Source organism: Clostridium sp. NkU-1 (genome assembly GCA_001312405.1).
Map to the genome: position 1 here is coordinate 1 of BBDR01000004.1, position 57,452 is coordinate 57,452.

Here is a 57,452-nt window from a genome sequence, read left to right on the forward strand (position 1 = left end):
AATCCATTCTGTATACCATGATATCGATAACATACTTTGTACACTTTTTTTAATTCAGGACCAATCCATTATAAAAAATTGTGTTTCGAGGTCTGGAATTAAAAGATTATTGTAAGGCGGTTAAGTTGTACCATATCATTGTTAATAAGGAGACAAACTTCTTTTTACAGAATGAGTTTAAGTTATGCAATAAGGACAGAGTTGCACTTCCGGATGGGGGAGCGGATTGTCCTATTTTTAATCATACCAAAGAGAACAGGGAGGAAATAAAATGAAGAGCTTTAAGGATTTCAGCATTTTTCGAAAGCTGCTGACAGGTTTTTTAGGCCTGACACTTATTATGCTGCTGGTCGGAGGCGCAGGAATAGCCGGACTTGCCAGGATCAGCCAAATGGATACGTACTTGTACAAAGGGCAGACAGCCCCAATGAAAGATTTATTTAGGGCGGTTGAAAGCCTGTATCAGTTCCGGGTGGATTCCAGAGCCATGGTAATCTATGCGGGAGATGCCAAGAAAATTGATGAACTAAAGCTTAGCTTTGACCAGGAATCCGAGAAGTTTTTGGCCAGCGCAGCGGCTTACCGAAAGACGATAAACATTCCGGAATCCTTTACCCTTTAGATGAGTCTGTTTCGCTGTTTAACAATTCTTTTAAGCCTGCTGTAGAGAAGTGTATGGAGGAGGCAAAAGCCGGTAATGAAACTGCCGCATGGGAGGCGCTTTATCAGGAAACCGATAATATTCAGAAGATGTTTGATAATTTCAATAAATTAATCGATAACCGGCTGGCTGAAGCCGGAAAGACAAATGATGCCAATCATGCTACTGCATTGTGGCTGACCGCTGTTTTGGTTCTTTTTGTTGCATTTGGAGCCGGAGTGGCAGTATTTTTAGGGATAAGAATCTCAAAGATGATCAGTCAGCCGATTGAGCAGGTGGTGGATGCTGCCAACCGGATTGCTCTGGGGCACGTGGATGTGGAACTTGGTAATATGGATACAAAGGATGAGACCGGCCAGCTTGCCAATGCCTTTACTAAAATGATCGGCAGCATTAGAAAACAGGTAGATGCTGCGAACCGGATCAGCAACGGCGATTTTACCAATGAAGTACCCCTTCGTTCCGACCAGGATATCCTTGGGCTTGCATTGCAGAAAATCAGAAAAGATTTAAATCACACACTCTCATTAATAAGCACTGCTTCCGAACAGGTCAATGCAGGGGCAGAACAGGTTTCCTCCGGGGCGCAGGCCCTGGCTTCCGGTACCGCCGAGCAGGCGGCTACGATTGAGGAACTGAATGCTTCCGTCAGCAGCGTGGCAGAGCAGGCGGAAGAAAATGCAAAAAACGTGGAAAGAGCTGCGGACTATGTTGGGCAGGCCGGAGTCGGAGTGAATGAAAGCAACCAATATATGAGGAAGTTAAATGAGGCCATGAAGGAAATCGGGTCGGCTTCTGATAAGATATCAAGCATTACAAAGGTAATTGAAGATATTGCATTCCAGACGAACATCCTTGCCTTAATGCGGCTGTGGAATCCGCTCGTGCGGGAGAGGCTGGTAAGGGATTTGCAGTGGTTGCAGATGAAGTCAGGAATCTTGCCGGAAAGTCTGCGGAAGCAGCCAAACAGACAGCCGATTTGATCAGACATTCGGTGACCAGCGTTGCAGAGGGTGAGAAATTGGCAGATGAGACGGCAAAGGTTCTTCTGGGGGTCGCAGAACAGGCGGCGTTTGTAGAACAGGCGATCAAAGGGATCGAAGAGTCATCTTCTCAGCAGGTGCAGGTGATAGAGCAGATCAACCAGGGATTGTCCCAGGTATCTGCCGTTGTACAGACAAACGCTGCGACCGCAGAAGAAAGCTCTTCTTCCAGTGAAGAACTGGCTGCCCAGGCGCAGATGCTTCAGCAGGAGGTGGGCAGATTCAGACTTTTAAAGGAAGATATTCATTCTGCTAATTCCTATCTGGGTTAATAAAACGCCCTGCGGGTGTGCCTGTATGCCCCAAAGGCATGGCAGGAAAGAGAAAAGAAAGGGAAAGAATCGCTTTACAGCCTGCCTCCATATTATGTATAATGTAAAAAAATATAGAAGGACATAGGATAATTGTGGAGAGACGGTATGAGAGAGCTGAATAGAATTAGAGAAGATTTGAACCGCTGTGATAAGGAAATTTTAGACCTTTTGATGAAGCACCTTGGTTACGCAGCAGAGATCGTGGAATATAAAAAGGAAAAAGGTCTGCCCATATTTCAGCCGGAGGAGAATTGGCATGAAGATTTACCTGAGGCAGTAGGGAACTATGCCTATTGCACCGAATTGTCAAGGATATTTAACCAGATCCAGGAGGAAAGCAAACGGGTACAGAGCAAAAGTCTGTTTGACCATAACATCGCCCTGATCGGATTTATGGGAACAGGAAAGAGTACAGTTTCCAAGTACTTAAGGGATATGCTGGCCATGAAGGAAGTGGATGTGGATGCCATGATTGTGGAAGATCAGAAGATGCCAATCAAGGACATATTTGAAAAATATGGGGAAGAGTACTTCAGAGACTGCGAAAGCAATGCGATCCTTAACTTACAAAACTGCCGCCAGACCATTATTTCCTGCGGCGGCGGCGCGGTAATACGTGAGAAAAATGTTGAAAATCTTAAAAAGAGCAGCCGCATCGTACTTCTCACTGCCAGCCTGAGACCATATTGAATCGGGTAAAGGATGATGGGGCCGGCCAATCTTAAATGGAAATATGAATGTGGAATTCATAAAAGAGCTTATGGCAAAAACGTAAGGATTTTTATGAAAAAGCGGCGGATATTATCGTAGAAACGGATCATAAAAGCGTACAGCAGATATGCGAAGAGCTGGTCGCTTCCCTGATGCGGTTTGAACGTTGATTGGTATCCGGAACATGCTATAATACAGGCAAGAGCAAAGATTTAAAATGAATGATAAAAGATATACCGGCCTGACGGGCCGGTATATCTAATGGACTTGATCAGGCAGAGTGATTTTTAATACATAATTAACACGTGTATATCATTTGAAAGAAGGATATACACGTGTTTTTTTGTATAATACCCCTTGCTCAAAATCTGTTTCCGGCCGTTTTCTTAATTACTGGAATGGCACCTGGGAATTTCAGCCAGATTTTGTTTGTAAAAAAGTCTCATCTACACAACTTCTACAAATCGCCCTGTTATTCTTTATTCCAGAAATTAAAAAGGAGGACAGACGATGGGATCTGCTGTAAGAACTAAAAAAATACGGATCGGCGGGATGACCTGCATAAGCTGTCAAAACAAGATTGAAAAAAAACTGCGTAATACGGCTGGAATCGAAAAAGCAGAGGTAAGCTACAGCGCCGGAACTGCTGTCATTACCTTTGATACAGATATTATTTCCTACAAAAGCATTGTAGGGATTATTGAGGGTCTGGATTACGAGGTATTAACAGAGTATGAACAGCAGAAACCGGATACCAGCCGGGCTATAGGAATTCTGATCATCATTGCTTCCCTGTACATGCTGATCCAGCAGTTCGGGCTTTTAAACCTGCTTGCGCCCAGCCAGCTGGCAGACGAAAAGATGGGCTATGGAATGCTGTTTATCATCGGCCTTGTTACCTCTGTTCATTGCGTGGCAATGTGCGGCGGCATCAATCTGTCCCAGTGCATTCCAAGAAGCGGAGAGGCTGTTTCAGAAAAAAGCCGTTTTTCTACATTCCGGCCCACCTTTCTGTATAACCTGGGACGGGTGATCTCTTACACCGCAGTAGGTTTCCTGGTGGGAGCGCTGGGTTCGGTGGTTACATTCTCTAATACCCTTCAAGGTGTTTTGAAGCTGGCTGCCGGAGTGTTCATGGTCATTATGGGCATAAACATGCTGGGGATTTTCCCGTGGCTTCGCAGGCTGAATCCAAGAATGCCCCAAATTTTTGCAAGAAAAATTGACAAGGAAAAATCAAAAAGCAGCAGTCCCCTGATCGTGGGCCTGTTAAACGGACTCATGCCATGTGGTCCCTTACAGGCGATGCAGATCTATGCATTGTCGACCGGAAACCCCTTTTCCGGTGCGCTGTCCATGTTCCTGTTCAGCCTTGGTACCGTACCTCTTATGTTCGGACTTGGCGCCCTTTCCTCTGCTCTGGGGAAAAAGTTTACCAGCAAGGTCATGACAGTGGGAGCGGTGCTGGTTGTGGTACTGGGAATGTCCATGTTTTCCCAGGGATTAAGCCTGTCAGGAGTCCAGGCGCCGGACTTATTCTCAAGTGGCGGAAACAACGCCTATGCGGCCGGAGGGCAGGAGAAAAAGGATGAAATAAAAATAGAAGATGGAGTTCAGATCATAAACAGTACACTTTCTCCAGGTAGATATCCCAACATCAATGTTCAGAAGGGGATTCCGGTAAAATGGATCATCGATGCGCCCCAGGGAAGCATAAACGGCTGTAACAACCGGATGATTATCCGGGATCTTGGCATTGAATATTCCTTTAAGACTGGAGAAAATGTCATTGAATTCACCCCTGAAAAAACAGGAAGATCTCTTACAGCTGCTGGATGGGAATGATCCGCGGGTCCATCAACGTGTCGGAAGAAGGAGATGCAAAGAACAGCACAGGCTCTGATGGAGAGGGCGTATTAAAAGAATATGCACCGGAGGAACCGGTAGCAGCCGGCTATACGATTCCAACGGATAAGATTGCCATAGCGGAAGATGGTGTGGATGAATACGGAAACAGCATTCAAAGAATTACCATGGAACTTACGGACGACGGCTTTAAGCCGGCAGCGGCAGTGGTGAAGTCCGGTGTGGATGTGGAATGGAATATTATTGACAATACATCTGGTGACACCTATGGAACTCTGCTTCTTGTTCCGGATTTTGCAACCCAGCTTCCTCTTGAAGAGGGAGAAAACAACCTGTATTTCACACCCGCAGGAAGCTTTGACTTTTCCACCGGGGACAATGCCTTTTATGGGTATATCAAGGTTGTGGATGATTTAAATAATTTAGACATGGATGCTATTAAGAAAGAAATAAGCAGCTTTAAGACCCTTATCTGGCCTGAAGATACCTTCCAGGGAGCAGGCGGTTCCTGCTGCGGATAAATTGGGAATCTGTCTGTTTCACTGAATCAAGTAGGGCCTTGGATTGCGAACATCCGATTGACGTGAGGAAAGGAGAACCGATTGATGAGTTTGTTATTAAGTCACTGGCACTGCATACTCCCGGTTTTTGGTATTATCATAGCAATGTTTTTTATGAGAGACAAACAGAAAAAGGATTAAGAAAGTAAAAATTCAGGAGGTACATTTTAATGTTACAGAAATTTCGGAATGGATATAAAAAGAAAAAAAGGAAAACAGCGCAGTGGGCTTCCAATGAGGCTGGCAGTGCTGATGATAGCTGCAGCGGCCCTTACCGCATGCTCTCCCAAGGAAAAGACGAAAGAATCAGAACCAGCCAAAGCAGCGGCAGAAAGCACCCAAAAGGCAGGGAATGGAGAGGCACTAGTCATTCCTGTAAAGGATATTTCAAGTACGGCACAATTTTATCCTGTTGATGTAGACGGCACCCAGATGGAGGTTGTTGCAGTCAAGGCACCGGATGGAACCATCCGGACAGCATTTAACACCTGCCAGGTATGCTATGATTCAGGAAGAGGATACTATAAGCAGGAAGGAGATGTTCTTGTATGCCAGAACTGCAGGAACCGTTTTCCTATGGACCGGGTGGAAGTGGAGGCAGGCGGATGCAATCCCTGGCCTATTTTTGACAAGGAAAAGACCGTGACAGACGAGTCCATCACGATCTCTTATGATTTCCTTAAGGAATCCAAGGAGATATTTTCCAACTGGAAAACTTCTTATTAATTAAATATCTTTTGTGGGGAATTTCATGGAGCAGCTTACGGTAAGGCCATTTTGCCTTAAGTAATCTGCTCCCCAATTATACATGGTTTCCAGAATAGGACGGATACTGTTTCCAAGATCTGAAAGCGTATACTCCACCTTTGGCGGCACTACCGGATATACGGTACGGATGATCAGCTGATCTTCCTCCAGTTCCCGAAGCTGTTTGGGTGAGCATTTTTGGCGTTGCCTGGGGGATGAGCTTGCGAAGCTCTCCAAACCGAAGGGTATTACCAATTAAGTGCCATAAGATGAGGGCCTTGTATTTCCCTCCGATCATATCCAATGTGGCATCTACCGGGCAATGATAAGTTGTGCAGTCGCTGTTCATTTAAAGTCTCCTCCTTTAGTATCATTTTGGATACTATAGCACCAAAAAGTGCATACTTGCAAATTTCACAATTAGTGCCATAATAATAACATGAGTGCTCGAAAAATACAAGATAACAGGATAGCATATTTTTGGAGGCCATGGAAAAAAATTAGTATCATAGTGATCATTGCCGATGCCGGAGGGGACGCCTGAAGGAAGGGGCAGTAAAAAAATAGTGAGGTGAGTCAGAATGGAAAGTCAAATCTTAAATATAAGAGGAATGACCTGTGCAGCCTGTGCGCAGAGAATTGAAAAAAACAGTGCGGAAGCTTTCCGGTATCAGCCAGGCAAATGTAAATCTGGCCAGTGAAAAGCTTTTTGTTGAATATGACAGCAGTACCCTTGAGCTTTCCGCTATTAAGGCAGCAGTATCTAAAATCGGATATGAGGTGGTGGAAAAATCCGAAAATGCCAAAGTGACCATACCCATCGGCGGAATGACCTGCGCGGCCTGTGCCAAGCGTATAGAAAAAGCCGTTGGAAAGCTGGAAGGCGTGGCAAGCACATCGGTGAATTTTGCAACGGAAAAAGCTACAGTTACCTATGATCCCCAGAAGATCAGGATGTCAGCCATAAAGGCAGCCATTGAAAAGGCAGGCTACAAAGCCCTGGAAGTGAACAAGGCAGATGCAGCGGATGAGGACAGAGTCCGCAAGCAGCGGGAGATCAAGAACCTTTGGACCAAGTTCATCGTGTCCGCGGTATTCTCTGTGCCCCTTCTTTACATTGCCATGGCGCCCATGATCAATATCATACAGCTGCCCTTCCCGGCAGGGATCGCCCCCATGGAGAACCCCCTGACCTATGCTCTGGTGGAACTTCTGCTGGTGGCTCCGGTCATAGGCGTTGGCTATAAATTCTATACCATTGGTTTTAAAGCCCTGTTACAGAGAAGTCCCAATATGGATTCTCTGATCGCTATCGGAACCACGGCTGCTGTTCTTTACAGCATCTACAACACGTTCCAGATTGCAGAAGGGCATTTTATGGCAGTGGATTCCCTGTATTTTGAATCGGCGGGAGTCATCATCACCCTGATCCTGCTGGGAAAATCCCTGGAAGCTGTTTCAAAGGGCAGAACCAGTGAAGCCATCAAGAAGCTGATGGGCCTTGCTCCCAAGACAGCAATCATTCTTGAAGACGGTGTGGAAAAGGAAATTCCTATTGACGAAGTGGAAATCGGTGATATGATTTTAGTAAAGCCCGGCGAAAAGATCCCTGTAGACGGGACTGTGTTAGGCGGCCATACTGCCATCGATGAATCCATGCTGACCGGTGAAAGCATGCCGGTGGATAAAAAAGAAGGGGACCAGGTCTATGCTGCTTCCTTAAATACAACGGGAACCATCCGTTTCAGAGCGGAAAAGATCGGCAGCGATACAGCCCTGGCTCAGATCATCAAGCTGGTGGAGGACGCCCAGGGATCAAAGGCGCCCATTGCCAGATGGCTGACATTGTTTCCGGATACTTCGTTCCAGTCGTTTGTGTGATTGCCCTGCTTTCCGGTATTGCCTGGTATATCGGCACCGCCGGAGACTTAAAGTTTGCCCTTACCATATTCATTTCAGTTCTGGTTATCGCCTGTCCCTGTGCCTTGGGTCTTGCGACACCCACTGCCATCATGGTGGGAACCGGAAAGGGCGCAGAAAACGGCATTTTAATCAAGGGCGGAGAGGCTCTTGAGACAGCTCATAAAATCAGCACCATTGTTTTTGATAAAACAGGCACCATTACCGAAGGGAAACCAACGGTGACCGATGTTCTGACCATAGAAGGGATTACCAAAGAGATGCTGCTGCAGCTTACGGCTTCTGCAGAAAAAGGCTCCGAGCACCCTCTGGGGCAGGCAATTGTCCACGGCGCGGAAGATGCCGGACTTACCTTATTTACAGCGGAGCATTTTGAGTCCTTAACCGGACGGGGGATAGAAGCGAAGATAGGCGGAGAAGATATCCTTGCCGGAAACCGGAAGCTGATGGTTGAACGCAGCATTTCCTTAACAGGAATGGAGGAAGCATCGGACCGGCTGGCCGGAGAAGGAAAAACACCTATGTATGTGGCCATTAACGGCAAACTGGCAGGTATTGTAGCTGTTGCGGACGTTGTAAAGGAATCCAGCAGGGCGGCTATTGAACAGCTCCATAAGATGGGCATAGAAGTGGCCATGATCACCGGAGACAATAAGAGAACTGCAGAGGCTATTGCAAAGCAGGTAGGAATCGACCGGGTTCTGTCCGAGGTGCTGCCTCAGGATAAATCTGATGAGGTCAGGAAGCTGCAGGCCGAAGGACGTAAGGTAGCCATGGTTGGTGACGGGATCAATGACGCTCCGGCTCTTGCCCAGGCTGATATCGGTATCGCAATCGGTTCCGGTACGGACGTAGCCATGGAATCCGCTGATATTGTCCTCATGCGTTCTGATTTAATGGATGTGCCCACAGCAATCCACTTAAGCAAGCAGACCATCCGAAACATCAAGCAAAACCTTTTCTGGGCCTTTGGTTATAATGTGATCGGAATCCCCATCGCTGCAGGACTTTTGCATCTGCTCTTTAACGGGCCCCTTCTTAACCCGATTTTTGCGGCAGCAGCCATGAGTTTAAGCTCAGTTTCCGTGCTGACCAATGCATTGCGGCTGAAACGATTTAAACCAACCACAGGAACGAGGTGAACCGGATATGAACAGAAATGGAAAATTAATTGCAGCAGTGGGAGCCGCCGTAGTATTGGTGGGAGCAATCGTTATAGCGGTTGTACGGACAGCGGGGGGAAATCTGGATGTAGTCGGAAAACAATCCATCACATCCTTTGAAGCAGTTTTAAATACCATCCCCGACAATGTAAAAGCTGATGAAATCAATGGAGGCTGGTCCTTAAATGCCCCCGATAACGGTGTACGATTTATCTGGAGCGAAGATTACAGCCAGAGCCCTCTGCATGATGCCATGCTGGAGCTTGATGCGGCCCCATTTGTGAGCGCAGGACTTGATGTTAATAAGCTGCCGGATAACTACGCGGCCTATGACGGAATGCTGATGGTGGGAACCAAGCTGGGAACGGAAAAGCCGGTTTATAAAGGAGATGTAACTCCCCTTGCAGCCTATGAGCAGATCGTAAATAAGCACCGCAGCTTTATCAACTACCATATGGACCTTGACCACTACGGAGTAAAGCTGGGAGACGGCAATATGTTTGAATGGGCGAAAAATATGGAAACAAATACAGTTAACAACCAGAATCAGGATAAGGACATTGTCTTTGTATTAAATCCCGAGCCTCTCATAGCAGCCGGTGTTGATCCGGAGAAAGTGGAAGGCTGTATATGCGCCGGTTACTGTAATGGAAGGCGGAAAGACTTTAGAGGTCTATAAATTTTTAAAGCCCTTTAATTTAAAATAATAAATCATAACGGAGGTAACTCAAATGGCAAAATCAGTTATAAAAGTAGATGGTATGGCATGTGAACACTGTGTAAAGGCGATCACAAATGCGGTAGGCGCTTTAGCCGGTGTATCCGGTGTATCCGTGGATCTGGCAGCAAAGACCGTAACCGTGGATCATGATCAGGATCAGGCATCTGTCCAGACAATCAAATCTGAGATTGAAGACCAGGGATATGATATCATTGAATAACAAATAGAGAGGACGGGAACCGCACAATGGACGGTTCCCGCCTTTCGCGTTTTAATTTATAATAAGCCAGGGAGAGCGAAGAGGAGCTTGCTCATCGGCGCGAAGGCTGAATGTCGGTCATGAACTGCAGGTTCATGATAAAACGGATTGAGGTGTTAAAATGCTTAAAAGCAGCAAAAATGTACTGGTCGTGGATGATGAACCTAAAATAGTGGAGGTCGTCTGTCTGCTTTTGGAAAGCAAGGGATTTTGCACATTCCCTGCCGAAAACGGAAGGAAGGCACTGGAGATATTTGATTCGGAAAATATCGCTCTTGTCATTCTGGATCTTATGATGCCGGATATTTCAGGAGAAGAGGTGTGCATTGCCATCCGCAAGAAATCCCGGGTTCCCATTATCATGCTGACCGCCAAGGTGGATGAAAGCGATGTGGTGGAAGGGCTGGGGCTAGGGGCGGATGATTACGTTGTAAAGCCCTTTGGTTTAAAAGAACTGTATGCCCGGGTTGAGGCTGTTCTCCGCAGGACAGAAAGGGACTTAGTACCCCTTGTTAAGAGGAATTCCTGGAGAAATGGAGATCTGGTGATCGACTTTGAGAAGAATGAAGTTCGAAAAAAAAGGAAACAGTCTGACCCTGACACCCAGCGAATTAAAAATCCTGTCGGTGCTCATCAAATATCCTGGAAAGGTCTTTACCCGGGAGGAGCTTATTGAGCAGCGCTTGACAAGGGCTTTGCCGGATATGACAGGGCAATAGACAGCCACATTAAAAACATTAGGAAAAAGGTTGAGGACGATCCCAAAAACCCGGTGTATGTACGGACCATACCAGGACTGGGATATAAATTCGGAGGGGATGGAGAGTGAAGAGCTTAAGAAAACAGCTTTCTCTTTCAATTTTACTGACGCTTCTGATTACCATTGGGCTTATTGGCCTTCTTTCCAACTGGTTTATAAACCGGGAGTTTGAGAAGTATATCACCGAGCTGGGGCGGGAGCGCAGGGAAAATATTGTAGATGATTTAAGCAAGCAGTACGATGGGTTCAAACGGAACTGGAAGCTTGACTATGTTCATGCCATCGGCATGAATTCCCTTTATGACGGATATATTTTGAAGCTGTATGACGCAGGGGGAAACATGGTATGGGATGCAGAAAACCATGACATGAGCCTTTGCGGACAGATTATGGATGAGATTTCAGCACGAATGGAAGAGAGGGGCGCTGAGGGCGGCTTTGTGGACAACACCTATGAACTTGATCAGAATGGGAAAAAGGTGGGAGCTGTTTCTATTAAGTATTACGGCCCGTTTTTTTATGAATGAGGCTGATTTTAACTTCATCAATGTCATGAACACAGTACTTTTGGTCATCGGTATCTTATCCAGCGCCTGCTCGGTGGTGGTAGGGTGTCTCCTTGCCCGCAGGATTTCCCGCCCTGTCACAAAAACGGCCTATATTGCCAAACAGATATCAAAGGGCAATTATAACATCCGGTTTGAGCCTGGAACAAGGATACGGGAGCTTGATGATCTTGCGGATGCAATCAATCATCTTTCTGATGCACTTAATTGTCAGGAAAAACTGCGCAAACAGATGACTGCGGATGTGGCTCATGAGCTGCGGACCCCTCTGACTGCTCTTGGTTCCCATTTGGAAGCCATGATAGAAGGCTTGTGGGAAGCAACGCCTGAACGGCTGAAAAGCTGTCATGATGAGGTAAAGCGCCTTGGAACCCTGGTTGAGGATTTGGGACAGCTGGCAAAGATTGAGGGTGAAAACCTGGTTTTAAATAAATCCCGGATCGATCTGCTGGAAATTGTACGCACGGTGTCAGATACGATGAAGGGAGAAATCAGCAAGAAGAATTTGTCCCTTTCCATAGAAGGCAGTCCGGTCTTTGCTGAAGCGGATAAAAACAGATTCAGCCAGGTTATTGCCAATCTGCTTTCCAATGCTATCAAATACACGCCAGAGGCGGAGCCATAGGGATTTTAGTATATGAAACAAAAGGGTGGGGGATTGTTAAGGTAAAGGATACTGGAATCGGTATTCCTGAAAATGAACTGCCCTTAATCTTTGAACGATTTTACAGGACCGATAAATCCAGGAACCGGAAATCAGGAGGCGCCGGAATCGGACTTGCCATTGTCAGATCCATTGTTGCTGCCCATAACGGAACTGTAACAGCAGAGAGTATAAAAGAGCAGGGAAGTTGTTTTACGGTAAGCATTCCAAAGGAAGGCTAAATACGTGATTTTCTCCTTTTAACCGAATCAAGTAAGTCCCGGTGAAGTGAGGCACGCTGTGAGCAAGTAGGGTCACGGATTGCGAATATCCGCCTGACATGTTTTTTGGTACAAGTCCTTTTTTTGCATAGAAACCAGTGGCATGAAGGATCATATTGATAAGTTTTGGAATATAAGGGAAACTTTGTTGATTTATTCATGTCATTGGGTTTATAATTTATTATATATGTATTATTTAACCAGAGGAGGAAATGAATATGTTCGAAAGTATGGTTGACGCATTGAAAGCACAAAAAAAAGAAAGATCGTATTTACCGAAGGCACTGATCCGAGAATTCTGGAAGCAGCCAGCCGCCTTTACAAAGATGGTGTTCTTACGCCGATCCTTCTTGGTAATCCTGGTGAAATAGAAGCAGCTGCAAGAAAATTCGGCTGGCCAGTAGACGGCATTGAAAAAAATAGATCCGCTTAACTATGAGGGATCGGAAGAAATGACAGCCAAAATGGTAGAATTGAGAAAGGGAAAAATGGATGAAGCAGCCTGCCGGGAAGCCCTTAAAAAAATCCAATTATTTCGGTACCATGCTGGTTAAAACAGGAAAGGCAGACTGCCTGTTAGGCGGAGCCACCTATTCCACTGCTGATACGGTAAGACCGGCTTTGCAGCTGATTAAAGCCAGACCTGGCAGCAAAATTGTTTCCAGCTGTTTTATTCTATACCGGCAGACGGAAAGCGGCAAAGAAATGTATGCTATGGCTGATTGTGCCATTAATGTTAATCCTGACGAAAACGAGCTGGTGGAAATTGCATTAGAGACAGCCAGAACGGCCAGAACTTTTTCCATTGACCCCATTGTTGCACTTCTTTCTTACAGCACCCTGGGTTCCGGTAAAGGCGAATCCGTTGATAAAGTGCACAATGCGGCTGAAAAATTGAAAGCAATGGATTTAGACTACCCTGTAGAAGGAGAGCTGCAGTTTGATGCCGCTTTTTCCCCAACAGTGGCTAAAGTAAAGGCGCCGGACTCCCAGGTGGCCGGGCATGCAAACACATTTATCTTCCCCAATATTGATGCCGGAAACATCGGTTATAAAATAGCACAGCGCTTGGGAGGCTTTGAAGCGTTCGGCCCCATTCTGCAGGGACTAAATGCTCCGATCAATGATCTTTCAAGAGGGTGTAATGCAGATGAGGTTTATAAAATGTCGATTATTACAGCGGCTCAGATATAAGCCTGCTTTAGATTTTTAGAAATATCATGAATAACGAAAAGCATCAGAATGGAATATTTTGATGCTTTTCGTTATTTATAATCGGAAAAACTGTTTTACATATCCACGATTAAGTAAAACATAAAAGACTGTGTTCTTTATTAAAAGCATGGCCTTTTTTATTAACGGTACAGTAAAAAAAATGGGGAATGGTTCGCGGTGGAAGGAATTCATAGAAAAAGACTATCCAGCGTTTCGAATAATCATACCATAGCCCCAATACTATTATATAAATAATGATAAATACAGCCGGACTACGGCAAGCATTAACGGGGAATGAACAGGGAGGCTTATATAATTGAAGAAAGTCATGTATATTTGTATTGGAATTGCGGCCATGATCCTGGGAGCCGTGGGAACAGTGGTGCCGGGCCTGCCTACCACGCCGTTCTTACTGCTGGCTTTGCTCTGTTTCACAAAAGGCTCGGAAAAACTTAATTGCTGGTTTAAAGGCACAGCCCTGTATGCAAAATACGTAAAAGATTATGATTACGACCGGTCACTGACAAAAAAGCAGAAGCTTACCATTCAGGCTTCTGCAGGACTGATGATGTTTATTGCCTTTTTATTGACCGGAAATCTGGTTATACGACTGCTTCTTATAGGAGCGTTCATTTTGCATAATTATGTGTTTATTTTTGTTATTAAAACGCGTCAGGCCGGCAGGCCGGAAACAACTATAAATGGATTGGGCGGTGACAAATATGAATTATGATGGAATTTTTTATTGGTGTCGGAACGTTTCTCATCATCGGATTATTACATCCAGTTGTTATCAAAGCAGAATATTACTTTGGCGGGAAAATCTGGCCGGTTTTTCTGATTGCGGGAGCACTGTGCATCGGCTTTTCCCTTGCCTGTCCTGGAGGAATTCTATCCGCACTTCTGGCAGTACTTGGCTTCTCGCTTTTATGGAGTATAAAGGAGCTTGCAGAACAAAAGAAAAGGGTAGAAAAAGGCTGGTTCCCTAAAAATCCCAAGAAAAAAATAACTATGATATATAAAAAAACGATCCCATAAGGATCGCTTTTTGAGCTGAGAGGAAACGGCAGCTTACAACAGCGCTGAAAGAGAAGAATCCCGCTGCCGGGATTCTTTTTTTCTCCTTAATTATCAGACGCAGGTAAACATATCGATCCTGTTCAGTGAAATTCCGGTATATGACCAGCCAAATCTACGATCCCAACGGAACCCTGCAACTGTATTTGCCCAGATCTGGACAGGGAAAAACCAAAACTCCTGTCCATTGCTTAACCAGACATAAGTAAATCGTCCGATGCAGTTTCTCATGGATCCAGGACTGACCATTTTGGTTCCGGCGCGTGCTTGAGCAGGCCTTTGAGGAGCGCTGGACGGCGGAGGTCCCATAGGTACCGGACCACCTCCGCTTGGGGGCCTGTTATCAGGAGGTGATGGAGGCCTGTTATTAGGAGGCGATGGGGGTCTGTTACCAGGAGGTGATGGAGGCCTGTTATTAGGAGGCGATGGGGGCCGATTATTAGGAGGTGACGGAGGTCTGTCATTAGGTGGGAATGGGGGCATAATTTTACTTCCTTTCCGAATGTTGATAGTAATATTATATGAGATATAGGAAAAGGAATTGACATGAACCGGAAGTAAAATCAGAATTGCACCAAATCCGATATGATTATAGACTGTTCTCATCTTAAAACATTGTTCGGTATTTGTGAGGGCAGTTATACCGACAGGCTGCAGATATCGGCATGACGCTCATTATCTTATTTAACGATTCCCCCATGGAAATAGCATTCATAAACCTGTAAATCTTTATAGTATATTTCTTCGTATCCCTGATACCATTTGAAGTCTCCGCATACCTTGCAGTTATAAAAGTAATCATTTTCCTGATAAAAAGCAGGACCGCGGAAGGGTTTATCCTGAGGGACGGCCAATAAAGCTGCTTTTAAAAAATTACTGCTAAAATGACTGTTTGTTACCCGCCCGGAGTAATTCATTGCATAGATTGGAATGCTGTTTTTCCACACAGCCTCTTCTCCGGAAAAACACTCGCCGCCGATATACGTGTCTAAATATAAGAAAACGCCTTCTTCATATCGTAAATCATGGGAATTTGGCCTTGAAGAAGCGCATTCCGCGCCTTTTGCAGCATAAGTTCTGCATTTTGCTTTAATTAAAAAAATCAATTATTTCTTTGCTGTTGCAGGAATCCTGAGTTACGATGGAAGTAATGCAGGAATCATTGTCTTTTACCAGATGGTCAATGGTAGTTTTGAAAAATTCTGAAATACTGATGAGATTGGAAATATCAGGATATGCCTGGCCGGATTCCCATTTTGCTATGGCTTGACGGGATACGGATATTTTTTCGGCTAATTCTTCCTGTGTTAAGCCTTTGCTTTTTCTTAGAAGCAACAATTTTTCTGGAAAAATCATGGAAATTCACCTCCGTGTTTTTTACTATCTTACCACATTTATATAGTTGTTTTGTATCCACTTTTGGTTGCTTTTTTTGCTACTTTTATTTGCTTAAACCTCATGAAACTATTTTTGAAGATGATATGGAGGAATTAGAGGAGGCGCTAAGAGAAATTATTATCAATTAACAGCAATATAAGCTGGCAATTGAAATGAGCAAAAGGCTGAGTAATACTTTATTATTCAATTTTGAGTCTTTAGGGATTATGCCTATTCCTGTTATGACATAATTAGTAAGAATAAATAAGTTAAGAGTTAACGTACATTGAAAAGCTATATTGATAGTTCGCGTGTTAGGTGCTAGTATATTTATGAGATTTATTTTTGATCAAGCAAAGGGGGCTATAATGAAACTCGAAAAAAATGGGAGATTTTTTTGATCGTCGTTTAGATGGATATGAGGACCACCAACTTAATTGTATTGATTCAGCAAAGATATTTTATCCCTATACAGCATCGCAGCTGCCTATGGCTAAAGGCTGCAAAGTGCTTGATTTGGGCTGTGGGACAGGTCTGGAATTGAATGAATATTTCAAGGTTAATCCACATGCAGTAATAACAGGGATTGATTTGGCAAGTGGCATGTTAAAGGCTTTGAAGGCTAAATTTCCAGACAAACAGCTTACTCTTATCAATGGCTCATATTTTGAGGTTCCGTTTGGAGAAAATGTATATGACGCTGCTGTTTCTGTGGAATCTTTGCATCATTTCACTTTGGAACAGAAAATTCTGCTCTATAAAAAGCTGCATGGTTCTTTAAAAGAGGGCGGCTATTTCATTTTAACGGACTATATGGCGGAAAATGATAAGGAAGAAGAGAAGGGCTTTTTAGAGCTTTCCCGGCTGAAAAAAAGAATTAGGAATAAGTGACGCTGAATTCTATCACTATGATACGCCGCTTACAAGGGCGCATGAAACAGAAGCTTTGCTCTCCGGAGGATTTTCAAAAGTCGAATTTCTGAATAAATGGCATAGTACGAATATTCTGAAAGCATATAAATGAGTTTTCCTTTGGATTAGGATTATGGCATAATGAGAAGCCGATAAATAGAACATGCAAGAAGAGAATTATGGGCTTAAGATATGTAAAAGCTTATAAGAAAGATGCAGATTTGTTAATAAATTTTTATAATACCCTTTCCATGCAGACTATGTAAAGTATGGAGAGTGTCCTGCAACGGACTCGCTGAATGGAACTATAAATTTTCATAAAACTCCTGAAACATGACATGCTGTTGTCATGTTACCTATGGTACAATGAAAATATAGCGGACAATAGCCGCCAATATCGAAAGGAGCAAAGGCAATGGAAGAGAGATACTGCCAAAGCTGCGCCATGCCCATGGGCACGACTGACGAGATGCACGGGACCAACGCAGACAGGAGCAAGAGCGAGGATTACTGCAAGTATTGTTTTGAAAATGGGGCTTTTACGGCGAACTGCACTATGGATGAAATGATAGAGTTTTGCGTTCCTCACATGGCTGCCGCTAATTCAGGAATGAGCGCGGACGAAGCGAGGAAAATGATGCGCGGCTTTTTCCCCAGGCTTAAGCGTTGGAAACTAAACTAACGGCGGCGTGCATAGAATGGTTTCACTATGCACGCAAGCCATTTTCAAGGAGGATTAAACCGTGTCCAGACCCACAACAAAGCCTGATCTTATGGCAGCGGCAAACACGCAATTCGAAAAACTGTGGCAAATGATAGACTCCATGACGGAGGAGGAACAGAACGGGGAGTTCAATTTCAGAGACGATTTTCTGCAAAAGCAAAAAGAGGCGCATTGGAAGCGTGATAAAAATCTGCGCGACGTACTGATCCACTTGTACGAGTGGCACCAGTTATTGATGAATTGGATAAAAGCCAACAAAATAGGAGAGCATAAACCTTTTTTTGCCGGAGCCCTACAACTGGAAAACCTACCCGCAGATGAATGTCGGCTTTTGGGAGAAGCACCAAACGACAGCCTACGCGCAATCGCTTGATATGCTGAAAAAAAGCCATGCCGAAGTAATGGCTCTGATTGAAACATTCTCCAATGATGAATTATTTTCAAAAGAGTACTTCTCCTGGACGGGAACGAGTACGCTGGGCAGCTATTGCGTTTCAGCGACTTCAAGCCATTACGACTGGGCAATGAAGAAAATGAAACAGCACATCAAATCCCAAAGAGATTCAAAGTCCTAAGTATCAGACGGTCACCAGCCTCCGCAAAGCTCAAATATGAGCCTTGCGGAGGTTTTTAACCGAATCAAATAGCGAAGCGGATTGTGAATATCCGCTTAACATTTTGCGCACGGAATAAGTCTTTTTTTGATGCATATGTGACTTCCTCTATTTTCATAACAGTCCTCCCCGATATCACACTTTTTTTGTAAATATCACATTAACCAAAAAGGTATTAGCATATAATATCAAATTTCAAATATACAGTAGTCTGTTGAATCTCATACCAGGCAAGCCTTTGATTACATATAAAACCCTCCTGCTTATTAATTTGACTATTTTTTTCTGTATTGTTATAATATTATCGATTATAATTTAGTTATGATCAAAAACAGGTCTTCCCGATCCGTACATAACATGTCTGGTATTGAGCAGGAGGCCCCATTTTGACCATTTAAACTATAAAGATGAAAGAGGATTGCAATGCAAACTAAGACTGTTGTAGTAAATAATCATTCTAATATAAGAAAATTTCTTGAATTCGTTGAAATACGTACCAAGATCACAAGTCTGCTTCCGTTTCTCATGTCTCTGGCTTACTTATTTTACCGCAGGCAGCCGGTGAACATGGAGCGTACGCTTTTGTTTTTTTAGCTCCATGTTTTTGTTCGACTTAACGACAACTGCGATCAATAATTATATTGATACCAAAACGAACGGTCAGGAGCTGTCTTTTCCGCGAGGCACGGCGAAGCTTATTATTTACCTGTTGTTCAGTGTGAGCACTGCTTTGGGCCTTACTTTGGCGTACCGTACGGATCTGGTAGTGCTGCTGTTAGGCGGGCTGTGTTTTCTCTGCGGAGTGTTCTATACCTGGGGACCGGTTCCGATTTCCCGTTTACCCTTGGGAGAGATTTTTTTCAGGGCTGTTTTATGGTCTGTTTATCCCTTTTCTGATGCTTTATATGAACCTGCCGTCAGGAACGTTTCTGACATTAATGGTGGATTGGCATACGATTCGGTTCGACTTAAATATTGCGCCAACGTTTTCCCTGCTTTTGCTTTCAGCCGGTCCAATCTGTGCGACTGCCAACATTATGTTAGCTAATAATACCTGCGATCTGGAAAAGGATATTATGGTAGGGCGGTACACGCTTCCTTACTTTTTTTGGCAAAAATGCTCTGAATGTGTTTGCCGGATTGTATTATGTTACTTATTTGACATGGGCATTAGCTATTGCGCTTAGGATTTTGTCCCCTGTGTGTCTGCCGGCGCTGCTTACCATAATTCCAGTGCATAAGAACATCTGCCGCTTCAGAGCGGAACATATCAAAGAAAAGACCTTTATTCTTTCGGTCCAGAATTATATCATCATTGTGGGAGCGCAAACGCTGATGATCTTTTTAAGTGGTCTATTTATTTGACAGGAAACTGCACTCATGATCTTTTCTTCTAGTTAAACTTTTGAGTTTCTGACCGGAGCTTTGGCTCCGGTCAATTGTCTTGTTTTTCTGTTATTACAGCAATCGGTTTATCGAAGTTTATATCTTTTAATGATGCTTCAAAAGAAAAGCCGTATCCCTCTTTTTGGCATGTATTAGTGAAGCTTATGTCAGCCTCTTTTTGACCAGGCATGATTTCTTTTTTATATCTTAACCAAGTTTTAGTTGCAGCAATAACCGCATAATCTATAAAATCCTGAAATTCCTCTTTTTCACTAACTTCCGGCTTTAAATCCTGTTCTAAAACAAGAATTTCTTTTTGTGCAAGATTACGGTTTCATGCTTACTTATTACACAAGGACATAATAAGAATACTCCCCTAATATTTAGTCCCGCCTTTTACGTCAGCCGCAATGACAGATATCCGTCATAAGATTGTCCTACTAATAAGAAGCTTTCATCTTTAATAACCTCTTTAATAAAATTGGTCAAAAAAGCTAACATATCATCTGCATTTTTTATACTGGGATTCACCTTTGAACTGCCAAATCCAGGCAAATCAATATAAATCCTTCGGTAATTATCTAAAGAATCCATAATAGGTTCAACACATCCTGACATTGTCCTCTGGTCCTCTGGAAATCCATGTATACATAGTATTGGTTTTCCTGTGCCAAATTCTTTTTACACATCTACCCAATAATAAACAACCAGACAAATTCATTATACATCATATTACTGGAAAAGCCCCTAGCTATCAATATTAATCTTTCAATTACATAAGCCGAATACTAATTCATATGGTAGGCAGAATCCGGACCTATGCTATTTCATTTCCCATTGCTGATACTAACCATCATATACCTATCCATTCAAAATAAGTGAAGCAAATTGGATTTGTCTGCGGATTCATTGGAATGCTATACTTATCACATAAAGGAGGAAACCATGGATAACCGACTTTTAGAAATATTTCGTCTTGTCTGCCAAAGTAACCGTGAGTTTACCGTACGGGAGCTGGCACAGCAGTTTTCTGTAAGCAGCAGGACTATTTACAGTGATATAAAAAAATTAAATGAATTACTGGAGGCTTCCGGATATCCTGAAATCAATGCGGATAAGGGGAAGATGTTTTATAAATCACCGCTGATGATCGAATTTAAGAGCCTGATCCACTCAACCCGGCCTTTGTTCTGTCAAATCCCAGAATCCGGCGGCTGCGGATCACCACGTCCATCCTTTTATCCGGCGATCAGTTCACGGTGGATGACCTTTTAAAGGAACTTGACATTTCAAGAAACACCCTCATCGGTGATTTAAAGGAAGTAAGGGAAATGCTCAGCTTTCATTCCATTGCAGTTGAGGCCACTCCTTTTAAAGGGTACCGGGTTTCCGGAAAGGAACAAAACATCAGAAATCTTCTGATTCTATCCATCAGTGAAGATCCGCTGTTTTTTGAGGACAGGGCAGGCAAAGAAAATATGCAGATCCTGTATTCCTGTGAAGCCTTTCTCGATGATGTAGCCAGACGGCTTAATGTAGAACTAAGTGATGTATCATTTAACCGCATGCTGATCGCCTTTTATGTCACTTATGCAAGGATCTCTATTGGAAAAGCATTTACCGGGGGACCTAAGGATATTTTAACGAGAGAAGAAAAGGCTTTTGTGGAGCGGCATGAGGAAATCGAGGCAATATTCGGAAGGGAAGTATCCCTTGATGACTGCTTTTATCTGGCAAATAAGCTGGCAGAAGCATCTGTCGTCAAATCCGAGGAGCTGCTGTCTGAAAAATGGCTGCCTTTTAATCTGGTAACAAACCAGTTTATCGATGCCGTGGCACAGGAATACCCCTTTGAAGCCTTTCGCAACGATTCCAAGCTTTATGAGGGACTGCTTAATCATCTGCGTCCTGCCTATAAGCGGGCTTGGGCTGGGGAATGGGCGGAAAATCCGTTATTGAGCTATGTTTTAGAAAACTTCTTCCAGCTTAACAAGGCGGTGGAAAAGGGTGTAAAGGTGCTTGAAGAAAAGCTTAAAGTGCATTTTAACGAGCATGAAATATCTTACTTCACATTGTTTTTTTGCTTCGGTAATAGAAAGGAATGAAAAACAGATCCGCAGGACGCCCAATGTCATCATTGTCTGCAATGCAGGGATCAGCACTTCTGAGATATTAAAAAGCAGGCTGCAGGCCATTTTCCATGTGAATATATTGGGAACATTCAGCGTGAGAAATGCGTCACTGTGGCTGAAGGAGCGCACTCCGGACCTGATCATATCAACGGTGCCTTTTAAATGGAAGGACACGAAGGTGCTGAAAGTTAGCCCTTATTTATCGGATTATGACATAAAGGAAATACAGAGCCAATTATCGTTTCTCACCGCCCGGATCCATATGTCTGAGGTAATGAACATTATTGGCAGATATGCAGAGATCGAGGATCAAAAGCTGGCGCCTTTAAAAAAATGAATTGAGTATATATTTGGGAATTACAGAAAATTCGGAACCAAAGAAAGGAATTTATCAACCGATGTTAAAAGAAATTTTGACCACAGATTTAATTAAAGCAAAGTTTGAGGCAGCCAGCCGGGATGAAGCCGTTAAGGAAAGCGGCAGGCTCCTTGTGGACAAGGGGCTGGCAGATGAGTCTTATATCCAGGCAATGCTTAAAAATGTTGAGGTGAACGGAACCTATATTGTAATCTCACCAGGAATCGCCATGCCCCATGCCAGACCTGAGGAAGGTGCCCTGGATATCGGCCTTAGCATTGTAACATTAAAGGAACCCGTTGTATTCGGACATCCGAAAAATGACCCGGTTAAAATCGTGGTGGGCCTTTGTGCCATTGACCATCAGTCTCATTTAAAAGCGCTTACTGAGCTTGCGGACATTTTAATGGACGAAAAAAAAGGTAAAGGAAATAACCAGTGCAGATTCTGCAGAGGAAATATTACAGATCATAAAGGGGGATTCATTATGTTAAAAATAGTTACAGTATGTGGTGCAGGAGTGGGAAGCTCCATGATGCTTCGCCTGTTTACCCAGCAGATTCTTGAAGCTGAAAAGATTGAAGCAACCGTGGATGCTTCTGATATTGGTTCCGTCAGCCCGGATTTTTATGATATTTTAATCACAACTTCAGATTTTGCCGATGTTTTAAGAGATTCTAAGGCGCACATTATCCGGATTGACAACATGATGGATAAGCAGTATTTAAAAGAACAGCTTCTTGAAGCAATAAACAAGAGATAATGGGAAGGCTGATGGCGGCCTTAGAAGGGAGAGAAAAATGGGAGTAGTAATGTATTTGATTAATAATGTTTTCAGCCAGGCTGTTTTCATTATAGGAATTGTTGTGATCGCCGGTATGGCTGCCCAGAAGAAAACCTGGGATCAGATCCTTCCCAGCGTGATCAAGACCATGATCGGCTTTACCATGATCAATGTAGGAGGGCAGACCCTTGGTATGTCTCTGCTGCCTTTGCAGGGAATGATCTCAAAGATATTCCATATGCCGGCTGTGTCAGTGGATATCGGTGCGGCCCAAAGCGAAAGTCTTTCCGGGATTGGTACGGAAATGGCATTGATCTTTGCACTTGGTTTTGTTGTGAACCTTTTGCTGGCAAGATTTACGCGCTTTAAATATGTGCATTTGTCAGCTCATGTATCATTCTTTTATGCCGGTTTGATTGCGGCGCTGTTAAAGTTCGGAACAAATCTGTCCTTTGTGCCTCTGGTAATAACCGGTTCTATTTTATTAGGACTTTATATGACCTTTTCCTGTGCCTATGTGGCAGTATTTATGAAGGAAGTAAAGGGAGGAGAGGGCTTTACCCTTGCTCATTCCAGTTCCATTGGTATCCTGATTTCTTCCCTGCTGGCCAAAACCTTTGGGAACAAGGAAAATGACCTTGAAAACATAAATGTACCTAAAAGGCTTAACTTCTTAAGGGAGATGACCATTTCCCTGACCATTGTTATGACGATTCTATTTTTGGTCATAAGCCTGATTTCCGGCCCGGCCTGGGTGCGTGAAAATATTACAGCCGGACAGGATATTGTTGTATTCAGCTTTTTACGGGGCTTATCTTTCGGTATGTGGATCACGGTTATTATAACCGGTGTAAGGATGATGCTTTCTGAGATCATTTCCGCATTCCATGGTATTGCCAATAAGATCATACCAAATTCCGTACCGGGACTTGATATCCCTCTGCTTTTTCCCAATTATCCTAACTCTGTGATATTGGGCTTCCTGACCAGCCTGATTGCCGGCCTGATCGGTATGATGATCCTTGGATTTGTCAATTATCCGGTTGTGGTATTCCCGGCCCTGATCCCCACCTTTTTCACTGGTGCGGTAACAGCCATCTTCGGTAATGCCCATGGCGGACGCAGGGGTGCGATCATAGGCTCCTTTGTAAATGGTTTGATCCTTATTTTCGGACAGGCTCTGCTGCTTCCCATGATCGGGACTTATGCGCCTATCATGCGTATTTTAAGTGAGACAGATTATTCCTTCTACGGTCCGATCTTAGGCTGGGTACTTAAGCTGTTTGGAGGCATATAATGAAAAATCTTGTGTTTTATCTTACTTTGCATTATCCGGACAGGGAAACTTTTTTTTCAGATCCTGGAATTATTGGATAAGGAAAAGGCGGGGTATGTTGAAATCGGCATACCGGTTTCCAATCCTTATATAGACGGAGCCGTAATTGGGCAGACGCATACGGAAGTTCTGGAGCAAAAAAATAAGTTCAGGTGATGTGATACACACGCTGGAAGAAATCCGCAGCCGTTTTGCTTTTAAAGTTGTGTTAATGACTTATAAGGAAGGGGTAGAGCATTTTCACCTTTCTGATGTGCCAAAAGATTTATATGACGGTTTTCTCTGTGTGGATGGAGAATATCCAGCCGGGGCTTTTCCTAACCAGATTGCTGTGCTGGGACAGTCTCTTGACGGAGAAGGCCTGGCAAAGGCTCTTGAGCATAATGCGCTGTTTGCCTATATCGTTTCCGGGGAAGGAAAAACAGGCTCTTTTGATAAGCTTCCCAGGTCGTACATTGAAGTTGTAAAAAAAGGTAAAATCTGTTTCAAAGATACCGGCCTACGTAGGCTTTGGGGTAAAATCCGCTGAGGACGTGAAGGAAGTCATGAAAAACGGTGCTGACGGCGCATCATAGGTACTGAGTTCATAAAGCGTTACCAGGCTGGGGGCATGGATGCTTTAAATGCCTATCTGAAACAGCTGAAAAAGGCGGACGCATAAGCTGGCTCCAATCTGCTTAAAATGACAAGGGGAGTGTTATAATATAGCAGAGAAGAGGACAGGCATGATTTGATATCCAGCCTGGCGCTGTCTTCATAATAATGATACACAAAAAGACAGAGGCTGTAATATGGCCTTGTTAAAAGCAATAAACGAAAAATAAGTCTTGATTGGCCTGAAAAGTCAATTTCAAGGCTTATTTTTATTTCAGCCATTATTGTGTATCTATCATAATTTTTTCAGATATCCAACTATGAAAAATATACACTCTAATAGGATTGATGTCTTATGTTTTATGGACTTTTACAAAGCTTATCATTTCTGTTTTATATAAAATTACCATAAAAATAAAAATATATATGAAAAAAATATAAAAACATCCAATGAATGATTGCCAAATAACAAAAAATATGTTAAGTTAATAGTATAAAATGTAAGCTAACAAATAACTTGTAAAAGGAGGCAGCTGTGGCAGGTAAAAAAAACGGTATCCATGCAGAATATCGCGGATGAGCTGGGAATCAGCAAGGTGACGGTTTCCAAGGCTTTGAATGGAAAAGATGGTGTAAGTGAGGAATTGAAGGAGAAAATCTACCAGGCGGCCCAGCAGAAGGGTTACATTTTGCCCAGCTACGGGCAGAGGAAAACAAGAAAAGCAGGCATTATTATGAGCAGCCGATTTTCGACCCTGTCGGACAGCGGGAAATTTTACATGGGAATGTATGAAAAGATCATCAATGAGCTTAGAAAAATTTCCTGTTCCGGTGTCATGATTACCCCTGATAAGGAGAGCATTGCAGAGGATTTGGAAACCATTGAAAAAAAGGGGATGTTTGATGGGTTGATTCTTTTGGGAATTCTGGATAAGGAAGTCAGGGACAGGGTGGATGCGGTTCCTTTGCCTAAGGTATACGTAGATGTGTATGATGAAACCCATAAGTCCGATTCCGTAGTGACAGAAAATATTTACAGCACTTATGAAATGACTCAATACCTGGTGCAAATGGGGCACAGGGAAATCGGGTTCGTGGGTACGGTGGGAGCAACCACCAGCATTACGGACCGTTATCTGGGATATAAGCGGGCTTTGATTGAACAAAAACTTCCTAATATTGCGGAATGGGAGATACCGGACCGGACAATGAAAGGGGAGGCGGTGGAAATAAAGCTCCCTTCCACGCTACCGGGAGCCTTTATCTGCAACTGCGATGAAACAGCTTTCCGTCTGGTCAAAGCCTTAAAAGAAAGAGGGCTTATAGTTCCGGATGATGTTTCTGTTGTGGGCTTTGATAACGATATTTATGCAGAGCTTTGTGAACCCAGGCTGACGACAGTTGCGGTGAACATGGAAGAAATAGGCAAAATGGTAGCAAAAAGGTTTGCAATAAATATGGAACACCCGCTCAAAAAAAGAAGGGGAGATCTACAGGGTGGAAGGGAGGAGTGTTTTCAGGGATTCCGTAAGGGATTTAAAGGGCAAAGGAAAAAAAGTAATATTTGATTGTAGTAAAAAGGAGGGGAACAAGTGAGAAAAAAAGACAATTCCAAAGAAAAGAGAGGGAAGGCGGTGGAGCAGAAACGATACGGAACTTTCCTTACTGGCGCTGCCTGCGGTGGCATGGTATGTACTTTTCAGCTTTCTTCCCATGTTCGGGCTTGTGATTGCATTTAAAAATTACAAGGTTACGGGAGGAAAAAGCTTTCTTTACAATGTAGTTCACAGTGAGTGGGCGGGATTTAAGAATTTTGAATTCTTAATAAAATCAAATGATCTTTTTGTCATACTTCGCAATACCATTTGTTATAACCTGGTATTTATTGTGTTGGGGATGACGCTTTCCGTCAGCCTGGCGATTATGATCAGCCTGCTTCACAGCAAAAGGAAATCCAAGGTTTACCAGACCCTGATGTTTTTTTCCGTATTTTATGTCATGGGTGGTTGCTGCTTATTTTCTGGACGCATTTTTGAACCAGGATAACGGATTGATAAACGGAATATTAAAGGATTTGGGCAGGGCACCTGTCCAATGGTATATGAAACCGGAAATGTGGCCGTTTATTTTGGTTTTTATGTACTTATGGAAATCCTGCGGTTACAATATGGTGATTTACTTATCCGCCATTACCGGCATCGACACCACTCTTTATGAGGCGGCTGTGGTGGATGGGGCAGGCAAGGGGCAGCAGGTATGGTATATTACACTGCCTTGTTTGAAAAATGTGATTCTTATGATGTTCATATTAAACGTGGGGAAGATTTTTTATTCGGATTTTGGGTTGTTTTACCAGCTTTCCCAGGGGGCAGGAGGTTCTATCTTCAATACCACGGCAACCATTGATACATACGTATTTAATGCTCTTCAATTTTCCACACCCATTGGGATGACGTCTGCAGCCACCTTTTTTTCAATCTGTGTCATGCTGTATTACAATTCTTGCGGCCAATGCTCTCATAAAAAAAGATTGACTCCAGCAGTGCTATATTATAAAAAGGAAAAGATGTTTTTATATCGGATGGACGGCAGCAGAGAACTCTGCCTTTTATCAGAAGCGCATTGCATCTTCTGATAAGCCATATTTATAGGAGGTAAAAACGATGGGAAAGAACAGAAGGGAAGAAGAGGACGGATTCGGTTTGAACCGGATACCAGTAAAGGTAAACGCGCTTTTTCATGGGATTTTTATTTTGGTGACTGGTTTATGCATCATTCCTATGATATTTGTATTTATAATTTCCATTTCCTCTGAACAGTCTATTAAGATGAACGGGTACCGCTTTTGGCCGGAAGCGTTTTCTCTGGAAGCCTATAGGTTTTTATTGCGGGAAGGGAAAATGATTCTGCACGCTTTAGGAGTTTCCTGCTTTGTTACGGTGGTGGGGGCGGTGGTGGGAGTGCTGCTTACAACCTTGATGGGGTATGTGCTTTCACGAAGGGAATACAGGCTAAACGGGTTTTGCACCATGATTGTGTTTATTCCGATGATTTTTAATGGGGGAATGATTTCTTCTTATGTGGTGAATACCCAGTTTTTGCACTTGAAAAACTCCATATGGGCTTTGATTTTGCCTTTGTGTGTTTCGTCCTTTAACGTAATCATATGCAAGACATTTTTCAGGATCAATATTCCGGATTCTGTGATTGAATCGGCGCAAATGGACGGCGCGTCTCATTTTACCATCTTCGGAAGGATCGCGCTGCCTTTGTCAAAGCCTTTGATTGCCACTGTAGCTTTGTTTCTGACTTTTGGCTTTTGGAATGACTGGTTTCAGTCTTCCTTGTACATTACCAATACAAAACTGTTTTCCCTGCAGGCCCTTTTGGACCATGTGCAGAGAAATATTGCAATGATGGCAAATAATCCTTCTATGGGAGTGAACTTAAAACAGTACATGAATACCATGCCCAAGGAAGGCGCAAGAATGGCAATGGCAATGATTATCATCGTGCCGATTGCCTGTACCTATCCGTTTTTCCAGAGATATTTTATCTCCGGGCTTACGGTGGGAGCAGTGAAAGGATAATTGAAACTATTATCAATATATAGACAAGGAGAACAGGTTCTATGAAAAAGAAAACACTGATTGGAATGGCATGTGTAATGGGAATGGTTCTTTTGGCAGGCTGCCAAAGTGCCGGTACGAAAGGCGGGGCGGAAGAAACCAAAGTGTTGGAAAAATCCAGCAACGAAGATACGGTGACTTTAAAATGGATCCAGGTAGGTAATGGAATGCCTGACAATTACGATGCCTGGCTGGCACAAATCAACCCCTATCTGGAGGAAAAAATAGGCGTCAACCTGGAGGTGGAAATAGTGCCATGGGGTGATTGGGACAACCGCCGCAGTGTGATTGTAAACTCGGGAGAATACTTTGATATTCTTTTTACGGATCAGACAAGATACAATGCGGAAGCAGCCACAGGAGCCCTTTATGATATGACGGATCTTCTGAAAACCAAGGCTCCCCAGCTCTATGACATGATTCCGGAGGACTACTGGCGGGCTGCTTCCATCGGAGGGAAAATATACGCGGTTCCTACATATAAGGATAGTTCTGTCACTGAGTATTTTATATGGGATAAAACAAAGGCAGATCAATACGGTATTGATATCCAGGAAGTGAACAGCTTTGAGACGCTCCATGAAGCTCTTAAAAAAATGAAGGCTGGCGGGGAAAAGACGCCTTATTTCATGTCCAAGTCAGGGGCGGACTTCCTTGTGAAGGATTATTATGACCAGTTAGGCTCCGGGCTTTCCGCTTTGGGAATCCGTTATGACGACAATACCAAAACCGTGGTAAATCCCATGGAACAGGAAGATGTATTAAAACAGCTTGATATTGTTCATAAAATGTATCAGGAAGGGATTATTAACGGAGATGCGCCTACTGCAGACGATTCCAACAAATACAGAACCTTTTTCACCTGTCAGGGCTGGAGCGGAGCAGCAGCATCTACCTGGGGGCCCATCAATGGAATTGATAATTGTGTGGCAGTGCAGTACGGGAATACGGTAGTTTCCAATACTTCGGTGCGCGGCTCTTTAAACGCTGTTTACTCCGGCTGTAAATATCCGGAAAAGGCCATTTTGTTCCTGCAGCTGGTGAATACAGATTCTAAGGTACGGGATCTTTTGTATTACGGGGTGGAAGGAGAGAATTTTTTTATACACACAGGACGGAAAAGTAGACAAAAAGAATTCAGACTGGAGTATGGCAGGCTATACCCAGGGTACCTTCTTCCAGGTTTCCCAGCTTGCTACCGATGAGTTTAACCAGTGGGACGAGGTAAGGGAGTTAAATGCCGGCGCTTCCCCTTCGGTTATGTTAGGTTTTGACATGGATACCAGCAGCGTGGAAACGGAGCTGGCCAGCTGCAGGGCGGTCTACGAGAAATACAGGGCAGAGTTTTTTACTGGAGCCAGAGAACCGCGGGAATTAATAGAAGTGATAAAAAAAGGAGCTTTCTGCCGCAGGCTGGGAAAGAATCAGAGAGGAAGCTCAAAAACAGGTGGATGACTGGAAATAGGAGCGAGGAAAGCTTATGTGGTTTATCGATAAACGGATACAGGTAATCTGTGAGGAATTAAAAAGGCTGGCAGTGGTAAAAAAAGCTGCCGGCCGGAAACCTGCAGTACAAAAAAAGGGCAGTATTTTTATCCCCGGGAAGCAGAACAGGCCCCGGCTCCCTGGGAGGATTTTATCCCAGGGGATACGAAATGGTACGGGCCGGATCAGCATTACTGGTTTCGGACAACGTACACTGTGCCGGAAGAATTGGACGGAAAGACCCTGCGTCTTCATGTGAAGACCCAGATTGAGGAATGGGACGATGCCAAAAACCCCCAGTTCCTTTTGTTTGCCGGTGGCAAAATCCTCCAGGGAATGGATATGAACCACAGAAGCGTTCAGCTGACAGGAAAAGCCCAGGCAGGGGAATGCTGGGAGTTCGACATACAAGCTTATACAGGAACCCTGCATTCGGAATTTGATATGATTGCGGAGATATGGCAGGTAGATTTAAGAATTGAAAAGCTGTACTATGATCTGTTGGTTCCCTTACAGGCATTTGGACGTATGGAAAAAGAGGATAAGGTAAGGCTTGATTTGGAAACAGTGCTGAATGAGGCAGTGAACCTGCTGGATTTGCGCAATCCTTATTCGTCTGCGTTTTACGAAAGCGTGGAATGTGCTTCTATTTACTTAAAAGAGTCCTTGTATGAAGCCATGGGCGGTTACAGCCAGGTAATTGCCACCTGTATTGGCCATACCCATATTGATGTGGCATGGTGGTGGACAGTGGAGCAGACCAGGGAAAAGGTGGCCAGAAGCTTTGCCACCGTACTAAAGCTGATGGAGGAATATCCTAATTATAAGTTTATGTCCAGTCAGCCCCAGCTTTATATGTTTTTAAAGGAACGCTATCCGGAGCTCTATGAGAAGATAAAGGAGAGAGTCAGGGAAGGCCGCTGGGAACCGGAAGGGGGGATGTGGCTGGAAGCAGACACCAATTTGACTTCCGGGGAATCTCTGGTACGCCAGTTCCTTTACGGAAAGAAATTCTTTTTGGAAGAGTTCGGGGCAGACAGCCGGATTTTGTGGCTTCCGGATGTATTTGGTTATTCGGGAGCATTGCCTCAGATCATGAAGAAATGCGGCATTGACTATTTTATGACTACGAAACTGTCGTGGAATCAGGTGGATCAAATGCCCTATGATACATTCCTCTGGAAAGGCATTGATGGTACGGAGGTCTTTACCCATTTGGTGACCACCCTGGGAGTGGGACAAAACACGGACGATTTCTTTACCACTTATAACGGAAGCCTTCATCCGGATTCCATTATTGGCGGGTGGAAGCGGTATCAGAATAAGGATATTAACAATGATATTTTGATTTCCTATGGCTATGGAGACGGCGGCGGCGGCCCTACCAGGGAAATGCTGGAGACTTCTTTGAGAATGGAGAAGGGGATTCAGGGAATTCCCAGGGTGCGCCAGGAATTTTCAGGGACTTATTTTAAAGAATTATTTGACCGGGTAAAGGGGAATCGCAGGCTTCCTGCCTGGGAGGGGGAACTGTATTTTGAGTATCACAGGGGAACCTATACCTCCATGGCAAGAAATAAGCGGGCTAACAGAAAATGTGAATTTCTGATGATGAATCTGGAATTTTTAAGCCTCCTTGCTTCCTGGAAGGGCCTTGCATATCCCAAAGAAGAAATAGACAGAATGTGGAAGGTGATTCTTTTGAATCAATTTCACGACATTTTGCCCGGGACGTCTATTCATCAGGTGTATGAGGTGACAAAAAGGGAGTATGAAGAACTGGAAAAAACCGGAGATAAACTGGTGAAAAAAGGGATGGAGGTTCTCGCAGACGGAGGAAATGCCATTACTGTGTTTAATACTCTGGGCTTTGACAGGGACGATCTGCTGCATTTGCCTAAGGGAATGAAGGGTGTGCTAAAAGACAGGGAAGGCAATGTTTATCCGGTGCAGGAGCTTTGCGATCGTTCCATTGCCTATGTGAAAGGCATTCCGTCCAAGGGCTTAAAAAGCTTTGAAACAGAAAGGGAGGAAGCTTCCGGCTGTGCCAGGGAAACAGGCAGTCCCTTTGTAAGAAAGGGAAACCAGCTGGAAACGCCTTATTACATCGTAAAACTGGATGAAAATGGACTGTTTGCCTCTGTCTATGATAAGAAAAACAAAAGGGAAGTCCTGAAAGAGGGGACAAAAGGGAACCTGTTCCGTATGTATGAGGATAAGCCCATTTACTATGATAATTGGGACATTGACATTTATCATACGGAAAAGAGCTGGGATGTAACAGAGCTGTCCCATATGGCATGGAAAGAGGAAGGCCCGGTCTGCATTGTTCTGGAAATGGAACGTCCTGTGAGTAAGTCCCTGATCCGGCAGAAGATTTATTTTTATGGAAACAGCCCCAGAATTGATTTTGAAACCTATGTGGACTGGAAGGAGCACCAGCACCTTTTGAAGGTTCATTTCCCTGTGGACATTCATTCGGACGAAGCGTCATTTGATATTCAGTTTGGAAATCTGACGAGAAAGGTACATACGAATACTTCCTGGGATATGGCCCGGTTTGAATCCTGTGGGCAGAAATGGATGGATTTTTCCGAAGGACATTACGGGGTAAGCCTTTTAAATGACTGCAAATACGGTCATTCTGTGAAGGATTCGGTTATGGGGCTTACTTTGATTAAATCGGGGATTGAGCCCAATCCGGTGACGGATCAGGAGGAACACTTTTTCACTTATTCTTTGTATCCCCATGCAGAATTTAAGAGAATGTGACGTTGTGAAGGAAGGTTATAAACTAAATGTGCCCTTGCTTTGCTGCGAAGCAGGCAAAGCAGGGCGGCAAGAGTCCCTTTTGCAGGTGGATGCGTCCAATGTGATGGTGGAAACCGTTAAGGAGGCGGAGAACGGAGAAGATGATGATCCGTATGTACGAATATGAAAATGCAAAAACCCATGCCACACTTACCCTGGGAATGGGAAAGAGGATTAAACGGGTTTATGAATGCAATCTGCTTGAGACACGGGAACGAGAGGTGACAGAGCGCAGGTCTCAGGAGTTTGAATTTGTAATAAAGCCTTTTGAAATTAAGACTTATGAGGTTGTGTTTGAAAGCCTTTCTTAAGGGTAAAATGTGAACCCCCCGCAAATGTTGGCAATAACAGCATTTGCGGGGGGTTCGCATTTTTTCAGCAGTCCATAAAGGATTGAATTTTCTATAATTGGCTGGAATGTCAGCTAGGGGACCGGACAGACGGTTTTTTTTAATGGCTGACCGGTTAACCTCTGCCCAGAAGGCTTCTGCCATGCTGTCATAGCCATAAATCGACGATACGTATCTTAAGCCGTCGGTAATTTCGTTTTTGGAAAAATCATGGTCTTCAAGAAAACTGTAATCTACCTGATTTAAATGATAATAAAACATGAGTGCCATTTTAAAATGCTCCATATCTTTTGAATCCAGTTCATCCAATAATTTGTTTTCTGCTTCATTGATGTTACCCGCCTGGATGAGAGCTAAAAGCTCCTGATATTTAGATACTGTCTCCTGGTCTTTAAAATTCAGTTCTTCATTTTCCCCTAATTCAATATGAAAAATCAGCTTCAGCAATGTTGTTACCATTTCATGGATCATGCGCATGATAAAATCTTCTTCCAGCATAAAATTCTCCTTTTTTAACCGTAATTATTGATAACCATAAAAATGTTTTGATAAAAAAATAATTTACCACAAATCATAAAAAAAAGTAAAATATATATTTGGCAGAGCTTTAGACGGGGGAAGAATGAAAATTGATTCGGCTTCCCTGTTTCCGGGAAAGATGGTAAGAAAAAGGATAAAATCCACAGCTATTGAAGGAGATAGCAAAATATGGTAAGCTGTTTCTTAAAATGATGAGAGAAAAAACAAATTAAAAGCTCCGGGAGGCCGCAGATGATAGAAACGGAATTGGCAAAGAAATTCATTGAACAGGTCACACAATATACAGAATACAATATCAACATTATGAATGAGCAGGGAGTCATAATTGCCAGCCGGGATCCGAAACGGATGGGATCGTTTCATGAGGTTGCCTACTATATTGTAACCGGAAATGAGGACATCGTGGTCACTTCCACGGAGGAGGATTATCCCGGCGTAAAGCCTGGAATCAATATGGTTATTAACATTGACGGCAGGCGTGAAGGAGTGGTGGGAATCACCGGAGATCCGGGAGAGATAAAGCCCGTCGCCTTAATCACCAAAATGGCCATCGAAGCCATGCTGAAATACGAGAAACAGCAGGAAGAACTGAGGCGGAGGAGGAACCGGAAGGAGCATTTTACAAACCTTTTGATCCACGTGGAATATCCGGACCCTGGGGAGCTTCGGAGCGTTGCAAAGCAGCTTAATTATTCGGAGAACATAATCCGTATCCCCATATTGTGTAAACTGGATGACATTAGGCCGGAGCCCTTTCTGGACATGATTAAGAAAAGCCCCAGGCACGGGTCAGAGGATATCAGCATTGTTTTGGACAGTAACCATATCCTCATATTCAAAACAATGCCGGAACAGACGCGGAAAGTATTTGCAGATTATAAATACATCATTGCGGAATATTTAAGCACTGCTTTAAAATGGCTTCGGGAGCAGGAGAAGAACTGTAAATTTTACATCGGCTCCTTTCAGGGAAGCTTTACCCAGTATTATAACGCCTACCGGCACTGCAAGTGGCTGGAGGAAAATGCAGATTCCGGTTCTGCCGCCTTTTTTTATGACTATACGGGAAATTATGTACGTTCCATTGTGCCCATGAATGAACTGCAATGGATGTTCAATATTTATGAAAGGGAGCTGGGGGAAGAGTTTAAAAAGACATTTATGGAGATTGCCGGAGCTCTTATAAAGACAAATTATAATCTGGTAACAGCATCAAAAGAGCTTTTCGTGCACAAGAATACACTTTTGTACCGTTATAATAAGGTGAAGGGCATCTTGAATATTAATCCAATAGAATCTTCGTCAGACCGTTTTTTTTCTGGAAACCTTTTATAGTTTTTTTAAGAAAAGAACACTAGTTTTGTGACGGCGATACAAAAATCAGGGTCATATTGATACTCACGGCAGTAGAAATTCCGGGGACAATGGTGTTATGATACCATAAAACAGCATATACTATTGTCATTGTTTAGAAGGGGGTCATTTTATGACAGGTTTACCACTGATTTTTATTTTTGTACTGGCAATTATCCTGATGATCGTTGCAATCTCCAAATTTAACATTCATCCGTTTATTGCCATCATGAGCATCTCACTGCTCTTGGGACTTATTGCAGGGATTCCGCTGGTCGATAAGACACTGGAGGATGGGACCAAGGTAAGCGGCCTTGCAAGCGTAATCGGGGCCGGATTTTCCGGCACATTCTCAAGCATCGGTATTGTTATCATTCTTGGAGCCCTGATCGGGACCATTTTGGAGAAAACAGGGGCAGCCTTAAGCTTGCTGATTTGGTGATCAGGCTTGTTGGGAAAAACAATCCGGTCCTGGCAATGGAGATGATGGGCTGGGTGGTATCCATTCCCGTGTTCTGCGATTCCGGTTTTGTAATTTTAAACCCTATCCGGAAAGCCCTGGTAAACAGGACTGCAGCATCATCCGTAGCCATGACTGTGGGACTTTCCTCAGGGCTTTACATTTCCCACGTTTTCATTCCTCCCACACCTGGTCCAATTGCCGCAGCTTCTACCTTGGCATTGGGGAAAATCTGCTTCTTGTTATGGGAATGGGCGCATTGTGTTCTGTCTTTCCTTTAATTGCCGGGTTCTTTTACGCAAAATACATTGGAGGAAAGGTGCGGGCTGACGATGAAGCCGATATGGGCGAGATTACAAAAACCTATGAGGAGCTGGTTGCTGAATACGGCAGACTTCCTGGCGGTTTCAATGCCCTTGCTCCTATCATTGTCCCAATCCTTCTTATGGCTTTTTCCTCTGTTGCGGCCATGGCCAATATGCAGGGCTTTGGGGCTGATGTTATTAAATTTTTAGGAACACCCATCATCGCTCTGGCAGCAGGTACTGTATGCGGCATCCTTCAGCTGAAGGGAGCAGGTAAGATGGAAGCGTTTTATGAGTTGACCAATGAGACCTTAAAGACTGTGGGACCGATTTTGTTTGTAACGGCTGCCGGCGGCGTGCTGGGTAAGGTGATTTCTTCCACTGATATGGTGAACTATATCAAAGATCATGCTTCGGTACTGAGCACCATGGGTATTTTCTTCCCATTCTTTTTGGCAGCTATTTTAAAGAGTGCCCAAGGTTCCTCTACCGTGGCTTTAACCACCACTGCAGGAATTGTAGCTCCGCTGCTTCCAATGCTGGGCCTTGAAAGTCCTGTCCGGGTAACCCTTGCCTGTATGGCAATCGGCGCGGGAGCCATGACCGTTTCCCACGCAAACGATTCCTATTTCTGGGTGGTAACGAATTTTGGGGCCATGACTCCGGAAAAGGGGTATAAGACACAGACCATGGCAACGCTGATTTTGGGAATTGCAGGAATCCTGGAAATCTTTATTCTGACTTTGATCCTGCATTGATAAGAAGAAAAGAGCATTAAAATTCACTGGTCAAAGGAGGACTTTGTATATGAAATTACTGTTTGCATCTGACTCGTTTAAGGGGACTCTTTCCAGTGAACAGACCATAGAACTGCTTAAAAAGGCTGCGGCGGAAGTATTTGACCAAGTGGAATGTACCGGAATCCCCGTAGCCGATGGAGGAGAGGGAACCACGGATGCCGTGATCGCAGCCATTCAGGGAGAAAGGATACCGGCAACTGTCTGCGGGCCTCTTCTTGCTCCTGTTCATGCTTATTACGGAAAACTGGATGAGAAACGTGCCATCCTTGAGATGGCGGCGGCTTCCGGGCTTCCCTTGGTTCCAATGGATTTAAGGGATCCAAGAAACACCACCACCTATGGAACCGGGGAGCTGATAAAGGATGCTTTGGACCGGGGTTTTACCGAGATTTCCATTGCAATCGGCGGTTCGGCAACCAATGACGGCGGAATGGGCTGTATGAGGGCGCTGGGTGTAAAATTCCTGGATTCAGAGGGAAAAGAGCTGGAAGGAACGGGAAAGGATCTGGGGAATGTGGCACATATTGATATTTCCGGCCTTCATCCCAGGGTACCTAAAGTGAAACTGACTGCCATGTGTGACGTCAATAATCCGTTATGCGGAAAAGACGGAGCCACCTATACCTTTGGAGAGCAGAAGGGCGGTACGCCGCAGGTCCTTGATGAGCTGGAAAAAGGTATGCAGAACTACCGGGATGTGATTACACGGGAACTTGGGATCGATCCGGACAAAATGCCCGGTTCCGGAGCCGCAGGGGGCCTGGGGGCGGCGCTTTTGGTATTCCTCCATGCGGAGCTAAAATCAGGAATTGAAACGGTTCTGGATTTGATTGATTTTGATTCCCGCTTAGAAAATGTGTCCATGGTCGTGACCGGAGAGGGACGGACAGACTGGCAGTCCTGTTTTGGAAAGGTCATACAGGGCATTGGAATGAGGTGTAAAAGAAAAGGTATCCCGGCTGTTGCTCTGGTAGGAGCTATGGGAGAAGGTGCGGAGAAGATATATGACTTTGGGATCTGCTCTATCATGACAACGGTCAACGGGGTCATGGAACTGGATAAGGCCCTTGAACATGCTGAGGACTTATATTATCAGGGAGCTTTACGGATGTTCCGCTTTATAAAAACTGGTATGGCAATACAGGATAAGGCTGCGGGTATTTGAAACCCGCAGCCTTTTTATGGACATTTGCCATAAGACAGAAATCCTGTAACGATTAATATTTATAATTATCTTCTTCCGGAGCAGGAGCCTCTAATGAGGCAGCTGGCTGGCCGGACGCAGAAGGTGTTTTATCCGTCAGCTGGAACTTTTCTACCAGGCATTTTAAATTAAGGGCCTGGGCGGTCAGTTCTTCGGAAGTGGCCGCACTTTCTTCCGATGTTGCGGAGGTGGTCTGTACAACGGCGGATATCTGGTCAATGCCGGCGGTGATCTGCACCAGAGCATCGGACTGGGCGGCGGATGCTTCCGCAATTTCTGCTACCCTGACGGAAGAAATATTTGATTTTTCAACCACAAGCCGCAGGGCGTCTGCTGTTTCATCTGCAATTTTTGTTCCGTTTCCAATGGCTGAAATAGAGCTTTCAATAAGAGCCGTGGTATTTTTAGCAGCTTCCGCGGACTTGCTGGCCAGATTGCGGACTTCATCGGCAACCACTGCAAACCCCTTTCCGGCAGAACCGGCCCTTGCGGCTTCTACGGCTGCATTTAGCGCCAGGATATTGGTCTGGAACGCGATATCGTCTATGGTTTTGATGATCTTGCTTATTTCGCCGGAGGTGCTTGCGATTTCATTCATTGCACAAATCATATCCTCCATCTTCTGATTGCTGTTCAGCATGCCCTCACTCGCTTCCAGAGACAGGGAATTTGCCTCTAAGGCGTTGGACGCATTTTCCTTTACCCGTTCTGAAATTTCGTTAATGGCTGCGGATAACTCCTCAATGGAAGATGCCTGTTCCGTGGCTCCCTGGCTGAGAGACTGGGAAGCATCGGAAACCTGGGACGCGCCGGTGGAAACCTGTTCAGAAGCCTGGTCGATCTCTAAAAGCGTATCGCTTAATGTGAGGCGGATGTTCTGCATTGCTTCTAGGATATGCCGGTATGCGCCGGTGTATTTTTCTTCGTTTTTGGTCGTTACCTTAAAGTTGCCTTTGCTCATTTCACCCAGAACATCATTGATATCCTGAATAATGAAATTTAAGTTTTCTGCCATGTCCATGAATGTCCTGGACAGTACTCCGATTTCATCATTAGACTTGACCTCCATCCGGATATCCAGGTTGCCTGATGCGATGCCGGCGGCAGCGGCCACAACGCCTTCAATAGGGCGGAGAGTCTTTTTTTAAGAAAACCGGAATGACTACATTAATAAAGACCAGTGCAATGACTGCAAGAAGGATCATTAGTGCAATGATCTGTGTTACATCCTTTGTTAAATCCCTCTTTTCCAGACAACTGGAAGCCCACCAGGTCTGTGAGCCGCAGGTGATCGGGTAATAATGTCTGGATTCCATGGTTCCGCCGGATTTTTTTATATCAATATGGAATTCCGTTTTAGCCTGCTGTAAAGCTGTGATTTTTGCATATTCGGAAGACGGGATCAATTCCTTTAAATTTTTTCCGATGCGGTTGTTTGCCTGGCTGTCAAAGACGGTCAAGTTATCTTCCGTGTAAATATTAACGTACATGGTGGGATATTTTGAATCCGAAGTTTTGATCTTGGAGAAGTCTGATACGTTGATATCGGCCAGAATAACTCCGATGACATCATCTCCCTTCATGATGGGGAACGCTATGGTACTCATTGTGGTTCCATCGAAAACATAAGGATCAGTAATATAGGAAGCTTTTGTTTCCTTGGCAACACGGTAATAATCCTTTGTGGAATAGTCACTGTATGCCCCAATGGACTGAGCTGTTTTGTTTTGAGCCTCATTTTTGCCCACATAGAGAGAATAATCCTTGACCGCAGGATCAAATTTGCCAGGTTCAAAAAAATGCGCCGATTCCATAGATATCAGGATTGTTGCCCACGGTTGCCCAGGCAGAATTTAAGATATAATCCTCGACCAGATAATTAGCTCCCTTTAGCTGCGCATTGTATACCTTGCTCTTTAAGTCCATGCTGTTCCAATCGCCCACAGCGTCCCTGTCGTTATATGCACGGTTTAAGTAATCCTGCAAATTCCTGGCAGCGCCGGTGGCATCATTGATTATGGCCTGTACCATAAGGCCGTTCTGGGCGGATATTACGGAAAATTCTCCGTTGATTGCCTTTGAAACTGCTTTGCTCGCCTGTAACGCAGAGACCGTAATCAGCAATGTCATGCTTACTGCCAGAATGATTCCCGTAGTAATGGAAGTTTTTACGGCAAGTTTTAAATTGCCGAACTTCAGTTTTTTTCATTTTCTTCATAATTGTATGATACTCCCTTTGATTGATTGATCAGTAAAAATAAGCCCCAGATGGAGAAAGTGGGAAATAATTGAAGAACCTCCTTTCCTGTTTAAAGGCATGTATGTACCATCTGTATAACCACTATATATTCGACATGAAATGACAAAAAATAATAGTATAACATTATTTTTCTAAGAATTGTAACAATTGCTGTACCAATGCTCAATGCCGATAGACAGACTCTGGGCTATCCTCTGTTTTATAAACAGATGCAGACAGGCACAAAATTTTTTTCAAAAATCTGTTGTAATTACAACGGACAGAATCCCAGGAGAATAGTATGATAGCTCCAGAAAGCAAACAATAGGAGGAGGGTATAAGGGATGATTCGTAGAATTATTCAGATTGATAAAGAAAAATGCAATGGATGTGGTCTTTGTGCGGCGGCATGTCATGAGGGGGCCATTTTGATGGTAAATGGAAAAGCAGAGCTTATGCGGGATGATTACTGCGATGGATTAGGGGATTGCCTTCCTGCATGTCCTACCGGGGCCATCACATTTATAGAAAGAGAAGCAGCCGCCTATGATGAAGAGGCGGTGGCATTGAATAAGAAAAAGGCCGGGGTAAAAGGAAATGCTTTCTTTAGCGGATGTCCTGGAAGCCAGGCCATGCAGATTGAGCGTGCGGCTGAAGAAAAGAAAAGGGAAGAGGCTCCCATCCAGTCCCAGTTAAGGCAATGGCCGGTGCAGATCAAGCTGGTTCCTGTGAAAGCACCTTATTTTGAAGAGGCAGATTTATTGATCGCAGCAGATTGCAGCGCTTATGCTTATGGAGATTTCCATCAGAAATTCTTAAAGGGAAAGGTTGTTCTTGTAGGATGTCCCAAGCTTGACCAGGTGGATTACAGCGAAAAGCTGACAGAGATCATAAGGAACAACGCCATTCAAAGCATTACAGTTGTCCGGATGGAGGTACCATGCTGCGGCGGTCTGGAACATGCAGCCTTAAGAGCCCTTGAGGACAGCGGAAAAGAAATTCCCTGCCAGGTAGTTACCGTCTCTGTTGATGGAAATATTATATAAAATGAAAAGCGGAATCCGGCTGGTAATGATGCCGGATTCCGCTTTTTATACAGGCTTTAAAGGTTTAACCAGGCAGAAAGAAATTATCCTTCATGGAAATCTTCTTTTAAGGTGAACCGGTTCTTCTTATAGGTTAAAATCCCTTCGTCCTGTAATTTGCTCATTTCATTGGACAGGGCGCTGCGGTCAATGGACAGGTAATCTGCCAGCTGCTGCCTGTTAAATGGAATATCAAAGGTAGAGGAATTGTTTTTTAAGGATTCGGCGGAAAGGTAGGAGAGCAGCTTTTCCCTGATGGTCTTTTTGGACATATGCTGCATTTTTTTCGTAAGGGTTAAATTCCTTCTGGCAATGGAAGATAAAAAAAATTTTGTAACAGGCGTGTATGAAAGGTGCATGCGGAGGTGCACACATGCAGGATCTTGTTAAAATCCATAAACAGCACATCGCATTCCGAGTCGGAGATAACACTCATTTCAATCGGGATGGAGGGGATGCAGGCATAGGTTTCCGCAAAAATAGTGCCTGGCATAACATCGGAAATAATGGTCCGTTTGCCCCAGAAATCCTCCTGTATGATGAGCGCGGACCCTGAAAGAAGCATTCCAACGGAACGGATGTAGTCTCCGCTTCTTATGATAAATTCCTCTTTTTTAAAATGCCTGATCCGGGCTGACAGGCAATTTAACATTGCGCTGATTTCCTCTGGCTGGACCCCGGAAAACAGGTTTGATTTTTTTAATATGGACAGGTATTCCTCCATTTGCCGTCTCCTTTTAAATTATTTTCATAATGTTGTAATTACAACAGAAATGTTGAAATTATTATATTATAATCTGTTTATAAAAGCAAGAGAAAAACAAGGAGGCAGCCAAATGTCAGAGAAATTTATTAAAAATATAAAGCATGAAGAAATCGTAATGTTATCTGATCTGGTTCAGGCAAATGAAGGCCAGATCGTCAGCAAGACCCTTGCACAGAATGAAGCTCTCAGCATTACGTTATTTGCATTTGATAAAGGGGAAGAAATCAGTACCCACGAATCCAACGGAGATGCCATGGTGACTGTTTTGGAAGGAACCGGGAAATTTACGGTAGATGGTAAGGAATATCTGTTAAATGCAGGAGAGACCCTTATTATGCCTGCCAGAAAACCACATGCAGTTTATGCACAAGAACGCTTTAAGATGGCATTGGTTGTGGTATTTTAACCAGTTGGAATAGAAAGGACAAAATAGAAAGGTTGAATAAATATATGGATAGTAAGATGTTTTGTTTTCAGTGTGAACAGACGGCAGGCTGCAGCGGCTGTACGGGCAGCGCAGGAGTGTGCGGCAAATCAGCCAGCACTGCGAATTTGCAGGATGAACTGACCGGTGCACTGATCGGTCTGGCAAAGGCCTGCGGCAATCATTCCCCTTTGGAAACAACCACAAGAATCCTTGTGGAAGGGCTGTTCACCACCATTACAAATGTAAACTTTAATGATGAAGTTTTAATAAAGATGATCAAAAGAGTGCGGGAAGAAAAAGAAAGAATCGTGCCGGATTGCAGCAAATGCACCTCTGTCTGCGGAAATACTTCTGATTATGATATGAAGAACATCTGGGATGCACAGGAAGATATCCGTTCCTTAAAGTCTTTGATTTTATTCGGGCTTCGCGGCGTTGCGGCCTATGCCTATCATGCCATGGTCCTTGGATATGAAGATGAAGGGGTCAATCATTTCTTCTATAAGGCGCTGTCAATCATTAGCTATGATCTGACCATGGAGCAGCTGCTTCCGGTGGTCCTTGAGGTGGGAGAGGTAAATTTAAAATGCATGGAACTTCTGGATAAAGCAAATACCACTGCATATGGAACTCCTAAGCCAACTAAAGTACCTCTTACCATTGAAAAAGGTCCGTTTATCGTAATCACCGGACATGATTTATATGATTTAAAACAGCTCCTTGAGCAGACTAAGGATAAGGGAATCAATATCTATACCCACGGAGAGATGCTTCCGGCCCATGGCTATCCGGAATTAAAGAAGTATTCTCATTTAAAGGGGAATTTTGGAACTGCATGGCAGAACCAGCAAAAAGAGTTTGACGACCTTCCTGCACCAATCCTCTTTACCACAAACTGCCTGATGCCAGTAAAGAAAAGCTATGCTGACCGTGTATTCACCACGGAAGTGGTTTCCTATCCGGAAATGGTCCACATAGGAGAGGACAAAGACTTTGCACCTGTAATAAAAAAAGGCGCTGGAGCTTGGCGGATATGAGGAAGATCATGAAATGACCGGAATCAACGGCGGCAGGGAAGTCATGACAGGATTTTCCCATGGAACCGTATTGGGAGTTGCGGATCAGGTCATTGACGCAGTAAAGCAGGGAGCGATCAGCCACTTTTTCTTAGTAGGCGGCTGTGACGGCGCTAAGACAGGAAGAAATTATTATACAGAATTTGTAAAGCAGTCTCCCAAGGATTCCATTATCTTAACCCTGGCCTGCGGAAAATACCGTTTTAATGACCTTGACCTTGGAACCATTGGAGGGCTTCCAAGAATCATGGATATGGGACAGTGTAATGATGCATTCAGTGCCATCAAGGTGGCGGTGGCTTTGGCAGAAGCCTTTGGATGCGGGGTCAATGAGCTCCCATTGTCCATGGTATTATCCTGGTATGAGCAGAAGGCAGTATGCATTCTTCTTACCTTGCTGCACCTTGGGATCAAGAACATTTACCTGGGGCCATCCTTACCGGCATTCTTATCACCAAATGTATTAACGTTCCTTGTTGAGAACTATGGAATATCACCCATCAGCACACCGGAAGAGGATTTAAAGAAAATTCTTGGATAATATAAATCATGAATAATAGATCAGGAGGAAAATTATATGATAACGAAAGAAATGTATATTGGAGAAATTTTAAGAAGCAATCCAAAGGCAGCGGAGATTTTAATGGGCTGCGGCATGCACTGTCTGGGATGTCCGTCATCCCAGATGGAATCCTTAGAGGATGCATGTATGGTTCACGGGCTTGATACAGACGAAGTGCTGGACAAGCTGAACCAGTAAAGGAAAGAGGTGTAAAATGAGTGCCTTTTTAGGACCAATCCACACTTGGTTATACAACAAAATAAAATTTCAGGATGCAATGACTGATGCAATTTTAGACTTTGCAGAAGAAAACGGCTGCAGCAAAGACCTTAGAACCAGGACCGGCAGCAGATACGGAGTGCTTGAAAAGGGAAACCTGGAGGATATGATCGATACGGCCAATATCCATGGCTGGCTTCAGGAAAAAGTGAGCCTGGTGGAAAACAGACTGGCTTATGTGGTCACTGAGCTGGCAGAAACGGATCAGGAAAGACTGCCCCATATCGCTGATGCAGTCCGGAATTTTGGAAAAAGAAATTCTGCGGATAAAAACATTACGGTCCGCAAAGGCTATGATTATCTTGAAAGCACCCTGCTAAACGGCATGCCCTGTGACAGAGTAAACGACCTGGTTCAGGAAACGGAAGACAAACTGGTATGGAGACAGACCCAGGATATCCACGGTGTTTATTGGGCTATGATCCACGGAGATGTAACACATTATTATACCTTGAGAGAATCTCTGATAAAAGGAATGTTTGAGGACTCTGAAATAGAATTTCATCAGATTGAGGATCAGGTATATGAATTGAGGAGGCGCTAATGTACGGAATCGATATTTTAATGAAAGAGCATGAGAACATTCTGGCTTTTACCGGCTTTTTAAGAAGCATCAGCTCCGATATTCTGGAGGGGAAGCCGGTGGATGCCTCCCTGCTGCGGGAGTGCATTGAATTTGCAAGAAATTACGCAGATAAGCATCATCACGGAAAGGAAGAAAAGATCCTGTTCCGGATCATGATGGAAAATATGGGGCCTGTTGCGGAAAAGCTTATCAGGAATGGCATGCTTGTGGAACATGATCTGGGAAGATTGTACCTTTCTGAGCTGGAAAAAGCCATTGACGAATATGAGAAAAATCCGGGAACAGAGCCGAAGCTGGATATCATCTCCAATGCGGTTGGCTATGGTGCCTTATTAAAGCGCCATATTGAAAAAGAAGATGAAGCTGCCTATTCATTTGCAGTACGTGCACTGGCAGAGGATAAGTTAAAAGCTGTGGATGATGAGACAGAATCATTTGAAAAACAGGCAAAGGATCAGGGTGTACAGGATAAGTACGAATCCTGGATCCGGGAAAAAACAAGGTAACAGTGACGGGACGGCTGAAGGGGAAACAGGCCGTCCCGTCTGTTATAAGGAAGATACAAAAGAAAGGGGCGTACAGGAATGGAATTAAAAAATTATATGGAGCAGCACGACCGGATACGGGAAGAATTAGAGATCTTGAAAGCGCTGTGCAAAAACAGGGACTTAGAACAAACGGCATCGGAAATCGCCTTACATATAAGCAGTCTTGCAGGAAAGCTGAAAATACATTTATCCTCAGAGGATCAGTATCTCTATCCGGCCTTTTTAAGATCCGGTGATTCAAGGCTGGTGAATCAGGCAGAGGAATATCAAAGGGAAATGGGGAACCTGCTTGCCCTGTTTACAGAATTCAAGGATAAATATAATACGAAAATTAAAATCCTTTCAGAAAAGGAAAGCTTTTTCGGCGAAGCTGAAAAAAATCATAAAAAGCATTGAAGTGAGAATGCAAAAGGAGGAAAGCGGTTTATACCGCCTGGTGAGATAAGGAAGTATAATGGCTGGATATTGCAATGGATTTTTGGCTTATGCAGCAATTAAAGATGATAGTTGGAAATGTTACAGAAAAGCTGGAGGCTGTACACGAATACTTCGTGGAACAGTCTCTTTTTTTGTTATAAAACCGTAAAAATGGGAAGGCTATTTTTAAATTCCTCCGTATAAAGAAAGCATACAGATTTGATAATATTCCACATCATGGATTTACATTGTTATCATTTTTACTTATACTTTTTCAGGTGATCCCGTTTCTTATTCAGACCCTGAAAAAGTCCGCAGAGCTGGATATGGCTGACGAAATTGTACATGTGATAAATCTGTGTGCAGGTTCGCAGGCTGGAGCTTAGGGACTAATCGGCCACGGAAGAGAAACTTAAGGAACCAGTGAATGAAACATCTTAATTGAAAGGAGGAGGATTAAGTGGAAAATTGTTATGTAGCGAGCATAGCAGAGACACTTGAGAACTTTAACACGAACGAAAATACTGGCTTATCAGATCAAGAGGTGGCAAACCGACAAAACAGCTATGGAAAAAACGAGTTTGCAAAGCAGGAAAAAAACAAGTCTGATTAAAGAAATACTGCACCAGCTGAAAGACATTTCTACGATAATCCTGCTTCTGGCTGCTTTGCTGTCTTTAGGCATGGCATTGAGGGAAGGCCATGGCTTCTTAGAGCCAGTAGTCATCGTGTCTATTGTTATCTTAAATCTGATACTGGCAATTACCCAGGAACGGGGCGCTGAAAAAGCCCTGGAGGCATTGTCAAGCTTAAATTCTCCAAACTGTATTGTATTACGGGAAGGCATACAAAAAGAGATGGATACCAGTGAATTGGTACCGGGTGATATCATTCTTCTTCATTTGGGAAGCATTGTTCCTGCCGACGCACGTCTGCTTTCCAGCACCAATTTACAGGTGGATGAATCGGCGCTCACAGGAGAGAGCGAGCCATCGGAAAAAGATGCAAATATCCTGCTGCAGGGAAGTGTTCCCCTGGGAGATCAGCTTAACATGGTATTTTCCAGCTGTCATGTTACCTCCGGACATGGCACAGCCGTTGTTACTGCTACAGGAATGCAGACGGAGATGGGGAAGATTGCAGGATACTTAAATAATTCACAGAAAATCAAGACACCGTTACAGCAGCGTCTGGAGCGTGTTGCAAAGTCCATCAGCATGATCGCTGTTCTGGCAGCCGTATTGCTCTTAGTCATCGGCTTTTTACAGGGAGAGTCCATTTGGGTTATGGTTATGCTTGCGGCCACCCTGGCTGTAGCAGCTGTACCGGAAACTCTGAATTTAATTGTAACCTTATCTCTTTCCCAGGGCGTTAAAAATATGGTCAATAAAAATGCGCTGATCCGAAAGCTGTCTGCAGTAGAAACCCTTGGAAATACCTCAGTCATTTGCTCGGATAAGACCGGAACCCTGACGCAGAACCAAATGACCATTGAAAAGCTTTGGATTCCTGGAAATGAGCCGTTTGAAGCGGGAGACGAATTTGCAGCAGGTCAGACAGAACTTCTGACACTGTTTGCTCTTGCAAGTAATGCTTCTGTCCAGGAAGAAGAGGATGGTACCTTAACCATCATGGGAAATCCGACGGAGAAAGCCATCATGCGTCTTCTCCATGAAAAGGGATTATCCAAAGAACGCATTTCTGAGCAATACCGTATTGTAGGAGAAATCCCATTTTCTTCCGAACGCAAGATGATGACCATTGTTTTGGAGGCTTCTACGGGAGAATATTTAATTATTACCAAAGGTGCTCTTGACCGGTTGCCTCTCAAGGCATTTGATGAGGAAAGGGAAAAAGAAGTTGACCGGGTTCATAAGTATTTTACCGGGGAGGCACTTCGTGTCCTGTCCCTTGGAATCCGGTATGTGAATGAGGCTCCTTCCATGGATAAGCCGGAGGAAATTGAACGGGATCTGGAGCTGTGCGGGCTTATTGGTTTAATTGATCCGGCTCGCCCAGAAGCAGCCCAGGCGGTAGAAAAAGCAAAGCTGGCAGGAATCCGTACCATCATGATCACCGGCGACCACGCGGCAACAGCCAGTGCGATCGCAAGAAATATTGGAATTCTTGGTGAAAATGAAAAGGTTCTCACCGGACAACAGCTGAAAACCATGTCAGATGAAGAGCTTTGCAGGAATATCCATCATTATTCTGTTTATGCCCGGGTATCCCCTGAGGATAAGATCCGCATTGTTGAGGCATGGCAGGAAAATGGAGAAGTTGTTTCCATGACCGGAGACGGTGTTAATGATACACCGGCACTAAAGGCAGCAGATGTGGGAATCTCCATGGGCCAAAGCGGGACTGAGGTGGCAAAAAGTGCGTCTGACATGGTTTTAACGGATGACAACTTTGCCACGATCATTGATGCGATATCAGAAGGAAGGAATGTTTTCTCGAATATCAGAAAGACCATTTACTTTTTGCTGGTATGCAATATTTCGGAAATTGTCATTATGCTGGTTGCCCAGTTAAAGGGCTGGGGTATTCCTGTAACGCCGATCATGCTGCTGCTGGTCAATGTGCTGGGTGACGGCATTCCGGGACTTTGCTTGTCCAGGGAAACCTCGGATCCTCGTCTTATGGACCGGGAACCCATACGCAGAGACGAAGGATTTTTAGGGGGAGGTCTTCTTACGGTAATTATACAGCAGACCATAGCATGTTCGGTTGTGGTTCTGATTGGATATTACATCAGTACGTTCCGGGCATTTCCTGGAATGCCGGGGCCCTCTCCTGCAATCGGGCAGACCGTTGCCTTTCTGGTTTTGGGCTGGACCTCCATCCTTCATTTATTTACGGTCCGCAGCAGAAAGTCCATTTTCAAACGGTCGATTATAGATAATCCGCCTGTAGTATACAGTACCATTGCCATGATCGGATTATTCGGCCTTCTTGTGGCTTTCCCGCCCGTTGGAAAAATCTTTGGCCTGACTGCCATAGGAAGCTATCACTGGCTGCTTGCATTGGGGCTTTCCCTAATACCGACGGCAGTAGCTGAGATTGGAAAATTCATCGATAATAAGACAAACATTCGCAGAAATCGTGAATATCGGAATCGTTTGATCCGCCACCAGATAAGAAGGGATGATAGCTTTTAATATTTTTCTTCATATAGTCAATAAAGATTAGAAGTAGTTAGTTAAAACCCTGAAAATAGCAGGCAATGAAAAGCCACTGAGAAATCAGAGGCCCGGTAATTGTCTGCTATTTTTTCTCTGCCCGTAAATCTGGAATGAAAAAGAACTATAAAATCAATTGCCCAAATAAGCATTTAGAAGTATAATAATTTGAAGTGTTTTTTTTATTCCTACTAAATTGATAGAAAATTAAAGAAAGAGGTAGAATCAATTGTTAAACCAGTTTTCAAGAACCCAGTTGTTGTTGGGTGAAGATGCCATGGAAAAATTGATGAGTGCAAAGGTTGCTGTTTTTGGCATCGGCGGTGTGGGCGGATATGTGGTAGAAGCCCTGGTAAGAAGCGGAGTCCGTTCCTTTGTGCTTGTTGATGATGATAAGGTTTGTCTTACCAATTTAAACAGGCAGATCATTGCCACCAGAAAAACGGTAGGCAAATATAAAGTTGAAGTAATGAAAGACAGAATATTGGAAATCAATCCCGATGCCCAGGTGGAAATGCACCAGTGCTTCTACTTGCCGGAAAACGCGGATGATTTTGATTTTAAAAATTATGATTATGTAGTGGATGCAGTAGATACCGTAACCGCAAAGCTTGAACTGATCATGCGGGCAAAAGAGGCAGGCGTGCCGGTCATCAGCTGTATGGGCGCAGGCAATAAGCTGGATCCTACAAAATTCCAGGTTGCGGACATTTATAAAACCACCATGTGCCCCCTTGCAAAGGTCATGCGCAGAGAGCTTAAGAAAAGAGGCGTAAAAAAGCTTAAGGTCGTTTATTCCACAGAAAAGCCTACAAGGCCCCTGGAAGATATGTCTATCAGCTGCAGGACAAACTGTATCTGCCCGCCGGGAGCTAAGCATAAGTGTACGGAGCGGAGAGATATTCCCGGCAGCGTAGCCTTTGTTCCTTCTGTGGCAGGGCTTATCATAGCCGGAGAAGTGATCAAGGATCTGTCTCTAAATGGAAGGATTGGGAGGTAATCACATGTTTGACGGCAATATGGCTCATGAGCAGGATCTGTCATTGGAGCAAATGAAGCAAATGAACCCGGAGGAATATGTGCTTGTAGACGTCAGAGACCAGACGGCGTATAACCATGGATTTATACCGGGAGCCATAAATATAGAAAAAGAGGTATTGTTAAACGGGGAGGCTTCCCTTCCCAGGGACAAAAAGATCATATTATATTGCTTAAAAGGGATCATCAGTGAAGAGGCTGCAGGGCATTTAAATGAAAAGGGATATGAAGCATATAATCTTCGGGGCGGCTATGGGGAATGGCTGCTTCGTGCCATGGAAAAAGAGGACAAGGGAGCAGAGCGCCTGGAAGAGATAGAAAAGAGCATCCGGAAGAAATTCCATAAGGAGCTGTTCAGCAGATTTGCAAAGGCTGTCAATGAGTATGAGCTGGTAAAGGAAAACGACAGGATCGCCGTCTGTATTTCAGGGGGTAAGGATTCTATGCTCATGGCAAAGCTGTTTCAGGAGTTAAGACGGCACAATAAATTTCCTTTTGAACTGGTCTTTCTTGTCATGGACCCAGGCTATAATGAGACCAACCGGCAGGTAATCGAAAGCAATGCAAAGCTTTTGAATATTCCCATCACCGTATTTGAAACCCAGATTTTTGACGCAGTTTATGACGTGGAGAAATCCCCGTGCTATTTGTGCGCCAGAATGAGGCGGGGATACTTGTACAGCAAGGCAAAGGAATTGGGCTGTAATAAGATCGCCCTGGGGCATCACTATGATGATGTCATTGAAACGATTCTCATGGGAATGATGTACGGAGCCCAGATCCAGACCATGATGCCTAAGCTGCACAGCACGAATTTTGAAGGAATGGAACTCATCCGCCCCATGTATCTTATACGGGAGGATGACATTAAGGGCTGGAGAGATTACAATGATTTACACTTCATTCAATGTGCATGCCGGTTTACAGATACCTGTACGACCTGCAGAACCGACGGCAGCACCGGATCAAAGAGAATGGAGATAAAGAACTTGATCAGGCAGTTAAAGGAAGTCAACCCGTATATTGAAAGCAATATTTTTAAGAGTGTGGAAAATGTAAATTTAAATACCATAATTGCTTACAAAGAAAATGGAACCGTTCATCATTTCCTGGACGGTTATGATTTGGACACAAAATAATGAATCTGGAGGCGGTGTCTTATGAAGATTTCAACAAAAGGCCGCTATGCGGTCAGGCTCATGATAGACCTGGCTGAACATAATCATGGAGAATATATTCCTCTCATGGATATTGCAAAGAGACAGGAGATATCGGAAAAATACTTAGAATCCATTGTTTCGGTTCTGAGTAAGAGCAATCTGCTCATTTCCCTGAGAGGAAAAGGCGGCGGTTATAAGCTGGCGAAAAAAACCGGAGGACTATACCGTAGGCAGTATATTAAGCTTACGGAAGGATCTCTTGCTCCGGTTTCCTGCCTGGAAGGGGAGGTAAATGACTGCGCAAGGGCCTGTCATTGCCGGACCCTTCCCATGTGGGAGGGTTTCAATAAACTGATTAATGATTATTTTGACGGAATCACCATTGCTGATCTGGTTTCCGGCGGTGATTATTCAGACGATTACATGATATAAAATCAACCTGAGAAGGCTGCCAGAAAATTCCCAATTATTTCCACTGGAAAAATGGAAACAAGAGTGTTATCATATATTCGTAACATAAATGTAACACAAATGTAACAATTTCAAAGGAGGCAAACGAATTGAGAAAACTAACAGCACTTGGAATGATTACACTTACTTTAACGAGTATGATACCATTGACAGCGAATGCGGCGGTGGCAAGACCTTACAGCCAATGCAACAATGGAAGAAATGTGATAACAGTGAGCAGGAACTGTAATTTAGATGATTTAAAGGCTAGATTGCAGCAATTAGGAGTTGATGGAAATAACATTGACTGGTCTAAGCTCATCAATAACAGTAATACAGGCAAGAATTGTAATAATGGCAATAATGGTAACACTGGTAATACAGGAAATAACGGTAATACAGGCAACACTGGAAATAACGGCAATACCGGCAACACCGGTAATACCGGAAACAACGGCGATACAAACAACGACACAAATACAGACACTACACCAGATGAGTCAACAGACAATACATCAAATAAGTCTTATACCCAGCAGGTAGTTGACCTTGTAAATGCTGAAAGAGCAAAAGAAGGACTTGCACCTCTTACCATTGATGCTAATGTGGAGAAGGCGGCAACTGTAAGAGCCAAAGAAATCCAATCAAGTTTTGACCATACACGTCCAAACGGAAGCTCATTCTCAACTGCTTTAAAGGAGCAGGGTGTGAATTACCGCGGTGCAGGCGAGAATATTGCCTGGGGACAGAAAACTCCTCAGGAGGTGGTGAATGCCTGGATGAACAGTGCAGGACATCGTGCAAACATCATGAATAAGAGCTACACACATATCGGTGTAGGCAATACTCAGAACGGTTCCGGAACACAGTACTGGGTACAGTTATTTACATATTAATAGTAGGAATGCCTTGTAAATCAAAATAGAATAAGGATTTATCAGGATTCTATTAATGAAAAAGATTGGCGGCGGCTCCATTTGACAACCCTTTTTGGGAAGTTGTCAAATGGAGGCCGCCTTTTTGAATAGGCTCAGATAATTATTAGAGCCTTTTACAGCAGTAAAGTTATTAAATTTTGTATTAACAGCATCTGCAGTTATTATCTACAGCTATTGCGGAAAGTCTTGCGTTGGTAATAGTAACAGAAGCATCAGTTGTAGCTGTAGTTGCTACTATTGAATAGGTGCAGCATTCATCAGGGCAAATGTCACAATCACAAACAAAGAAAGAAAATGTTGAAGTACCAGAAAATCCAGGTGTTGCAGGTGGAAGTATTAGGTTTGTAAATGGAACTGAAAAAGCCAGCTGTGGCCCTACTGGTATTGGGTTGCGCTGATTGTCGCAAAGTTTAAATACCTGAAAGTTTACAACTGTGCTATCAATCGTGGTAGGACTTGAATAAGCTAAAGTGCTTGTAAATTCAAGCTTTACACATGGATCACATAAGCAGGAAGTATTTAAAGAGAGAGTACTGACGGTAAAAGCAGTACCAGCCAAAGTACTTGGAGTTATTGATATTGCACTGCCTGATGTTCCGCATTTTAAAATAGTCTTATTATCTTTACAGCTGAGTTTATTACATGTGCAACAGTCATCATTATATTTCGGATTATCTGCAACAATTGCGGCCAGCCTTGCTGCAAAAATGCCAACATTACCAATAACAGGAGTAGATCCACCAGCTGAAACAACAACACTATAGGTGCAGCATTCATTTGAACATAAATTACAATCACAAACAAAAAAATGTAAATACATTAGCAAAAACAGCTTGTATCGATTGTGTAAAATAGAACTGTGGACCAATAGGGATTGGCAGCTGATCATTACAAGATTTATATAATTGAAAATTTAAAGTTCCTTGAAAAAGCGTTCCAATTATATTAGATGTAAATTCGAATATTATACATGGGTTACTAAATTCAGAGGTATCCAGGGTGATAGTAGCGGCGGGTACGGACGTTCCTATACTCGTACCATTAAATAACAATGCTTGACTAACTTCGCCGCATTTTAGTATTTGTCCGCATGAGTCACTGCTCTTATTACTGATTTCATAATCATCCATAAAATTAGCTTTTGATGATAAATTCATATTATTTACTCCTTCACATTGAGCGTTTTAAAAATTCTACTTAAAGTACTATGTACTTATAAAGAACAGGTTAATGGAGTAAGCTGTTTATTCATTTATTTAATATAGAATATGAGATAAATGAATAGAGGTGATAATTTTTTTTAGACATTTACGGGTTTGAGAAAGTTTTTCTGTAAAATAGAGTTTCATAGAACCTTCTATGATAAAATAATTGCTTTCGTTGTCCTGAGTGAACTTTGCATTGCAGTCTGCCTGTCCCATATAATATAGTGCAGTACGGCAAGAAAGGGGTCAAAGTATATGAGTAGTAATACTTTAAATGCAGATGCCAATGTTCTAAGAGGTGTGAACCCAAACGTGAATGTGAATGCGACGAATATGAAGAGTATGAAAGATAGTCAATAACAAGAGCGGGCTTCGGTATTCCGGGCTCGCCTATAAAAAATACTTTGCAATCTGTCAGTCGCCTAGGTGTTTTAATCCTTCTGGCATTATCATATCCGTATATCGGACAACTTCTGAATGTAATATTGAGTATTAAAAATAAACCACATTTGGGCATCAAATCTCATAATGGTCCAGATTGATAAGCCCTGGAGATCATATTCTGTTATCAGTGCAGCCCTTGCGTCAAAGCTTCTTGCATCTTTAAACCATACTAAATGCAGAATCCCGTCACTGCCCACATAGTAGAAATAAGGTGACTGTGCTGCTTCATTAAATTGTATTGGTATACCATTTGCCGATGCAATTTCAACTGCATTATTAAAGTTTATCGCAGTAGCTTCTGTGGCACCGGAACATAGGGAAGTGTCCAATCATAGCCCAGAGTGGTGACTCCTAGAAGAATTTTTTTTCGGGTGGAATAATACTGACCCCGTAATCTAATAATTCTCTTAAGACATTAACCGGAAAAATTGAGCTTGGATAGCTGTAATACCTTGTCCAGTCATAAGAAGAAAATGTGATTCCATCCACAAGTTCAGATAATTTTGAATAGTCTATTTTTTTCAAAACTTACGTTAGGGGTATCAATATACGTAACCGGTGTTATGGTAATTACTATCCTGTAACCTTCTGAATGAAATATCGCAGAGGCTTTTTTTTAAATATTCTGCAATGCTATCTAAGTTGTCATAGGTGATGTTTTCAACATATACGTTTATACCATAAAAGCCTTTCGTTTTCAGGATGTGAAGAGCATTATCAATAAGGCGGTCCTGCACAGAAGGATTATTTAAAATATTATAAGCCACTTCACGGCTGACGATTCCTTCTTCCGTAATCGTTGAAACAAACATCATGGGTGCTACACCATAAATTTTAGCCAGATTGACAAGTTCCGTGTCGTCGGCACTGGAGACAATTTCCCCTTCACTTGTCGCTCTATAATTGAATATGTCCAGATAAGATAAAAATGGAAGCGTTTTTATTAAAACGGATTTATCTATATATGGAAAGGCATAACCACTGGTGGCAATTGTTCTTGTTTTATTCGTTTGATAGCTTATAACTATGGTTTCACCGGCGTACATAAATTCTCTATCGGAAAGATAAGGGTTATTTCTTGTTTGGCCAATTGCTAAATTGCCAGGGTTTGTAATTCCGTTTTCCAATATTAATCTGTTAACAGGAATTTTGTAATAATCGGATATTGAATTTATGGTTTCACCGGGTTGGACAACGTGTATGATCATGGATTCCCTCAAATGATCTTATTAATACTATTATATGCTAATTTTACATGTCCATAACATCATAGTATAATAATATGTATCTCAATAATTTTACGCAATAACAGGTTTAGGCAGCTGCAATAGATCGTAAATGATAAAGGCGGGTATCCGGAAAATTCCGGACCAGCCCTTGATAATAAATATTTAACCGAATCAAGTAGCGAAGAGGATTGCGAATATCCGCTTGACATGTTTTCATAAGGTGCAGGAACCCGATATTTACATATTAATTGACTGAATGAAAAAAATCCATATCCCTTGCAATGAATGATAAGGGATTTGGATTTTTTTGCGCAAAGATTTTCAGGTTGAACTTTGCAAAAGAAATAGTTATACTTAATTCATGCGGGGCCAGCCAGTATGTAATACAGGAACGAGCCATGCAGGAAAGGGTATGTTTAACCGAAGCGATCAGGAAGATGAGATTACGAAGACCACGAAAATGCATGTCGATTCAAAATGTGACTATTGTTACATTTATCTGTCTGTTCCTCTTGTCCCTTGTAACCATTGAAAGACTTGTGCTGAACAATTGGCAATCCTCTATAATCAGAGAGACTGCCGGGAAGTCTGAAAAGATGAACCATGATACCATAGAAAAGGTAAATTTATTTTTCAGAGTTCCAGTTACGGCAAATGAACTAGGGAAAAAAACTGATTGAAAATAACACCATTAATTTTACTGATGAAAAGAGCCGCAACTCTTTTTTTCTTGGCATTTTAAACTCTTATGAGAAAGAGATTTACAGTTTTGCTTATGCATCGGCTGATGGAGAATACTATGGTGCCCTCAGAAATAAAAAGGGGGAACTTGAACTAATAAAGAACAACGATGAAACAGGTGAAGAAATCTGGTATTATGCTGTAAACAAAGATTTAACGGCAGGGGCGTTTAAGCAAAACACAGGCGCCTTTGATCCCAGGCTGCAGGAATGGTATCAGGCGGCTGTAAAAGAGGGGGGACCTGTTTTTTTCGCCTGTATACAAAGACTTCATTGTAAATGATCTGGCAGTATCTGTTTCAAGCCCTGTATATGATGAAGAAGGAAAGCTTAAGGGCGTTTTAGGATCCCATATACTTCTTTCCGATATGGGCGATTATCTGAAAAACGAGGCCGCTGGTTCGGGCGGCTATGTATCTGTTATAGAGGAAGATACCCGGTATTTAATTGCAAATTCCATGGGGGAAGATAATTATTCCATAACTGGTGACGGGTCACTGAAAAGAAATACCATCGATGACCTTTCCCTTCCGGCCGCAAAGAGCAGTTATGAGAAATATCTTAAATCCCATGAGGCAGAGTTCTCATTGAAGATGGGAGCTGTGGACTGGTATGGGAACGTAGAGGAATACCGGAAAACAGGTCTTGACTGGGTCATTATTTCCGTGATTCCGGGAAGTCTTCTGGCAGCGGAACTGAACCGGAATATCGGGGTTTCAGCGGAGCTGGCTTTTATTGCCGGCCTTCTTTCCATAGGTATCTTTTCCCTTATTATCCAAAGGCTCTATAAGCCTATTAATGGCCTGCTGACCATTGCGGAAAATATTTCTGCGGGAAATTTAGAGCAAAGGGTGGAGATCGTAAGGAATGACGAAATCGGAAGGATATCCAATGTATTTAACCGTCTGGCGGATAATCTGCTGGATATGGTCAAGCATCTGGAAAGTATTGTTGAAATGCGGACCATGGAGCTAAACAAGGCAAATGAAATTTTACAGGAGAATCAGTCCCAGCTTCATCTCATACTGGATACGGCGGCGGAAGCCATATTTGGTACGGATTTAAACGGCAGATGCACATTCTGCAACAAAAGCTGTCTTCACCTTCTGGGATATACAGATCCTGAGGAATTGCTGGGAATCGATATGTGGTCTGCTTTGGGCTGCAAAGGGCAGGCCGAGGGGGCAGGCTTGATTGGAAAGCAGTTTTTTGCCGATTTTCTCAGTCCGGATAAGGCCGGAGTGGAAAAGACCGGCTTGCTGAAACGGGCTGACGGCACCTGCTTTGATGCGGAATACCGCGCCCTGCCCCAATTAAGGGAGGGGAGGCATGTTGGATATGTCATAACCTTTGCCGATATTACCGAGCGAAAGAGGGGGAGGAAAAGATACGCTTTTTAAGCTATCATGATCCTCTGACC

General features: G+C 43.5%; 60 protein-coding genes and 7 pseudogenes (1 of these 67 running past the window's edge). 55 read left to right on the forward strand and 12 right to left on the reverse strand.

Going from position 1 to position 57,452, the window contains the following annotated elements; translation table 11 throughout:
- Positions 1-271: 271 nt before the first annotated feature.
- From JCM10519_RS27570 to JCM10519_RS07660, 6 genes and pseudogenes are all read left to right on the forward strand, one after another.
- Complete coding sequence (locus JCM10519_RS27570; RefSeq protein ID WP_347843493.1) at positions 272-622, forward strand: MCP four helix bundle domain-containing protein; 351 nt, start codon at positions 272-274, stop codon at positions 620-622.
- A 290-nt stretch (positions 623-912) separates the two neighbouring features.
- A pseudogene (locus tag JCM10519_RS27575) lies at positions 913-1,976 on the forward strand (HAMP domain-containing methyl-accepting chemotaxis protein).
- Between the two features lie 147 nt (positions 1,977-2,123).
- Entirely contained in the window at positions 2,124-2,708 is a 585-nt protein-coding gene (locus tag JCM10519_RS07650) for a shikimate kinase (protein WP_347843494.1), read from the forward strand.
- 531 nt (positions 2,709-3,239) lie between these two features.
- Positions 3,240-4,574, forward strand: a complete 1,335-nt coding sequence (locus JCM10519_RS07655) for a sulfite exporter TauE/SafE family protein (RefSeq protein WP_347843495.1) — start codon at positions 3,240-3,242, stop codon at positions 4,572-4,574.
- Positions 4,571-5,116, forward strand: coding sequence for a hypothetical protein (locus tag JCM10519_RS27580; protein ID WP_347843496.1), 546 nt, complete (start codon positions 4,571-4,573; stop codon positions 5,114-5,116). The genes JCM10519_RS07655 and JCM10519_RS27580 overlap by 4 nt, the downstream gene beginning before the upstream one ends.
- Before the next feature lie 228 nt (positions 5,117-5,344).
- Complete coding sequence (locus JCM10519_RS07660; protein ID WP_347843497.1) at positions 5,345-5,881, forward strand: DUF2318 domain-containing protein; 537 nt, start codon at positions 5,345-5,347, stop codon at positions 5,879-5,881.
- On the opposite strand, the pseudogene JCM10519_RS07665 reads toward JCM10519_RS07660, so the two are convergent.
- Positions 5,882-6,251, reverse strand: a pseudogene (locus JCM10519_RS07665) (helix-turn-helix domain-containing protein).
- A 232-nt stretch (positions 6,252-6,483) separates the two neighbouring features.
- On the opposite strand from JCM10519_RS07665, the pseudogene JCM10519_RS07670 reads away from it, so the two are divergent.
- The 10 genes and pseudogenes from JCM10519_RS07670 to JCM10519_RS07705 all read left to right on the forward strand — a co-directional run bounded on the left by JCM10519_RS07670 (position 6,484) and on the right by JCM10519_RS07705 (position 14,468).
- A pseudogene (locus JCM10519_RS07670) lies at positions 6,484-8,964 on the forward strand (heavy metal translocating P-type ATPase).
- Between the two features lie 7 nt (positions 8,965-8,971).
- A complete protein-coding gene (locus tag JCM10519_RS07675; protein ID WP_347843498.1) occupies positions 8,972-9,664 on the forward strand; it encodes a hypothetical protein in 693 nt (230 codons plus the stop codon).
- Between the two features lie 52 nt (positions 9,665-9,716).
- Positions 9,717-9,926 carry a copper ion binding protein gene (locus JCM10519_RS07680; RefSeq protein WP_054738466.1) on the forward strand — a complete coding sequence of 70 codons (210 nt, stop codon included), beginning with the start codon at positions 9,717-9,719 and terminating at the stop codon, positions 9,924-9,926.
- A gap of 160 nt (positions 9,927-10,086) precedes the next feature.
- Positions 10,087-10,794: pseudogene (locus JCM10519_RS07685) on the forward strand (response regulator transcription factor).
- Positions 10,791-11,252: a hypothetical protein gene (locus JCM10519_RS27585; protein WP_347843499.1), complete on the forward strand. Its 462-nt coding sequence runs from the start codon at positions 10,791-10,793 to the stop codon at positions 11,250-11,252. The pseudogene JCM10519_RS07685 and the gene JCM10519_RS27585 overlap by 4 nt, the downstream one beginning before the upstream one ends.
- Complete coding sequence (locus JCM10519_RS27590; protein WP_347843500.1) at positions 11,194-11,916, forward strand: histidine kinase dimerization/phospho-acceptor domain-containing protein; 723 nt, start codon at positions 11,194-11,196, stop codon at positions 11,914-11,916. Before JCM10519_RS27585 ends, JCM10519_RS27590 begins: the two co-directional genes overlap by 59 nt.
- Before the next feature lie 32 nt (positions 11,917-11,948).
- Positions 11,949-12,176: a HAMP domain-containing sensor histidine kinase gene (locus JCM10519_RS27595; RefSeq protein WP_347843679.1), complete on the forward strand. Its 228-nt coding sequence runs from the start codon at positions 11,949-11,951 to the stop codon at positions 12,174-12,176.
- A 257-nt stretch (positions 12,177-12,433) separates the two neighbouring features.
- A pseudogene (pta, locus tag JCM10519_RS07695) lies at positions 12,434-13,409 on the forward strand (phosphate acetyltransferase).
- Positions 13,410-13,746: 337 nt separating this feature from the next.
- Positions 13,747-14,163: a DUF454 family protein gene (locus JCM10519_RS07700; protein ID WP_054738467.1), complete on the forward strand. Its 417-nt coding sequence runs from the start codon at positions 13,747-13,749 to the stop codon at positions 14,161-14,163.
- On the forward strand, positions 14,163-14,468 hold the full coding sequence (locus JCM10519_RS07705) for a DUF4491 family protein (RefSeq protein ID WP_054738795.1): 306 nt from the start codon (positions 14,163-14,165) through the stop codon (positions 14,466-14,468). The genes JCM10519_RS07700 and JCM10519_RS07705 overlap by 1 nt, the downstream gene beginning before the upstream one ends.
- Before the next feature lie 719 nt (positions 14,469-15,187).
- On the opposite strand, the gene JCM10519_RS27600 is transcribed toward JCM10519_RS07705, so the two are convergent.
- Together JCM10519_RS27600 and JCM10519_RS27605 are read right to left on the reverse strand one after the other, a co-directional pair.
- Positions 15,188-15,613, reverse strand: coding sequence for a DUF5680 domain-containing protein (locus tag JCM10519_RS27600; RefSeq protein WP_347843501.1), 426 nt, complete (start codon positions 15,611-15,613; stop codon positions 15,188-15,190).
- Complete coding sequence (locus JCM10519_RS27605) at positions 15,597-15,863, reverse strand: helix-turn-helix transcriptional regulator (RefSeq protein ID WP_347843502.1); 267 nt, start codon at positions 15,861-15,863, stop codon at positions 15,597-15,599. The genes JCM10519_RS27600 and JCM10519_RS27605 overlap by 17 nt, the downstream gene beginning before the upstream one ends.
- 405 nt (positions 15,864-16,268) lie before the next feature.
- On the opposite strand from JCM10519_RS27605, the gene JCM10519_RS07720 reads away from it, so the two are divergent.
- The 5 genes from JCM10519_RS07720 to JCM10519_RS27620 all read left to right on the forward strand — a co-directional run bounded on the left by JCM10519_RS07720 (position 16,269) and on the right by JCM10519_RS27620 (position 18,728).
- Entirely contained in the window at positions 16,269-16,775 is a 507-nt protein-coding gene (locus JCM10519_RS07720) for a class I SAM-dependent methyltransferase (RefSeq protein WP_347843503.1), read from the forward strand.
- Between the two features lie 436 nt (positions 16,776-17,211).
- Positions 17,212-17,478 carry a zinc ribbon domain-containing protein gene (locus JCM10519_RS07725; protein WP_054738468.1) on the forward strand — a complete coding sequence of 89 codons (267 nt, stop codon included), beginning with the start codon at positions 17,212-17,214 and terminating at the stop codon, positions 17,476-17,478.
- A 61-nt stretch (positions 17,479-17,539) separates the two neighbouring features.
- A complete protein-coding gene (locus JCM10519_RS27610) occupies positions 17,540-17,893 on the forward strand; it encodes a ClbS/DfsB family four-helix bundle protein (RefSeq protein WP_347843504.1) in 354 nt (117 codons plus the stop codon).
- The gene (locus tag JCM10519_RS27615) at positions 17,838-18,095 is read left to right on the forward strand and encodes a ClbS/DfsB family four-helix bundle protein (protein ID WP_347843505.1); all 258 of its coding nucleotides are present in this window, start codon (positions 17,838-17,840) and stop codon (positions 18,093-18,095) included. Before JCM10519_RS27610 ends, JCM10519_RS27615 begins: the two co-directional genes overlap by 56 nt.
- Before the next feature lie 462 nt (positions 18,096-18,557).
- Complete coding sequence (locus JCM10519_RS27620) at positions 18,558-18,728, forward strand: hypothetical protein (protein ID WP_347843506.1); 171 nt, start codon at positions 18,558-18,560, stop codon at positions 18,726-18,728.
- 1,188 nt (positions 18,729-19,916) lie between these two features.
- On the opposite strand, the gene JCM10519_RS07740 is transcribed toward JCM10519_RS27620, so the two are convergent.
- Entirely contained in the window at positions 19,917-20,177 is a 261-nt protein-coding gene (locus JCM10519_RS07740; RefSeq protein ID WP_347843680.1) for an alpha/beta hydrolase, read from the reverse strand.
- Between the two features lie 288 nt (positions 20,178-20,465).
- Here JCM10519_RS07740 and JCM10519_RS07745 point away from each other — a divergent pair, with 288 nt between their 5' ends.
- The 19 genes and pseudogenes from JCM10519_RS07745 (at position 20,466) to JCM10519_RS07825 (ending at position 37,622) form a co-directional block, all read left to right on the forward strand.
- A complete protein-coding gene (locus tag JCM10519_RS07745) occupies positions 20,466-20,795 on the forward strand; it encodes an HTH domain-containing protein (protein ID WP_054738470.1) in 330 nt (109 codons plus the stop codon).
- Positions 20,780-21,625, forward strand: coding sequence for a PRD domain-containing protein (locus JCM10519_RS07750; protein WP_054738471.1), 846 nt, complete (start codon positions 20,780-20,782; stop codon positions 21,623-21,625). The genes JCM10519_RS07745 and JCM10519_RS07750 overlap by 16 nt, the downstream gene beginning before the upstream one ends.
- A complete protein-coding gene (locus JCM10519_RS07755; RefSeq protein WP_054738472.1) occupies positions 21,573-21,989 on the forward strand; it encodes a hypothetical protein in 417 nt (138 codons plus the stop codon). The genes JCM10519_RS07750 and JCM10519_RS07755 overlap by 53 nt, the downstream gene beginning before the upstream one ends.
- 61 nt (positions 21,990-22,050) lie before the next feature.
- Positions 22,051-22,773, forward strand: a complete 723-nt coding sequence (locus JCM10519_RS27625; protein ID WP_347843507.1) for a PTS sugar transporter subunit IIA — start codon at positions 22,051-22,053, stop codon at positions 22,771-22,773.
- A gap of 37 nt (positions 22,774-22,810) precedes the next feature.
- A complete protein-coding gene (locus tag JCM10519_RS07770; RefSeq protein ID WP_054738474.1) occupies positions 22,811-24,091 on the forward strand; it encodes a PTS transporter subunit IIC in 1,281 nt (426 codons plus the stop codon).
- Positions 24,092-24,236: 145 nt separating this feature from the next.
- Entirely contained in the window at positions 24,237-24,659 is a 423-nt protein-coding gene (locus JCM10519_RS07780; RefSeq protein WP_347843508.1) for a hypothetical protein, read from the forward strand.
- A 625-nt stretch (positions 24,660-25,284) separates the two neighbouring features.
- Positions 25,285-26,292 (forward strand): LacI family DNA-binding transcriptional regulator, encoded by a 1,008-nt coding sequence (locus JCM10519_RS07790; RefSeq protein ID WP_347843509.1) that lies wholly within the window; start codon positions 25,285-25,287, stop codon positions 26,290-26,292.
- Positions 26,293-26,404: 112 nt separating this feature from the next.
- Positions 26,405-26,770 (forward strand): hypothetical protein, encoded by a 366-nt coding sequence (locus JCM10519_RS27630; protein WP_347843510.1) that lies wholly within the window; start codon positions 26,405-26,407, stop codon positions 26,768-26,770.
- A gap of 4 nt (positions 26,771-26,774) precedes the next feature.
- Positions 26,775-27,359: an ABC transporter permease subunit gene (locus JCM10519_RS27635; RefSeq protein ID WP_347843511.1), complete on the forward strand. Its 585-nt coding sequence runs from the start codon at positions 26,775-26,777 to the stop codon at positions 27,357-27,359.
- A 28-nt stretch (positions 27,360-27,387) separates the two neighbouring features.
- Positions 27,388-28,314: an ABC transporter permease subunit gene (locus JCM10519_RS07800; RefSeq protein ID WP_054738478.1), complete on the forward strand. Its 927-nt coding sequence runs from the start codon at positions 27,388-27,390 to the stop codon at positions 28,312-28,314.
- A gap of 41 nt (positions 28,315-28,355) precedes the next feature.
- Positions 28,356-29,558, forward strand: a complete 1,203-nt coding sequence (locus tag JCM10519_RS07805; protein WP_347843512.1) for an extracellular solute-binding protein — start codon at positions 28,356-28,358, stop codon at positions 29,556-29,558.
- Complete coding sequence (locus tag JCM10519_RS27640; protein ID WP_347843513.1) at positions 29,503-29,808, forward strand: DUF3502 domain-containing protein; 306 nt, start codon at positions 29,503-29,505, stop codon at positions 29,806-29,808. The genes JCM10519_RS07805 and JCM10519_RS27640 overlap by 56 nt, the downstream gene beginning before the upstream one ends.
- A gap of 246 nt (positions 29,809-30,054) precedes the next feature.
- Positions 30,055-32,610, forward strand: coding sequence for a glycoside hydrolase family 38 C-terminal domain-containing protein (locus JCM10519_RS07810; protein ID WP_347843514.1), 2,556 nt, complete (start codon positions 30,055-30,057; stop codon positions 32,608-32,610).
- A 4-nt stretch (positions 32,611-32,614) separates the two neighbouring features.
- Entirely contained in the window at positions 32,615-32,776 is a 162-nt protein-coding gene (locus tag JCM10519_RS27645; protein ID WP_347843515.1) for a hypothetical protein, read from the forward strand.
- Entirely contained in the window at positions 32,751-32,960 is a 210-nt protein-coding gene (locus JCM10519_RS27650; protein ID WP_347843516.1) for a glycosyl hydrolase-related protein, read from the forward strand. The genes JCM10519_RS27645 and JCM10519_RS27650 overlap by 26 nt, the downstream gene beginning before the upstream one ends.
- 810 nt (positions 32,961-33,770) lie before the next feature.
- Entirely contained in the window at positions 33,771-34,874 is a 1,104-nt protein-coding gene (locus JCM10519_RS07815; protein ID WP_054738479.1) for a sugar diacid recognition domain-containing protein, read from the forward strand.
- 199 nt (positions 34,875-35,073) lie between these two features.
- Positions 35,074-35,633, forward strand: a pseudogene (locus tag JCM10519_RS27655) (hypothetical protein).
- Entirely contained in the window at positions 35,603-36,415 is an 813-nt protein-coding gene (locus JCM10519_RS27660) for a hypothetical protein (RefSeq protein ID WP_347843681.1), read from the forward strand. Before JCM10519_RS27655 ends, JCM10519_RS27660 begins: the two are co-directional and overlap by 31 nt.
- 49 nt (positions 36,416-36,464) lie before the next feature.
- Positions 36,465-37,622, forward strand: coding sequence for a glycerate kinase (locus JCM10519_RS07825; protein WP_054738480.1), 1,158 nt, complete (start codon positions 36,465-36,467; stop codon positions 37,620-37,622).
- Between the two features lie 52 nt (positions 37,623-37,674).
- Here JCM10519_RS07825 and JCM10519_RS07830 read toward each other — a convergent pair whose 3' ends face one another.
- Genes JCM10519_RS07830 through JCM10519_RS07840 form a run of 3 tightly spaced genes read right to left on the reverse strand, consistent with a single transcriptional unit; the run spans position 37,675 to position 39,791 of the window.
- The gene (locus JCM10519_RS07830; RefSeq protein ID WP_054738481.1) at positions 37,675-38,775 is read right to left on the reverse strand and encodes a methyl-accepting chemotaxis protein; all 1,101 of its coding nucleotides are present in this window, start codon (positions 38,773-38,775) and stop codon (positions 37,675-37,677) included.
- A 7-nt stretch (positions 38,776-38,782) separates the two neighbouring features.
- Entirely contained in the window at positions 38,783-39,475 is a 693-nt protein-coding gene (locus JCM10519_RS07835; RefSeq protein WP_054738482.1) for a cache domain-containing protein, read from the reverse strand.
- Positions 39,453-39,791, reverse strand: a complete 339-nt coding sequence (locus JCM10519_RS07840) for a hypothetical protein (RefSeq protein WP_054738483.1) — start codon at positions 39,789-39,791, stop codon at positions 39,453-39,455. Before JCM10519_RS07840 ends, JCM10519_RS07835 begins: the two co-directional genes overlap by 23 nt.
- Positions 39,792-40,244: 453 nt before the next feature.
- Here JCM10519_RS07840 and JCM10519_RS07845 point away from each other — a divergent pair, with 453 nt between their 5' ends.
- Positions 40,245-40,946, forward strand: a complete 702-nt coding sequence (locus JCM10519_RS07845; RefSeq protein WP_054738484.1) for a 4Fe-4S binding protein — start codon at positions 40,245-40,247, stop codon at positions 40,944-40,946.
- 83 nt (positions 40,947-41,029) lie between these two features.
- On the opposite strand, the gene JCM10519_RS27665 is transcribed toward JCM10519_RS07845, so the two are convergent.
- Positions 41,030-41,257: a helix-turn-helix domain-containing protein gene (locus tag JCM10519_RS27665; protein ID WP_347843517.1), complete on the reverse strand. Its 228-nt coding sequence runs from the start codon at positions 41,255-41,257 to the stop codon at positions 41,030-41,032.
- A 23-nt stretch (positions 41,258-41,280) separates the two neighbouring features.
- Positions 41,281-41,709 carry a cyclic nucleotide-binding domain-containing protein gene (locus JCM10519_RS27670; RefSeq protein WP_347843518.1) on the reverse strand — a complete coding sequence of 143 codons (429 nt, stop codon included), beginning with the start codon at positions 41,707-41,709 and terminating at the stop codon, positions 41,281-41,283.
- Between the two features lie 112 nt (positions 41,710-41,821).
- Here JCM10519_RS27670 and JCM10519_RS07855 point away from each other — a divergent pair, with 112 nt between their 5' ends.
- The 11 genes and pseudogenes from JCM10519_RS07855 to JCM10519_RS07905 all read left to right on the forward strand — a co-directional run bounded on the left by JCM10519_RS07855 (position 41,822) and on the right by JCM10519_RS07905 (position 52,372).
- Entirely contained in the window at positions 41,822-42,157 is a 336-nt protein-coding gene (locus tag JCM10519_RS07855; protein WP_054738797.1) for a cupin domain-containing protein, read from the forward strand.
- A gap of 44 nt (positions 42,158-42,201) precedes the next feature.
- A pseudogene (gene hcp, locus JCM10519_RS07860) lies at positions 42,202-43,795 on the forward strand (hydroxylamine reductase).
- 36 nt (positions 43,796-43,831) lie between these two features.
- A complete protein-coding gene (locus JCM10519_RS07865) occupies positions 43,832-44,014 on the forward strand; it encodes a DUF1858 domain-containing protein (protein WP_054738485.1) in 183 nt (60 codons plus the stop codon).
- 79 nt (positions 44,015-44,093) lie between these two features.
- Complete coding sequence (locus JCM10519_RS07870; RefSeq protein ID WP_347843519.1) at positions 44,094-44,639, forward strand: hypothetical protein; 546 nt, start codon at positions 44,094-44,096, stop codon at positions 44,637-44,639.
- Positions 44,639-45,187, forward strand: coding sequence for a hemerythrin domain-containing protein (locus JCM10519_RS07875; protein ID WP_054738487.1), 549 nt, complete (start codon positions 44,639-44,641; stop codon positions 45,185-45,187). The genes JCM10519_RS07870 and JCM10519_RS07875 overlap by 1 nt, the downstream gene beginning before the upstream one ends.
- A 78-nt stretch (positions 45,188-45,265) precedes the next feature.
- Positions 45,266-45,625: a hemerythrin domain-containing protein gene (locus tag JCM10519_RS07880; protein ID WP_054738489.1), complete on the forward strand. Its 360-nt coding sequence runs from the start codon at positions 45,266-45,268 to the stop codon at positions 45,623-45,625.
- 518 nt (positions 45,626-46,143) lie between these two features.
- Positions 46,144-48,807: a cation-translocating P-type ATPase gene (locus JCM10519_RS07885; RefSeq protein WP_347843520.1), complete on the forward strand. Its 2,664-nt coding sequence runs from the start codon at positions 46,144-46,146 to the stop codon at positions 48,805-48,807.
- A gap of 250 nt (positions 48,808-49,057) precedes the next feature.
- A complete protein-coding gene (locus tag JCM10519_RS07890; protein WP_054738491.1) occupies positions 49,058-49,828 on the forward strand; it encodes a ThiF family adenylyltransferase in 771 nt (256 codons plus the stop codon).
- A 4-nt stretch (positions 49,829-49,832) separates the two neighbouring features.
- Positions 49,833-51,005, forward strand: coding sequence for a rhodanese-like domain-containing protein (locus tag JCM10519_RS07895; protein WP_347843521.1), 1,173 nt, complete (start codon positions 49,833-49,835; stop codon positions 51,003-51,005).
- Positions 51,006-51,026: 21 nt separating this feature from the next.
- A complete protein-coding gene (locus tag JCM10519_RS07900) occupies positions 51,027-51,458 on the forward strand; it encodes an Rrf2 family transcriptional regulator (protein ID WP_054738495.1) in 432 nt (143 codons plus the stop codon).
- A gap of 128 nt (positions 51,459-51,586) precedes the next feature.
- Positions 51,587-52,372, forward strand: coding sequence for a CAP domain-containing protein (locus tag JCM10519_RS07905; RefSeq protein WP_347843522.1), 786 nt, complete (start codon positions 51,587-51,589; stop codon positions 52,370-52,372).
- A 184-nt stretch (positions 52,373-52,556) separates the two neighbouring features.
- Here JCM10519_RS07905 and JCM10519_RS07910 read toward each other — a convergent pair whose 3' ends face one another.
- The 3 genes from JCM10519_RS07910 to JCM10519_RS07920 all read right to left on the reverse strand — a co-directional run bounded on the left by JCM10519_RS07910 (position 52,557) and on the right by JCM10519_RS07920 (position 55,271).
- Positions 52,557-53,234 carry a DUF4489 domain-containing protein gene (locus JCM10519_RS07910; RefSeq protein WP_347843523.1) on the reverse strand — a complete coding sequence of 226 codons (678 nt, stop codon included), beginning with the start codon at positions 53,232-53,234 and terminating at the stop codon, positions 52,557-52,559.
- Positions 53,209-53,571: a DUF4489 domain-containing protein gene (locus JCM10519_RS27675; protein ID WP_347843524.1), complete on the reverse strand. Its 363-nt coding sequence runs from the start codon at positions 53,569-53,571 to the stop codon at positions 53,209-53,211. Before JCM10519_RS27675 ends, JCM10519_RS07910 begins: the two co-directional genes overlap by 26 nt.
- A 1,034-nt stretch (positions 53,572-54,605) precedes the next feature.
- Entirely contained in the window at positions 54,606-55,271 is a 666-nt protein-coding gene (locus tag JCM10519_RS07920; protein ID WP_054738500.1) for a LysM peptidoglycan-binding domain-containing protein, read from the reverse strand.
- 302 nt (positions 55,272-55,573) lie between these two features.
- Here JCM10519_RS07920 and JCM10519_RS07925 point away from each other — a divergent pair, with 302 nt between their 5' ends.
- From JCM10519_RS07925 to JCM10519_RS27680, 3 genes are all read left to right on the forward strand, one after another.
- A complete protein-coding gene (locus JCM10519_RS07925) occupies positions 55,574-55,972 on the forward strand; it encodes a hypothetical protein (protein ID WP_054738502.1) in 399 nt (132 codons plus the stop codon).
- A 428-nt stretch (positions 55,973-56,400) separates the two neighbouring features.
- The gene (locus tag JCM10519_RS07930) at positions 56,401-57,432 is read left to right on the forward strand and encodes a PAS domain S-box protein (protein WP_054738503.1); all 1,032 of its coding nucleotides are present in this window, start codon (positions 56,401-56,403) and stop codon (positions 57,430-57,432) included.
- On the forward strand, positions 57,420-57,452 hold the 5' end (the start) of the coding sequence (locus JCM10519_RS27680; protein WP_347843682.1) for a GGDEF domain-containing protein. Its footprint extends 177 nt past the window's final position; the window shows 33 of its 210 coding nt (coding positions 1-33); the start codon lies at positions 57,420-57,422; the stop codon falls past the right edge of the window. Before JCM10519_RS07930 ends, JCM10519_RS27680 begins: the two co-directional genes overlap by 13 nt.

Excerpts from the sequence above, each read along its gene's own strand:
- JCM10519_RS27570 (WP_347843493.1), top strand. The coding sequence starts at position 272 with ATGAAGAGCTTTAAGGATTTCAGCATTTTTCGAAAGCTGCTGACAGGT.
- JCM10519_RS07650 (WP_347843494.1), top strand. The coding sequence starts at position 2,124 with ATGAGAGAGCTGAATAGAATTAGAGAAGATTTGAACCGCTGTGATAAG.
- JCM10519_RS07655 (WP_347843495.1), top strand. The coding sequence starts at position 3,240 with ATGGGATCTGCTGTAAGAACTAAAAAAATACGGATCGGCGGGATGACC.
- JCM10519_RS27580 (WP_347843496.1), top strand. The coding sequence starts at position 4,571 with ATGATCCGCGGGTCCATCAACGTGTCGGAAGAAGGAGATGCAAAGAAC.
- JCM10519_RS07660 (WP_347843497.1), top strand. The coding sequence starts at position 5,345 with ATGGATATAAAAAGAAAAAAAGGAAAACAGCGCAGTGGGCTTCCAATG.
- JCM10519_RS07675 (WP_347843498.1), top strand. The coding sequence starts at position 8,972 with ATGAACAGAAATGGAAAATTAATTGCAGCAGTGGGAGCCGCCGTAGTA.
- JCM10519_RS07680 (WP_054738466.1), top strand. The coding sequence starts at position 9,717 with ATGGCAAAATCAGTTATAAAAGTAGATGGTATGGCATGTGAACACTGT.
- JCM10519_RS27590 (WP_347843500.1), top strand. The coding sequence starts at position 11,194 with ATGGGAAAAAGGTGGGAGCTGTTTCTATTAAGTATTACGGCCCGTTTT.
- JCM10519_RS07705 (WP_054738795.1), top strand. The coding sequence starts at position 14,163 with ATGGAATTTTTTATTGGTGTCGGAACGTTTCTCATCATCGGATTATTA.
- JCM10519_RS27605 (WP_347843502.1), bottom strand. The coding sequence starts at position 15,863 with ATGATTTTTCCAGAAAAATTGTTGCTTCTAAGAAAAAGCAAAGGCTTA.
- JCM10519_RS07720 (WP_347843503.1), top strand. The coding sequence starts at position 16,269 with ATGGGAGATTTTTTTGATCGTCGTTTAGATGGATATGAGGACCACCAA.
- JCM10519_RS07725 (WP_054738468.1), top strand. The coding sequence starts at position 17,212 with ATGGAAGAGAGATACTGCCAAAGCTGCGCCATGCCCATGGGCACGACT.
- JCM10519_RS27615 (WP_347843505.1), top strand. The coding sequence starts at position 17,838 with ATGAATGTCGGCTTTTGGGAGAAGCACCAAACGACAGCCTACGCGCAA.
- JCM10519_RS27620 (WP_347843506.1), top strand. The coding sequence starts at position 18,558 with ATGCAAACTAAGACTGTTGTAGTAAATAATCATTCTAATATAAGAAAA.
- JCM10519_RS07745 (WP_054738470.1), top strand. The coding sequence starts at position 20,466 with ATGGATAACCGACTTTTAGAAATATTTCGTCTTGTCTGCCAAAGTAAC.
- JCM10519_RS07755 (WP_054738472.1), top strand. The coding sequence starts at position 21,573 with ATGAAATATCTTACTTCACATTGTTTTTTTGCTTCGGTAATAGAAAGG.
- JCM10519_RS27625 (WP_347843507.1), top strand. The coding sequence starts at position 22,051 with ATGTTAAAAGAAATTTTGACCACAGATTTAATTAAAGCAAAGTTTGAG.
- JCM10519_RS07770 (WP_054738474.1), top strand. The coding sequence starts at position 22,811 with ATGGGAGTAGTAATGTATTTGATTAATAATGTTTTCAGCCAGGCTGTT.
- JCM10519_RS07790 (WP_347843509.1), top strand. The coding sequence starts at position 25,285 with ATGCAGAATATCGCGGATGAGCTGGGAATCAGCAAGGTGACGGTTTCC.
- JCM10519_RS07800 (WP_054738478.1), top strand. The coding sequence starts at position 27,388 with ATGGGAAAGAACAGAAGGGAAGAAGAGGACGGATTCGGTTTGAACCGG.
- JCM10519_RS07805 (WP_347843512.1), top strand. The coding sequence starts at position 28,356 with ATGAAAAAGAAAACACTGATTGGAATGGCATGTGTAATGGGAATGGTT.
- JCM10519_RS27640 (WP_347843513.1), top strand. The coding sequence starts at position 29,503 with ATGGCAGGCTATACCCAGGGTACCTTCTTCCAGGTTTCCCAGCTTGCT.
- JCM10519_RS27650 (WP_347843516.1), top strand. The coding sequence starts at position 32,751 with ATGATGATCCGTATGTACGAATATGAAAATGCAAAAACCCATGCCACA.
- JCM10519_RS07815 (WP_054738479.1), top strand. The coding sequence starts at position 33,771 with ATGATAGAAACGGAATTGGCAAAGAAATTCATTGAACAGGTCACACAA.
- JCM10519_RS27660 (WP_347843681.1), top strand. The coding sequence starts at position 35,603 with ATGGGCGCATTGTGTTCTGTCTTTCCTTTAATTGCCGGGTTCTTTTAC.
- JCM10519_RS07825 (WP_054738480.1), top strand. The coding sequence starts at position 36,465 with ATGAAATTACTGTTTGCATCTGACTCGTTTAAGGGGACTCTTTCCAGT.
- JCM10519_RS07835 (WP_054738482.1), bottom strand. The coding sequence starts at position 39,475 with ATGGAATCGGCGCATTTTTTTGAACCTGGCAAATTTGATCCTGCGGTC.
- JCM10519_RS07840 (WP_054738483.1), bottom strand. The coding sequence starts at position 39,791 with ATGACATTGCTGATTACGGTCTCTGCGTTACAGGCGAGCAAAGCAGTT.
- JCM10519_RS07845 (WP_054738484.1), top strand. The coding sequence starts at position 40,245 with ATGATTCGTAGAATTATTCAGATTGATAAAGAAAAATGCAATGGATGT.
- JCM10519_RS27665 (WP_347843517.1), bottom strand. The coding sequence starts at position 41,257 with ATGTCCAAAAAGACCATCAGGGAAAAGCTGCTCTCCTACCTTTCCGCC.
- JCM10519_RS27670 (WP_347843518.1), bottom strand. The coding sequence starts at position 41,709 with ATGGAGGAATACCTGTCCATATTAAAAAAATCAAACCTGTTTTCCGGG.
- JCM10519_RS07855 (WP_054738797.1), top strand. The coding sequence starts at position 41,822 with ATGTCAGAGAAATTTATTAAAAATATAAAGCATGAAGAAATCGTAATG.
- JCM10519_RS07865 (WP_054738485.1), top strand. The coding sequence starts at position 43,832 with ATGATAACGAAAGAAATGTATATTGGAGAAATTTTAAGAAGCAATCCA.
- JCM10519_RS07870 (WP_347843519.1), top strand. The coding sequence starts at position 44,094 with ATGACTGATGCAATTTTAGACTTTGCAGAAGAAAACGGCTGCAGCAAA.
- JCM10519_RS07875 (WP_054738487.1), top strand. The coding sequence starts at position 44,639 with ATGTACGGAATCGATATTTTAATGAAAGAGCATGAGAACATTCTGGCT.
- JCM10519_RS07880 (WP_054738489.1), top strand. The coding sequence starts at position 45,266 with ATGGAATTAAAAAATTATATGGAGCAGCACGACCGGATACGGGAAGAA.
- JCM10519_RS07895 (WP_347843521.1), top strand. The coding sequence starts at position 49,833 with ATGTTTGACGGCAATATGGCTCATGAGCAGGATCTGTCATTGGAGCAA.
- JCM10519_RS07900 (WP_054738495.1), top strand. The coding sequence starts at position 51,027 with ATGAAGATTTCAACAAAAGGCCGCTATGCGGTCAGGCTCATGATAGAC.
- JCM10519_RS07910 (WP_347843523.1), bottom strand. The coding sequence starts at position 53,234 with ATGTATTTACATTTTTTTGTTTGTGATTGTAATTTATGTTCAAATGAA.
- JCM10519_RS27675 (WP_347843524.1), bottom strand. The coding sequence starts at position 53,571 with ATGAATTTATCATCAAAAGCTAATTTTATGGATGATTATGAAATCAGT.
- JCM10519_RS07920 (WP_054738500.1), bottom strand. The coding sequence starts at position 55,271 with ATGATCATACACGTTGTCCAACCCGGTGAAACCATAAATTCAATATCC.
- JCM10519_RS07925 (WP_054738502.1), top strand. The coding sequence starts at position 55,574 with ATGAATGATAAGGGATTTGGATTTTTTTGCGCAAAGATTTTCAGGTTG.
- JCM10519_RS07930 (WP_054738503.1), top strand. The coding sequence starts at position 56,401 with ATGGGCGATTATCTGAAAAACGAGGCCGCTGGTTCGGGCGGCTATGTA.